The 57,671-nt window shown below is 43.5% G+C and carries 54 protein-coding genes, 1 tRNA gene and 2 pseudogenes (2 of these 57 cut by a window edge); 14 read left to right on the top strand and 43 right to left on the bottom strand.

Features of this window, described 5'->3' with window-relative positions:
• The 4 genes from AC07VD_RS01735 to AC07VD_RS01750 form a co-directional block, all read right to left on the bottom strand.
• Positions 1–762: the 5' portion of a glycosyltransferase family 4 protein gene (locus AC07VD_RS01735; protein ID WP_494721583.1), read on the bottom strand. It extends 384 nt beyond the left edge of the window; only the first 762 of its 1,146 coding nucleotides appear in the window; the start codon lies at positions 760–762; its stop codon lies beyond the left edge, outside the window.
• A gap of 11 nt (positions 763–773) precedes the next feature.
• The gene (locus tag AC07VD_RS01740; protein ID WP_494724391.1) at positions 774–2,594 is read right to left on the bottom strand and encodes a polysaccharide biosynthesis protein; all 1,821 of its coding nucleotides are present in this window, start codon (positions 2,592–2,594) and stop codon (positions 774–776) included.
• A gap of 234 nt (positions 2,595–2,828) precedes the next feature.
• Positions 2,829–3,512, bottom strand: coding sequence for a protein tyrosine kinase EpsB (gene epsB, locus AC07VD_RS01745; protein ID WP_003228249.1), 684 nt, complete (start codon positions 3,510–3,512; stop codon positions 2,829–2,831).
• Between the two features lie 5 nt (positions 3,513–3,517).
• Positions 3,518–4,222 carry a YveK family protein gene (locus AC07VD_RS01750; protein WP_003228247.1) on the bottom strand — a complete coding sequence of 235 codons (705 nt, stop codon included), beginning with the start codon at positions 4,220–4,222 and terminating at the stop codon, positions 3,518–3,520.
• 245 nt (positions 4,223–4,467) lie between these two features.
• On the opposite strand from AC07VD_RS01750, the gene slrR reads away from it, so the two are divergent.
• The 3 genes and pseudogenes from slrR to AC07VD_RS01765 form a co-directional block, all read left to right on the top strand.
• Positions 4,468–4,926 (top strand): HTH-type transcriptional regulator SlrR, encoded by a 459-nt coding sequence (gene slrR / locus AC07VD_RS01755; protein ID WP_003228245.1) that lies wholly within the window; start codon positions 4,468–4,470, stop codon positions 4,924–4,926.
• 74 nt (positions 4,927–5,000) lie between these two features.
• A complete protein-coding gene (gene pnbA, locus AC07VD_RS01760; RefSeq protein WP_494721581.1) occupies positions 5,001–6,470 on the top strand; it encodes a para-nitrobenzyl esterase in 1,470 nt (489 codons plus the stop codon).
• Positions 6,467–6,661 (top strand): annotated as a pseudogene (locus AC07VD_RS01765) (hypothetical protein); the annotation flags it as partial. The gene pnbA and the pseudogene AC07VD_RS01765, both read left to right, overlap by 4 nt.
• A 29-nt stretch (positions 6,662–6,690) precedes the next feature.
• On the opposite strand, the gene padC reads toward AC07VD_RS01765, so the two are convergent.
• The 4 genes and pseudogenes from padC to AC07VD_RS01785 form a co-directional block, all read right to left on the bottom strand.
• Positions 6,691–7,176 carry a phenolic acid decarboxylase gene (padC, locus tag AC07VD_RS01770; protein WP_015384708.1) on the bottom strand — a complete coding sequence of 162 codons (486 nt, stop codon included), beginning with the start codon at positions 7,174–7,176 and terminating at the stop codon, positions 6,691–6,693.
• Positions 7,177–7,198: 22 nt separating this feature from the next.
• Positions 7,199–7,654, bottom strand: a complete 456-nt coding sequence (locus AC07VD_RS01775) for a DUF3237 domain-containing protein (protein ID WP_217002867.1) — start codon at positions 7,652–7,654, stop codon at positions 7,199–7,201.
• 130 nt (positions 7,655–7,784) lie between these two features.
• Positions 7,785–8,469 (bottom strand): annotated as a pseudogene (gene racX, locus AC07VD_RS01780) (broad specificity amino-acid racemase RacX).
• Between the two features lie 15 nt (positions 8,470–8,484).
• Positions 8,485–9,840, bottom strand: a complete 1,356-nt coding sequence (locus AC07VD_RS01785; RefSeq protein ID WP_494721580.1) for a serine hydrolase — start codon at positions 9,838–9,840, stop codon at positions 8,485–8,487.
• A gap of 538 nt (positions 9,841–10,378) precedes the next feature.
• On the opposite strand from AC07VD_RS01785, the gene AC07VD_RS01790 reads away from it, so the two are divergent.
• The 6 genes from AC07VD_RS01790 (at position 10,379) to AC07VD_RS01815 (ending at position 16,510) form a co-directional block, all read left to right on the top strand.
• On the top strand, positions 10,379–11,797 hold the full coding sequence (locus tag AC07VD_RS01790; RefSeq protein WP_124059188.1) for a levansucrase: 1,419 nt from the start codon (positions 10,379–10,381) through the stop codon (positions 11,795–11,797).
• A gap of 76 nt (positions 11,798–11,873) precedes the next feature.
• Positions 11,874–13,424, top strand: coding sequence for a 2,6-beta-fructan 6-levanbiohydrolase (gene levB / locus AC07VD_RS01795; protein WP_033883467.1), 1,551 nt, complete (start codon positions 11,874–11,876; stop codon positions 13,422–13,424).
• 107 nt (positions 13,425–13,531) lie between these two features.
• A complete protein-coding gene (aspP, locus tag AC07VD_RS01800) occupies positions 13,532–15,094 on the top strand; it encodes an aspartate/proton symporter AspP (RefSeq protein WP_015384716.1) in 1,563 nt (520 codons plus the stop codon).
• A 94-nt stretch (positions 15,095–15,188) separates the two neighbouring features.
• Positions 15,189–15,773, top strand: a complete 585-nt coding sequence (locus tag AC07VD_RS01805; RefSeq protein ID WP_202411884.1) for a TetR/AcrR family transcriptional regulator — start codon at positions 15,189–15,191, stop codon at positions 15,771–15,773.
• Between the two features lie 81 nt (positions 15,774–15,854).
• Complete coding sequence (locus AC07VD_RS01810) at positions 15,855–16,190, top strand: SMR family transporter (RefSeq protein ID WP_014480966.1); 336 nt, start codon at positions 15,855–15,857, stop codon at positions 16,188–16,190.
• Positions 16,190–16,510, top strand: coding sequence for a QacE family quaternary ammonium compound efflux SMR transporter (locus AC07VD_RS01815; RefSeq protein WP_021480661.1), 321 nt, complete (start codon positions 16,190–16,192; stop codon positions 16,508–16,510). Before AC07VD_RS01810 ends, AC07VD_RS01815 begins: the two co-directional genes overlap by 1 nt.
• Positions 16,511–16,545: 35 nt before the next feature.
• Here the strand turns inward: AC07VD_RS01815 and AC07VD_RS01820 are convergent, their stop codons facing one another.
• Complete coding sequence (locus AC07VD_RS01820; RefSeq protein ID WP_014478056.1) at positions 16,546–17,058, bottom strand: DUF3231 family protein; 513 nt, start codon at positions 17,056–17,058, stop codon at positions 16,546–16,548.
• Between the two features lie 19 nt (positions 17,059–17,077).
• Complete coding sequence (locus AC07VD_RS01825; RefSeq protein ID WP_137201035.1) at positions 17,078–17,347, bottom strand: poly-gamma-glutamate hydrolase family protein; 270 nt, start codon at positions 17,345–17,347, stop codon at positions 17,078–17,080.
• Between the two features lie 189 nt (positions 17,348–17,536).
• Between AC07VD_RS01825 and cotR the strand changes: the two genes are divergently transcribed.
• On the top strand, positions 17,537–18,499 hold the full coding sequence (gene cotR / locus AC07VD_RS01830; protein WP_024573362.1) for a sporulation hydrolase CotR: 963 nt from the start codon (positions 17,537–17,539) through the stop codon (positions 18,497–18,499).
• 358 nt (positions 18,500–18,857) lie between these two features.
• Here cotR and AC07VD_RS01835 read toward each other — a convergent pair.
• Positions 18,858–18,933 (bottom strand) — tRNA-Arg (locus AC07VD_RS01835).
• 269 nt (positions 18,934–19,202) lie between these two features.
• Here AC07VD_RS01835 and clpP point away from each other — a divergent pair.
• The gene (gene clpP, locus AC07VD_RS01840; RefSeq protein ID WP_003228214.1) at positions 19,203–19,796 is read left to right on the top strand and encodes an ATP-dependent Clp endopeptidase proteolytic subunit ClpP; all 594 of its coding nucleotides are present in this window, start codon (positions 19,203–19,205) and stop codon (positions 19,794–19,796) included.
• A gap of 62 nt (positions 19,797–19,858) precedes the next feature.
• On the opposite strand, the gene pgmB is transcribed toward clpP, so the two are convergent.
• From pgmB to AC07VD_RS01890, 10 genes are all read right to left on the bottom strand, one after another.
• Positions 19,859–20,533 (bottom strand): beta-phosphoglucomutase, encoded by a 675-nt coding sequence (gene pgmB, locus AC07VD_RS01845; RefSeq protein WP_024573363.1) that lies wholly within the window; start codon positions 20,531–20,533, stop codon positions 19,859–19,861.
• A complete protein-coding gene (gene malL / locus AC07VD_RS01850; protein ID WP_494721579.1) occupies positions 20,530–22,215 on the bottom strand; it encodes an oligo-1,6-glucosidase in 1,686 nt (561 codons plus the stop codon). The genes pgmB and malL overlap by 4 nt, the downstream gene beginning before the upstream one ends.
• Positions 22,208–24,481 carry a maltose phosphorylase gene (gene mdxK / locus AC07VD_RS01855; protein WP_494721629.1) on the bottom strand — a complete coding sequence of 758 codons (2,274 nt, stop codon included), beginning with the start codon at positions 24,479–24,481 and terminating at the stop codon, positions 22,208–22,210. Before mdxK ends, malL begins: the two co-directional genes overlap by 8 nt.
• A complete protein-coding gene (locus tag AC07VD_RS01860) occupies positions 24,459–25,343 on the bottom strand; it encodes a DUF1189 domain-containing protein (protein ID WP_494721578.1) in 885 nt (294 codons plus the stop codon). Before AC07VD_RS01860 ends, mdxK begins: the two co-directional genes overlap by 23 nt.
• Positions 25,344–25,347: 4 nt before the next feature.
• Positions 25,348–26,184, bottom strand: a complete 837-nt coding sequence (gene mdxG, locus AC07VD_RS01865) for a maltodextrin ABC transporter permease MdxG (RefSeq protein ID WP_015251161.1) — start codon at positions 26,182–26,184, stop codon at positions 25,348–25,350.
• Positions 26,185–27,492: a carbohydrate ABC transporter permease gene (gene mdxF / locus AC07VD_RS01870; protein WP_212129142.1), complete on the bottom strand. Its 1,308-nt coding sequence runs from the start codon at positions 27,490–27,492 to the stop codon at positions 26,185–26,187.
• 40 nt (positions 27,493–27,532) lie between these two features.
• The gene (mdxE, locus tag AC07VD_RS01875) at positions 27,533–28,786 is read right to left on the bottom strand and encodes a maltodextrin ABC transporter substrate-binding protein MdxE (protein ID WP_494721577.1); all 1,254 of its coding nucleotides are present in this window, start codon (positions 28,784–28,786) and stop codon (positions 27,533–27,535) included.
• Positions 28,787–28,881: 95 nt separating this feature from the next.
• The gene (mdxD, locus tag AC07VD_RS01880; protein WP_494721576.1) at positions 28,882–30,651 is read right to left on the bottom strand and encodes a maltogenic alpha-amylase; all 1,770 of its coding nucleotides are present in this window, start codon (positions 30,649–30,651) and stop codon (positions 28,882–28,884) included.
• 112 nt (positions 30,652–30,763) lie between these two features.
• Positions 30,764–31,714 carry a LacI family DNA-binding transcriptional regulator gene (locus AC07VD_RS01885; RefSeq protein WP_015714765.1) on the bottom strand — a complete coding sequence of 317 codons (951 nt, stop codon included), beginning with the start codon at positions 31,712–31,714 and terminating at the stop codon, positions 30,764–30,766.
• A 204-nt stretch (positions 31,715–31,918) separates the two neighbouring features.
• A complete protein-coding gene (locus AC07VD_RS01890) occupies positions 31,919–32,494 on the bottom strand; it encodes an LOG family protein (RefSeq protein WP_014665480.1) in 576 nt (191 codons plus the stop codon).
• A 116-nt stretch (positions 32,495–32,610) separates the two neighbouring features.
• Here AC07VD_RS01890 and AC07VD_RS01895 point away from each other — a divergent pair, with 116 nt between their 5' ends.
• A complete protein-coding gene (locus tag AC07VD_RS01895) occupies positions 32,611–32,931 on the top strand; it encodes a MazG nucleotide pyrophosphohydrolase domain-containing protein (protein ID WP_003242570.1) in 321 nt (106 codons plus the stop codon).
• Between the two features lie 26 nt (positions 32,932–32,957).
• Here the strand turns inward: AC07VD_RS01895 and AC07VD_RS01900 are convergent, their stop codons facing one another.
• Together AC07VD_RS01900 and AC07VD_RS01905 are read right to left on the bottom strand one after the other, a co-directional pair.
• On the bottom strand, positions 32,958–34,550 hold the full coding sequence (locus AC07VD_RS01900; RefSeq protein WP_017695267.1) for a SulP family inorganic anion transporter: 1,593 nt from the start codon (positions 34,548–34,550) through the stop codon (positions 32,958–32,960).
• Positions 34,551–34,568: 18 nt separating this feature from the next.
• On the bottom strand, positions 34,569–35,162 hold the full coding sequence (locus AC07VD_RS01905) for a beta-class carbonic anhydrase (RefSeq protein WP_010886620.1): 594 nt from the start codon (positions 35,160–35,162) through the stop codon (positions 34,569–34,571).
• A gap of 382 nt (positions 35,163–35,544) precedes the next feature.
• On the opposite strand from AC07VD_RS01905, the gene AC07VD_RS01910 reads away from it, so the two are divergent.
• A complete protein-coding gene (locus tag AC07VD_RS01910; RefSeq protein WP_494721575.1) occupies positions 35,545–36,522 on the top strand; it encodes a 2-hydroxyacid dehydrogenase in 978 nt (325 codons plus the stop codon).
• A 37-nt stretch (positions 36,523–36,559) separates the two neighbouring features.
• Here the strand turns inward: AC07VD_RS01910 and psdB are convergent, their stop codons facing one another.
• From psdB to psdR, 4 genes are all read right to left on the bottom strand, one after another.
• Positions 36,560–38,500, bottom strand: a complete 1,941-nt coding sequence (gene psdB, locus AC07VD_RS01915; RefSeq protein ID WP_024571588.1) for a lantibiotic ABC transporter permease PsdB — start codon at positions 38,498–38,500, stop codon at positions 36,560–36,562.
• Positions 38,475–39,254 (bottom strand): lantibiotic ABC transporter ATP-binding protein PsdA, encoded by a 780-nt coding sequence (psdA, locus tag AC07VD_RS01920; protein ID WP_003228167.1) that lies wholly within the window; start codon positions 39,252–39,254, stop codon positions 38,475–38,477. Before psdA ends, psdB begins: the two co-directional genes overlap by 26 nt.
• An 82-nt stretch (positions 39,255–39,336) precedes the next feature.
• Entirely contained in the window at positions 39,337–40,407 is a 1,071-nt protein-coding gene (gene psdS / locus AC07VD_RS01925) for a two-component sensor histidine kinase PsdS (protein ID WP_003242699.1), read from the bottom strand.
• Positions 40,401–41,114 carry a two-component system response regulator PsdR gene (gene psdR / locus AC07VD_RS01930; RefSeq protein ID WP_015384738.1) on the bottom strand — a complete coding sequence of 238 codons (714 nt, stop codon included), beginning with the start codon at positions 41,112–41,114 and terminating at the stop codon, positions 40,401–40,403. The genes psdS and psdR overlap by 7 nt, the downstream gene beginning before the upstream one ends.
• 146 nt (positions 41,115–41,260) lie before the next feature.
• Here psdR and AC07VD_RS01935 point away from each other — a divergent pair, with 146 nt between their 5' ends.
• Positions 41,261–41,470, top strand: a complete 210-nt coding sequence (locus tag AC07VD_RS01935) for a hypothetical protein (RefSeq protein WP_124059204.1) — start codon at positions 41,261–41,263, stop codon at positions 41,468–41,470.
• A 35-nt stretch (positions 41,471–41,505) separates the two neighbouring features.
• Here the strand turns inward: AC07VD_RS01935 and AC07VD_RS01940 are convergent, their stop codons facing one another.
• The 16 genes from AC07VD_RS01940 to hisA all read right to left on the bottom strand — a co-directional run.
• Entirely contained in the window at positions 41,506–42,270 is a 765-nt protein-coding gene (locus AC07VD_RS01940; RefSeq protein ID WP_124059206.1) for an arylamine N-acetyltransferase family protein, read from the bottom strand.
• On the bottom strand, positions 42,271–42,528 hold the full coding sequence (locus AC07VD_RS01945) for an HPr family phosphocarrier protein (RefSeq protein ID WP_003219835.1): 258 nt from the start codon (positions 42,526–42,528) through the stop codon (positions 42,271–42,273).
• A 23-nt stretch (positions 42,529–42,551) separates the two neighbouring features.
• Positions 42,552–43,502 (bottom strand): DNA-binding protein WhiA, encoded by a 951-nt coding sequence (gene whiA / locus AC07VD_RS01950; RefSeq protein ID WP_003243775.1) that lies wholly within the window; start codon positions 43,500–43,502, stop codon positions 42,552–42,554.
• A 22-nt stretch (positions 43,503–43,524) separates the two neighbouring features.
• A complete protein-coding gene (gene mgfK / locus AC07VD_RS01955) occupies positions 43,525–44,478 on the bottom strand; it encodes a gluconeogenesis morphogenetic factor (RefSeq protein ID WP_003244450.1) in 954 nt (317 codons plus the stop codon).
• A gap of 1 nt (position 44,479) precedes the next feature.
• The gene (gene rapZ, locus AC07VD_RS01960; RefSeq protein WP_003243903.1) at positions 44,480–45,367 is read right to left on the bottom strand and encodes an RNase adapter RapZ; all 888 of its coding nucleotides are present in this window, start codon (positions 45,365–45,367) and stop codon (positions 44,480–44,482) included.
• A 24-nt stretch (positions 45,368–45,391) separates the two neighbouring features.
• Positions 45,392–45,868 carry an 8-oxo-dGTP diphosphatase gene (locus AC07VD_RS01965; protein WP_010886622.1) on the bottom strand — a complete coding sequence of 159 codons (477 nt, stop codon included), beginning with the start codon at positions 45,866–45,868 and terminating at the stop codon, positions 45,392–45,394.
• A 318-nt stretch (positions 45,869–46,186) separates the two neighbouring features.
• Complete coding sequence (gene trxB / locus AC07VD_RS01970) at positions 46,187–47,137, bottom strand: thioredoxin-disulfide reductase (protein ID WP_003228139.1); 951 nt, start codon at positions 47,135–47,137, stop codon at positions 46,187–46,189.
• A gap of 205 nt (positions 47,138–47,342) precedes the next feature.
• The gene (gene cwlO / locus AC07VD_RS01975; RefSeq protein WP_494721574.1) at positions 47,343–48,752 is read right to left on the bottom strand and encodes a peptidoglycan DL-endopeptidase CwlO; all 1,410 of its coding nucleotides are present in this window, start codon (positions 48,750–48,752) and stop codon (positions 47,343–47,345) included.
• Between the two features lie 380 nt (positions 48,753–49,132).
• Complete coding sequence (locus AC07VD_RS01980; RefSeq protein WP_003228135.1) at positions 49,133–50,587, bottom strand: tetratricopeptide repeat protein; 1,455 nt, start codon at positions 50,585–50,587, stop codon at positions 49,133–49,135.
• A gap of 125 nt (positions 50,588–50,712) precedes the next feature.
• The gene (gene bmrA / locus AC07VD_RS01985; RefSeq protein WP_064911625.1) at positions 50,713–52,482 is read right to left on the bottom strand and encodes a multidrug resistance ABC transporter ATP-binding protein/permease BmrA; all 1,770 of its coding nucleotides are present in this window, start codon (positions 52,480–52,482) and stop codon (positions 50,713–50,715) included.
• Between the two features lie 164 nt (positions 52,483–52,646).
• Positions 52,647–53,006: a hypothetical protein gene (locus AC07VD_RS01990; RefSeq protein WP_160831880.1), complete on the bottom strand. Its 360-nt coding sequence runs from the start codon at positions 53,004–53,006 to the stop codon at positions 52,647–52,649.
• Between the two features lie 14 nt (positions 53,007–53,020).
• A complete protein-coding gene (locus AC07VD_RS01995) occupies positions 53,021–54,931 on the bottom strand; it encodes a DUF6792 domain-containing protein (protein ID WP_494721573.1) in 1,911 nt (636 codons plus the stop codon).
• A 1-nt stretch (position 54,932) separates the two neighbouring features.
• On the bottom strand, positions 54,933–55,658 hold the full coding sequence (yvcA, locus tag AC07VD_RS02000; RefSeq protein ID WP_494721572.1) for a lipoprotein YvcA: 726 nt from the start codon (positions 55,656–55,658) through the stop codon (positions 54,933–54,935).
• Positions 55,659–55,902: 244 nt separating this feature from the next.
• Positions 55,903–56,532 (bottom strand): bifunctional phosphoribosyl-AMP cyclohydrolase/phosphoribosyl-ATP diphosphatase HisIE, encoded by a 630-nt coding sequence (gene hisIE, locus AC07VD_RS02005; RefSeq protein ID WP_003228125.1) that lies wholly within the window; start codon positions 56,530–56,532, stop codon positions 55,903–55,905.
• A complete protein-coding gene (gene hisF / locus AC07VD_RS02010; RefSeq protein ID WP_003244585.1) occupies positions 56,529–57,287 on the bottom strand; it encodes an imidazole glycerol phosphate synthase subunit HisF in 759 nt (252 codons plus the stop codon). The genes hisIE and hisF overlap by 4 nt, the downstream gene beginning before the upstream one ends.
• Positions 57,284–57,671: the 3' portion of a 1-(5-phosphoribosyl)-5-[(5-phosphoribosylamino)methylideneamino]imidazole-4-carboxamide isomerase gene (gene hisA / locus AC07VD_RS02015; RefSeq protein WP_024571939.1), read on the bottom strand. It continues 350 nt past the right edge of the window; 388 of the gene's 738 nt are visible here — the last part of the coding sequence; its start codon lies off the right edge, out of view; the stop codon is at positions 57,284–57,286. Before hisA ends, hisF begins: the two co-directional genes overlap by 4 nt.

Below are 57,671 nucleotides of genomic sequence, written 5' to 3' on the forward strand. Positions count from 1 at the left end.
GGCGGAAGCGCCAAGCTTTTCAGCCAACGTTTGATACGTTTGTTCCATTGCCCCTTCCCCGGCAAACACAAGGCGAAGCGAGGGAATGTTTTCTTTTAGCAAGGCTGCGGCTTCAATTAACAGCTTCTGGTTTTTGTTCAGATTGAGCTCAGCCGGATAAACCAATATAAAATCATCTTCACGGAATCCGTGCTTTTCTCTGAGTCTTTGCTGTTCTATCGGACTGACAGGTCGGAAACGCTCGGTATTGACGCCAATGCCGTGAATTTTCTGCGTCCTTCCGCCCGGCCTTTGAAGTCCTTTCGCCCGTTTATAATCCTCTTCATTAATCGTAATCAGGCAGTCCGTATATGCTGAAAGCCATTTCTCGATCGGATAGTAAAGAAACCAATTTTTCATTGGTGCTCCTTTGCAGAAGTGAAATCCGTGCGCTGTGTACAGCACCTTTGTTCCGTGCCGCCGTGCCTGCCTCGCCGCCAGTCTGGCGAGAACACCGCCGACCGGTGTATGGCAATGGACAATGTCGTATTCATAGGTGTCGATCACTTTCTTCAGCTGCCTATAAACGGCCAGGTTCTGAGGATTAAAAGGTGACCTACGAATCGGGATGGAGAATTTCTCATCCACATACGGCAGCTTGGTTTGTCCGTTCGCGGCGACATGAACCTCCCAACCCATTTGCTTGAACCATTTAAAATAAGGGAGGTGAAAGGCCTTAAAATGATAATCAACAGTCGCGCAAAACAATATCTTTTTCGTCATTTTCACTCCCCCTAATGAACGCTGGCAGCCGTCATTTTGTCTGATGTATTGATTGCCGCAAACAGTCTCGCTCTCAGGTCGGCTTCCGGCAGCTCATGAAAATCCTCGATAAAGCGCATCAGCACCGGCCAATCGCCGTCTACCGCTTTACCGATGTGAATTTTTGGAAAGATTTGTTCAGCGTGAACTTCATTTTTGTTCAGTAATTCTTCATACATTTTTTCGCCCGGACGAATGCCTGTGAATTCGATTGGAATCTGCTCTGTCGTGTAGCCGGACAAATGAATGAGGTTTTTGGCAAGATCCACAATCTTTACGGGCTCTCCCATATCGAGAACGAAAATCTGACGCCCTTTCGCCAGTGCCCCAGCCTGAATCACAAGCCTTGATGCCTCGGGAATCGTCATGAAATAGCGGGTCATTGCCGGATGTGTTACTGTCACCGGGCCGCCTTTTTCAATCTGTTTTTTGAAAATCGGAATGACGCTGCCGCGGCTCCCGAGTACATTGCCGAAGCGAACAGCGACAAATTTGGTTCTGCTGACTTTCCCAAGATTCATAATAATCATCTCTGCGAATCGTTTTGTCGCCCCCATTACGTTGGCTGGGTTCACCGCTTTGTCCGATGAAATCAGCACGAATGTCTCTGTTCCCGACATATCGGCTGCTCCCGCGACATTTTTTGTTCCGATAATATTGTTTTTGACCGCCTCTTCAGGATTATGTTCCATTAAAGGCACATGCTTATGGGCAGCTGCATGATAGACAACATGCGGCTCGTATTTTTTCATCAAGGTAAACATTTTATCGCGGTCCTGCACATCAGCGATTTCCGTATGGAACACAATGTGTTTGCCGAATCGTCCGTTCAGCTCTGTATAAATCGAATGAATGCTGTTTTCCCCATGGCCGAGCAGAATGATTTCCTTAGGCTGAAACGCACTGATCTGACGGCAGATTTCCGAGCCGATTGATCCGCCCGCTCCCGTGACGAGAACTGTTTTTCCTTTGATGCGGTTCGAAATTTCGCTAGTGTCGAGGGTTACCGGCTTTCTGCCGAGCAAGTCCTCAGCTTTTACATCTCTGATTTGTCCGGCAGTTCGTGTGCCAAGCAGCATTTCATCAAAATGAGGCATAATTTTAATGCTTACTCCTGTTCGCACACATTCTTTATATAACACCTGAAGCTCATGGGTGCGGAGTGAAGGAATGGCAATAATAATATAATTAATTTTGAGCTTTTGCACCGCAGGCATGATACTTTCTTTTCCGCCGATTACGGGCAGTCCCATAATTTCTAATTTATGCTTCGTTTGGTCGTCATCAATAAAAGCGACAGGTATGATATCAGGTTCATCTTTCGAAAGCAGCTGCCTGACCATCAGAGTCCCACCTGAGCCCGCCCCGATAATCAGCGCGCGGGACGAGGCGCAGCGTTTTTTCCTGATGCTTTCGTTTAATACTCTAGATAAAATACGGGTCCCTCCAATAGACAAAAGCTGAAGCACCCAGCACGCGGTTAACAGACGGAAGAACATCGTATGATACACAGCATACTGAATGATACCGGTCACAGCGGCGGAAAGCGTAATGCCCTTAAGCAGGACAATCAGCTCGCCGAGTCCGGTGTATGTCCACACCTGTTTATACTGATTGAACAGGAAAGCACACACATGATAGCTGAGGAGCAAGCTGACAGCGGTAAGCAGTAATGCTCCGGAGTCATAAAATTGATAGGAATCTTTTAAAAATTGATATCCTGCAATAACTGAATTTAAAACGAGGTAAGTATCCAGCGCAATAATCATTGACAGTCTTCTCCGGTAACTCAACCTTTTCCCCCCTAATTCTTTTATCGGTTTAGCTGCGGCGGTTTTCGTCTCTCAAAAAAATCGGCAGCAGCTAAACCGACAATACGTCCTATGTATATATGAGATAAGTGGGCATTTAACCCATCCTCACGCCCCGCCAGCGACGACCAGCATCTAAGGCAGCAACTTCAGCTGCCCACAGCAGAGCCGAGTGCCTCCATTGATACAGGTCAGGAGACATCACCTTTACAAAAACTAGTAGGAATAGTGTTCCGATTTTTTCATTTTCTTTTTGTTTAAAAGAGCGCCTAACAGCTTCGCATTGGATTGTTCCAGTGCATCTTTTGCTTTCAGAACGGTATCGGTTTTTGTTTTTCCGCTTAAAACGACGAGCACGCTGCCGTCTGTTTGATTTGCTAGAATCTGAGCATCTGCAACAGCCAAAAGCGGAGGGGAATCAAAGATGACGAGGCTGAATTGTTCATAGATCTCAGATATTAAGTCTCCCATTGCTTTTGAAGACAGCAGTTCTGCCGGATTTGGCGGGGTCGGCCCGCTTGTCAGTACATATAAGTTATCGATCGGCGTCTTTTGCACCGTCTCACTGAGTGAAGCATTGCCGACCAGCACATTTGTCAGCCCGGTTACATTATCAACCTGAAACGTCTGATTGATGGTCGGCTTTCTTAAATCGGCATCCACCAGCAGTACTTTCTTTTCCTGCTGCTGCGCAAAGACAGCCGCAAGATTCGCTGCACTGAACGATTTACCTTCACCAGGCACAGAGGAGGTGACGAGGATAGATCGCAAGTTGGTCTGGACAGATGAGAACTCAATGTTTGTCCGAATGGTGCGATATTGTTCCGCAACAACTGATTTATTGTGTAAAACAGATATTTGAGCCAAACCTCGCCTTGCTTTCTTTTTTCTAAAGATCACTCGCTTCACTCCCCGAAATGTTTTATCCCGCGATTCCGCCCTTTGTGGACATCAGGAACGGAGCCTAAGCATGGCAATCCGGTTCTCTCGCTCAGCTGCCGTGCGCTTTTGCATGTATCATCGAGAAAATGCAGAAAAAATGCCAGTGTAATGCCGCCCATGACAGCAGCGCCAAAAGCCATGACCATATTTCGCAGCCTGGCCGGCTTGATCATCGGGCTTTCAGAAGCCTTCGCCTCTGATAATATATGTACGCCTTGTACATTCATTCTTTCATCTACTTCTTTTTCAAACTTGTTCACTAACGTGTTCGCAATCTCAGCTGCTTTCGCCGGATCGTGATCCTGAACGGCAACGTTGATTATTTCTGATTCATTTTCACTGCTGGTAACCACTTTTCCTTTCAGCGAGGAAGCCGATTCAGATAGGTGCAATTCCGCCTTAACTTCTTCCATCAAGGCAGTGCTTTTCATAATCGATTGGAACGTGCTGCTATACTGAAGATTTCGCTGGATGTCACTGAGATTCGAGTTTTCTTCACCGTCTGATTCATGAACCAGCACCTGTGTCGACGCCTGGTAGGTCGGTGAAATGACCTTAAATTGCACAAAACCCATAATAAGGGTGACGCCGATTGTGATGAGCAGAATCAGCACGAATCTGTGTCTGACAATCGCATATAATTCTTTGAAACTCATATTCTCATTCATGTATTCATAGCCTTCAGCCTTCCCGCGGCTGGCTTCCCGCGCCCCTTTCTGTTAATGATTGGATTATAAAAGAAAACGTTATTATTTAAAAATTGCAAAATAAGCCAATAAGTTCTCTTTAGAGAACAAAATCATGATTTTCCTCTAATTTACTGCACTTCCCTTATTATTTTAAATTTTATAAAGAACGAAAAATTCCTTATAATGAACGAAATAACGACAGGAATAGAGGAGAATTTCATATTATGATTGGAAGAATTATCCGTTTGTACCGTAAAAGAAAAGGCTATTCTATTAATCAGCTGGCTGTTGAGTCAGGCGTATCCAAATCCTATTTAAGCAAGATTGAAAGAGGCGTTCACACGAATCCGTCCGTTCAATTTTTAAAAAAAGTTTCTGCCACACTGGAAGTTGAATTAACAGAATTATTTGACGCAGAAACAATGATGTATGAAAAAATCAGCGGCGGTGAAGAAGAATGGCGCGTTCATTTAGTGCAAGCCGTACAAGCCGGAATGGAAAAGGAAGAATTGTTCACTTTTACGAACAGACTGAAGAAAGAACAGCCTGAAACTGCCTCTTACCGCAACCGCAAACTGACAGAATCCAATATAGAAGAATGGAAAGCGCTGATGGCGGAAGCAAGAGAAATCGGCTTGACTGTCCATGAAGTCAAATCCTTTTTAAAAACAATGGGAAGATGATGATCGGTTAAGGGCTAACGTTCGCATCTATAGGGTAAATCTGTTTATAATGGGGGAAAAAGGGAGAGAACACAATGACTCATCAAATAGTAACGACTCAATACGGCAAAGTAAAAGGCACAACGGAAAACAGCGTACATAAGTGGAAAGGCATCCCCTATGCCAAGCCGCCTGTCGGACAATGGCGTTTTAAAGCACCTGAGCCGCCTGAAGTGTGGGAAGATGTCCTTGATGCCACAGCGTACGGCCCTGTTTGCCCGCAGCCGTCTGATTTGCTGTCACTTTCGTATACTGAGCTGCCCCGCCAGTCCGAGGATTGCTTGTTTGTCAATGTATTTGCGCCTGACACTCCAAGTCAAAACCTGCCTGTCATGGTGTGGATTCACGGAGGCGCTTTTTATCTTGGAGCGGGCAGTGAGCCATTGTATGACGGATCAAAACTTGCGGCGCAGGGAGAGGTCATTGTCGTTACACTGAACTATCGGCTGGGGCCGTTTGGCTTTTTGCACTTGTCTTCATTTGATGAGGCGTATTCCGATAACCTTGGGCTTTTAGACCAAGCCGCCGCGCTGAAATGGGTGCGAGAGAATATCTCAGCGTTTGGCGGTGATCCCGATAACGTAACAGTATTTGGAGAATCCGCCGGCGGCATGAGCATTGCCGCGCTGCTCGCTATGCCTGCGGCAAAAGGCCTGTTCCAGAAAGCGATCATGGAAAGCGGCGCTTCCCGAACAATGACAAAAGAACAAGCGGCAAGCACTGCGGCTGCCTTTTTACAGGTCCTTGGGATTAATGAGAGCCAGCTGGACAGATTGCATACTGTAGCAGCGGAAGATTTGCTTAAAGCGGCCGATCAGCTTCGGATCGCAGAAAAAGAAAATATCTTTCAGCTGTTCTTCCAGCCCGCCCTTGATCCAAAAACGCTGCCTGCTGAACCAGAAAAAGCGATCGCAGAAGGGGCCGCTTCCGGCATTCCGCTATTAATCGGAACAACCCGTGATGAAGGATATTTATTTTTCACCCCGGATTCAGACGTTCATTCTCAGGAAACGCTTGATGCAGCGCTCGAGTATTTACTAGGGAAGCCGCTGGCAGAGAAAGCTGCCGATTTGTATCCGCGTTCTCTGGAAAGCCAAATTCATATGATGACTGATTTGTTATTTTGGCGCCCCGCTGTCGCCTATGCATCCGCACAGTCCCATTATGCCCCTGTCTGGATGTACCGGTTCGATTGGCACCCGGAGAAGCCGCCGTACAATAAAGCGTTTCACGCATTAGAGCTTCCTTTTGTCTTTGGAAATCTGGACGGATTAGAACGAATGGCAAAAGCGGAGGTTACGGATGAGGTGAAACAGCTTTCTCACTCGATACAATCAGCATGGATCACATTCGCCAAAACAGGAAACCCAAGCACCGAAGCTGTGAATTGGCCGGCGTATCAGGAAGAAACAAGAGAGACGCTGATTTTAGATTCAGGGATTACGATCGAAAACGATCCCGAATCTGAAAAAAGGCAGAAACTATTCCCTCCAAAAGGAGAATAAACAAGGGGAAAACAGGATACATTGGTGCTGCCATTGTTGTGGCAGCTTGTATCATTATTTTATCGGCCGTGGTATGTTTACGAGAAACAGACTACTACCAGCCTATGCGCTGGACTGGCATCATACTGTTTTTCGCGGGAATTGTGATGGTTCCCGCATACTCAGCAAAAAGAAAACCCGGAAAAGAGAAGGAATTCTCTTTTCCGGGTTTTTATGTTTATTATAATTTTCCCGCGCGAATATCGTCTGTCATTCCCTCATAAGGAGCCTTCGAAATCACTTCTTCGTTGTCGACTCCTTCATTTTTCAGAAATGTAATTTCCGCAAATTCAGGTACAACGTATTTTGGATACGTTTCATATTTTTCGCGGGATTCTTCCATCAAATCAATGTGGTCATTTTGGTAGCAAACCGTAATTTCAGGATGTTCATGCACCCATTTCGGGAAGAAAATAATGCCGTGCATGCGTTTTTCATTTGGCATAAAGTTTAATGAAACATCCGTGCCAGTCGGCTCTGTCCAAGACACTTTATATACGCCTTCTGTCAGTTTGACAATATTCACTTCCTGATCCCGAACCCAGCGTCCGGCAACCATTCCGCTATGAATTCTATAATCAATTGTATGGTCGTTTTTAATATAAATCTCGTATTCCCAGCCGTTTTCATACGTATAAATCATGTGGCTTCCGATAAAGTTTTCCATTTTTCACACTCTCCTTAGTCTTTTACTGCACTTCATAAATGTCTAGTCGAACGTAATCAGGGGTTCTTTCTGCGGAACCGATAAACAAGCGGTCATGGAGCCATTGATAGGCTTCACTGCCTGTTTCAAACGTCGGTACCGTACGGAAATAAACATGCTCCGGATCAATAATTTCCCCGGCTGCCGTTTGTTTTCGAAACGGCTCACTGACTTGCCGTATTCCATTGTTTTCAATGTAAATCAGTTCATGATCTGCTGTTTCAATCACATACCTGGCAGATAAATCGGTTCTGCCGTCAGCGCGAATCATTTGTGAATCGGCACCGCCCGGCAAAATATGTCCCTTTACTTCCCCGGTTATTGTTCCCGAACGAATCGGAATGAATCGTCTCAGTCCCAGGCCTGTCTCACCAATCGTGATAGGCGGATCAACCTTGATTTCTAAAGAGGCGAATGGTTTTAAAACCGGCTTCTTCATGAGCACCACCTCACCTTCAGAAAAAATCATGTAACTATTTACATGTTTACTTTAACACCATTGCAGTTAACTGTCAAACAATAGGAACATAAAAAAACAAGGACTGTTTGAAGACAGTCCTTGTCTGAAGCTAGCTTTGATATGGAAGATATGTGCTGACAGTGCTTTTTGCAAGACAGGCCGAGGAATCTATAATCGGAATCTCACTTTGAATATGATCTAACACCGCATTTAAATCCGTGCAGGCTGAAATGATGATATCTGCATGCTGACTGATTTCTTCATATAGCGTCTGCCACAATGCTTGTGTATGCTGCATATGATTAGGCTGTTTGATTGCGGCGATAAGCTGGTTCACAGCCTGCTGCCAATGGTCCTTGTGAACAACTTCTTGTCCATTTTCCTTCAGAACTTTTTGGTAGATGGCGGATTGGATGGTTGGCTCTGTTCCTAAAACCACCGCTTTTTTTGCAGGATGCGGAATCTCTTTTATCGTTTCCTCAACAATATGGGAACATAGGAACCGACAATGCCTGCCGAATCTCTTCATAGTAGATATGCGCCGTATTACAAGGCAGCGCAATGAAATCAACGCCTGTTTTCTCGAGCTTTACCGCTCCGTCGATAATCGCTTTTTTCATCTTATCATGGTCAATTGGACGATCTGCATAGAAGGGTGTCGGGCATGAATAGATCATCATGTGCGGGTAGTCAATATCGTTTGAAGCCCCGTACAGCTTCTGACAGTAATCAATCACCTTATCAATAAACGGCGAGGTCGATTTCGGGCCCATTCCGGCTAATATTCCGATCATCAAATTCATTCCTTTCTAATTCGTACGGACCGCTTCTTCCTCTGAGCCATCCTCATAGAGAATAAAGCTTTTCGCAGCATCCTCACCTAACATGAATTCAATTTCAACAGACAGTGATCGCAGAAAGAAACGGGTTTCCGAGGAAGGAAATAACTCCAGTCTCAGCTGTCCGGTGATCTCCAAATAAAGCCGTTCATTCTCAGCTGTCACCTGTGCAGCCGTCCCATCCTGCAACAGGTAGCTGCCAACATAGCGGCTGTATATCGCCGTATCAATTGCTTTTTTCTTTTTATCAGCAGGACGTTCCGGGACCTCATATGGCTGGCCAAATAGAATATGTTCCGCCGCCTTCAGAATCGCTTGTTCATATTCAGCATCCTCTTCCTTATTACTCAAATAGATCAGCGTTTTACGATGATCGATATATCGGATCATCATCGTCGAATAGCCGGGCCATCCTCCGCTGTGGCTGACAACCCGCCCTTTTTCAGGACTGTTTTGCAGTACCCAGCCAAAGCCATAATCAATTGTTTCTCCATTGTTGAGGCGCACTGGAGAAAACGCGGATTCCTTAGAAGCCTTGCTGATTAAATCGTCCTGATATAAAGCCTGATCAAATCGAAACAGATCGCTTGTGACAGAGTTCACCGTCCCATCTCCCTGTATGCCATCGAGATACACAACATAGTTCGTTTCCTCCAGCTCATCAGGGAGGACGTATGTTTGGGAATGTACATCATACACATATCCATATGCATACTGATCAATTCGCTCAGGCGAAAGCCTCCTGTTATACACTCTTGTTTCATTCATGCCTGCCGGTAAAAAAATACTTGTTTTCATAAAATCCGCATAGCTCATGCCAGATGCTTTTTCAATGATAACCGCCAGCAGCACATACCCCGTATTGCTGTACATCCAGCCTTCATTCGGCTCAAAATAACCAGATAGCCCCTCATTCATCAGCATATCGACAATATCCTGATTCACCGCAATCTTGTGTGAATCCCAATTGGCAAAAAACCATCCCATATAATCAGGAAGCCCTGACGTATGGTTCAATAAATGCCGAATCGTTACGCCCTGATACGGAAAACCGGGCAGCCAGCGATCCACTTTATCCTCATAGCCAAGAATCCCCTTCTCCTCCAGCAAGATGATTCCCAATGCTGTAAAAGGCTTTGACAAAGACGCTAACTCAAACATAGAGTTGGTTTGCAACGGGCGTTTTTCCGTCATTTCCGCATAACCAAAAGAGTGATGATATAAAATATCGCCACCCTCCGCAGCCAGAACCGTCCCGTTAAACTGATGTTTTTCGCCTAATGTCTCAAATAACGTCTGAAGATGCTTTCTTTTATTCTGCTTCATTCCTCCACCTCCCATATCTCTGTACGTTACTAGGCTACTAACGTTTCAAATCTTTTGAAAAATCCTTCAGTTAGAGATCCTTTTTAACCCATCACATATACCTGCCGTTCACTATTATTTAGTGAAATGAGATATTATGATATTTTCTGAATTGTGATTAAAAAGGCAACTTTATGCCCATGCAACAGAAACTATAAAAAATACAGAGAATGAAAAGAAACAGATAGATTTTTTAGTTCTTTAGGCCCGTAGTCTGCAAATCCTTTTATGATTTTCTATCAAACAAAAGAGGAAAATAGACCAGTTGCAATCCAAACGAGAGTCTAATAGAATGAGGTCGAAAAGTAAATCGAGCGGGTTTGTTACTGATAAAGCAGGCAAGACCTAAAATGTGTAAAGGGCAAAGTGTATACTTTGGCGTCACCCCTTACATATTTTAGGTCTTTTTTTATTGTGCGTAACTAACTTGCCATCTTCAAACAGGAGGGCTGGAAGAAGCAGACCGCTAACACAGTACATAAAAAAGGAGACATGAACGATGAACATCAAAAAGTTTGCAAAACAAGCAACAGTATTAACCTTTACTACCGCACTGCTGGCAGGAGGCGCAACTCAAGCATTTGCGAAAGAAACGAACCAAAAGCCATATAAGGAAACATACGGCATTTCCCATATTACACGCCATGATATGCTGCAAATCCCTGAACAGCAAAAAAATGAAAAATATCAAGTGCCTGAATTCGATTCGTCCACAATTAAAAATATCTCTTCTGCAAAAGGCCTGGACGTTTGGGACAGCTGGCCATTACAAAACGCTGACGGCACTGTCGCAAACTATCACGGCTACCACATCGTCTTTGCATTAGCCGGAGATCCTAAAAACGCGGATGACACATCGATTTACATGTTCTATCAAAAAGTCGGCGAAACTTCTATTGACAGCTGGAAAAACGCTGGCCGCGTCTTTAAAGACAGCGACAAATTCGATGCAAATGATTCTATCCTAAAAGACCAAACGCAAGAATGGTCAGGTTCAGCCACGTTTACATCTGACGGAAAAATCCGTTTATTCTACACTGATTTCTCCGGTAAACATTACGGTAAACAAACACTGACAACTGCACAAGTTAACGTATCAACATCAGACAGCTCTTTGAACATCAACGGTGTAGAGGATCATAAATCAATCTTTGACGGCGACGGCAAAACGTATCAAAATGTACAGCAGTTCATCGATGAAGGCAACTACAGCTCAGGCGATAACCATACGCTGAGAGATCCTCACTACGTAGAAGATAAAGGCCACAAATACTTAGTATTTGAAGCAAACACTGGAACTGAAGATGGCTACCAAGGCGAAGAATCTTTATTTAACAAAGCATACTATGGCAAAAGCACATCATTCTTCCGTCAAGAAAGTCAAAAACTTCTGCAAAGCGATAAAAAACGCACGGCTGAGTTAGCAAACGGCGCTCTCGGTATGATTGAGCTAAACGATGATTACACACTGAAAAAAGTGATGAAACCGCTGATTGCATCTAACACAGTAACAGATGAAATTGAACGTGCGAACGTCTTTAAAATGAACGGCAAATGGTACCTGTTCACTGACTCCCGCGGATCAAAAATGACGATTGACGGTATTACGTCTAACGATATTTACATGCTTGGTTATGTTTCTAATTCTTTAACTGGCCCATACAAGCCGCTGAACAAAACTGGCCTTGTATTAAAAATGGATCTTGATCCTAACGATGTAACCTTTACTTACTCACACTTCGCTGTACCTCAAGCGAAAGGAAACAATGTCGTGATTACAAGCTATATGACAAACAGAGGATTCTACGCAGACAAACAATCAACGTTTGCGCCAAGCTTCCTGCTGAACATCAAAGGCAAGAAAACATCTGTTGTCAAAGACAGCATCCTTGAGCAAGGACAATTAACAGTTAACTAATAAAAACGCAAAAGAAAATGCCGATATCCTATTGGCATTTTCTTTTATTTCTTATCAACATAAAGGTGAATCCCATATGAACTATATAAAAGCAGGCAAATGGCTAACCGTATTCCTAACCTTTTTAGGAATATTGCTGTTTATCGACTTATTTCCAAAAGAAGAGCATGACCAAAAAACAAAATCAAAACAGAAGCCGGACTACCGGGCGGCATATCATTTTACGACGCCGGATAAATGGAAAAATGACCCTCAAAAACCGATCTATTTTGATGGCAAGTATCATTATTTCTATCTATATAACCGGGATTATCCAAAAGGCAACGGCACAGAATGGCGCCATGCCGTCTCAGAGGATTTGGTGCACTGGACCGATGAAGGCGTGGCGATTCCGAAATATACAAACCCGGACGGTGATATTTGGACCGGTTCCGTCGTTGTGGATAAAGAGAACACAGCCGGCTTCGGGAAAAATGCGCTTGTCGCGATTGTGACACAGCCCTCAGCCAAAGACAAAAAACAGGAGCAATATTTGTGGTACAGCACAGACAAAGGAAAATCATTCAAATTCTACAGTGGCAACCCCGTTATGCCTAATCCGGGTACAGACGATTTCAGAGATCCGAAAGTCATATGGGATGACCAAGATAACAAATGGGTCATGGTCATGGCTGAAGGATCAAAAATCGGCTTTTATGAATCCGATAATCTTAAGGACTGGCATTACACAAGCGGATTCTTCCCAGAACAGGCGGGAATGGTGGAATGCCCCGACCTCTACATGATGCGGGCAAGCGACGGAACGAATAAGTGGGTTCTCGGTGCCAGCGCGAATGGCAAACCGTGGGGCAAACCAAATACGTACGCCTACTGGACCGGAAGCTTCGACGGAAAAGAATTCAAAGCGGATCAGACTGAAGCCCAATGGCTTGACTATGGCTTCGACTGGTATGGCGGTGTGACGTTCGAAGACAGCAAAAGCACAGATCCATTAGAAAAGCGGTACGCGCTTGCCTGGATGAACAATTGGGATTATGCCAACAACACCCCGACAATGAAGAACGGCTTTAACGGCACAGATTCTGTCATACGCGAACTCCGGCTGAAGGAGCAGGATGGAACATACAGCCTCGTCTCACAGCCGATTGAAGCTTTGGAGCAGCTGACTGTTTCAACTGACGAAATAGAGGATCAGGATGTGAACGGATCAAAAACATTGTCGATAACAGGTGATACGTACCAGCTTGATACGGATCTTTCTTGGTCAGAGCTAAAGAATGCAGGCGTCAGGCTCAGAGAATCAGAAGACCAAAAACGCCATATTGATGTCGGTATTTTCGCTGAAGGCGGCTATGCTTATGTCAATAGAGCAGCCACAAATCAGCCTGACAAAAGCAATACCTATGTCGAAAGCAAAGCTCCTTATGATGTAAGCAAACGTAAGGTGCATTTGAAAATACTTGTCGATAAAACAACGATAGAAGTATTTGTTGGCGACGGGAAAACCGTTTTTTCAAATGAAGTCTTCCCAAAGCCTGAAGATAAAGGAATTACCCTTTATTCTGACGGCGGCACAGCCTCCTTCAAAAATATAACAGTGAAACACTTTGATTCGATTCATGAATAAAAACAGGGGCGGCGCAGGCTGCCCCTGTTTTTTTATTAGGAGCGGTATTCTCTGTTACATATTGGGCATTGTAAGGAATATAAGGCTGGTTTCAAAGGAGGAAGCGAATGTCTAAACAAGGAAATTTTCAAAAATCAATGTCGCTGTTTGATCTGATTTTGATTGGGATGGGAGCCATCTTTGGATCAGCGTGGCTGTTCGCTGTCAGTAATGTCGCTTCAAAAGCAGGGCCCTCCGGCGCTTTTTCCTGGATCCTCGGAGGAGCCATTATTTTGTTAATCGGGCTTGTATATGCGGAGCTCGGAGCCGCTCTGCCCCGTACCGGAGGCATCATTCGATACCCCGTTTATTCACATGGCCACCTTGTCGGCTACTTAATTTCGTTTGTCACGATTGTCGCTTATACAAGCTTGATTTCAATTGAAGTGACAGCTGTGCGCCAGTATGTGGCCTATTGGTTTCCCGGCCTGACCATTAAAGGGTCTGATTCGCCGACCATTTCCGGCTGGATCTTGCAGTTTGCCCTATTATGCTTGTTTTTCCTGCTGAATTATTGGAGCGTCAAAACCTTCGCTAAGGCGAATTTCATCATATCGATTTTTAAATATATTGTGCCGATTACCATCATTATTGTGCTGATCTTTCATTTTCAGCCGGAGAATTTATCTGTTGAAGGATTTGCACCGTTTGGATTTACAGGTATTCAGGCTGCAATCTCGACAGGCGGCGTCATGTTTGCGTATCTCGGCCTGCACCCGATTGTATCTGTAGCAGGTGAAGTCCAAAATCCAAAACGCAATATCCCGATCGCTTTAATCATTTGCATCATCGTTTCAACCATCATTTATACTGTTTTGCAGGTCACCTTTATTGGTGCAATCCCGACAGAAACACTGAAACATGGCTGGCCCGCAATTGGCCGGGAGTTCTCATTGCCGTTTAAGGATATTGCGGTCATGCTCGGATTAGGCTGGCTTGCAACGCTTGTCATTTTAGACGCCATTCTGTCTCCCGGAGGAAACGGGAATATCTTTATGAATACGACATCCCGCCTTGTTTACGCCTGGGCGCGTAACGGCACATTATTCGGCATATTCTCAAAGGTCAATAAAGATACGGGGACACCCCGCGCTTCGCTTTGGCTTTCGTTTGCCCTGTCCATTTTCTGGACACTTCCCTTTCCTTCGTGGAACGCGCTCGTCAATGTCTGTTCAGTCGCGCTCATTCTTTCATATGCGATTGCACCCATTTCTTCAGCTGCGCTGAGGGTCAACGCGAAGGACTTAAACAGGCCGTTTTATTTAAAGGGAATGAGCATTATCGGGCCGCTTTCCTTTATATTTACAGCGTTTATCGTGTACTGGTCAGGATGGAAAACAGTCTCCTGGCTGCTCGGTTCACAGCTCGTGATGTTTTTGATCTATCTCTGTTTCAGCAAATATACGCCTAAAGAAGATGTCAGCCTTGCTCAGCAGCTGAAATCAGCCTGGTGGCTTATCGGGTTTTATATTATGATGCTGATCTTTTCCTACATCGGTTCTTTCGGACATGGTTTAGGGATTATCAGCAATCCCGTCGACCTCATTTTAGTCGCGATCGGCTCACTTGCGATTTATTACTGGGCAAAGTATACCGGGCTCCCAAAAGCCGCCATTGATTATGATAAATAAAGAAGCAAGAGGTTTTCTTGCTTCTTTATCCTTTACAAACATACATACACGCGATAAAATGAATGAGAGTCAGTCATTATTGGAGGTGTTCCTCATGCCAAAACAAACATCGGGCAAATATGAAAGAATTCTGCAGGCGGCCATAGAAGTCATTTCTGAAAAAGGCCTCGACAAGGCTTCTATTTCTGATATTGTCAAAAAGGCCGGCACTGCCCAAGGAACATTCTATTTGTATTTTTCATCTAAAAATGCCCTCATACCGGCCATTGCAGAAAATCTTCTCACCCATACACTTGATCAAATCAAAGGTAGGCTGCATGGGGACGAGGATTTTTGGACCGTTTTAGATATATTAATTGATGAGACTTTTCTCATTACAGAACGCCATAAGGATATTATTGTCCTCTGTTATTCCGGGCTTGCGATCGACCACTCCATGGAAAAATGGGAGACGATCTATCAGCCTTATTATTCCTGGCTTGAACAAATCATCAACAAGGCCATTGCAAACCATGAGGTAACGGAAGGAATCAATTCAAAATGGACGGCCAGAACGATTATCAACTTGGTCGAGAATACTGCGGAACGATTCTATATCGGATTTGAACAAGATGAAAATGTTGAAGTGTATAAAAAGGAAATTTTCACTTTCTTAAAACGGAGCTTAGGTACTGCTTAAAAAATGACTGGGTAACACCGCTCATTTTTTAATGCCCTAAAAATGACTGACGTTCATTCATAAAATAGAGAGGTGTTTCATTTGAATTGGGTTCTTGTTTTTATTGCAGGGCTTTTAGAGGTTGTTTGGGCCTCTTCCCTCAAACATGCCGATTCGCTTTTGGATTGGATCATCATTTTTATCTTAATCGCGGTCAGCTTTATCCTGTTGATCCGCTCTTATCAAAAAATCCCGATGGCCGCGGCGTACACTGTGTTTGTGGGAATCGGAACCGTCGGAACATATCTGACTGGAATTGTTCTGGGCGAATCCTTCTCAGCAGCCCAAATGTTCTTTTTAGCTTTATTGCTGGCTGGCATTTTAGGAATGAAATTATTTACAAAAGAAAGCAAATCTCAGCCGGGAGGTGAACAATAATGGCATGGTTTTTATTAGTGATTGCCGGCATAGAAGAAATTATAGCTGCCATTGCCATGAAATATATAGACGGAACAAGAAAAAAATGGCCGATCATTGTGATGACTGTTGGATTCGGCTTATCCTTTTACTGTCTTTCCCAAGCGATGATGGTCCTGCCTGCCGGAGTCGCATATGCCGTCTGGACTGGCATTGGAAGCATTGGTGTTTCGGCGGTCGGGCTCATCTGGTTTAAGGAGCGATTTCAGCTTTCACAGGTGATTTCACTTTGCCTTATCCTAGCCGGCGTCATCGGCCTGCGTCTTACGTCATCTTCATAAAATCAAGGCATATACAGCTGTATATGCCTTTGCCATTAAGCTTCGTGATGTTTTTGAAGATGAAGCGGCGGCGGGATGAGCCAGCCTTTGTTTTTTAGCAGCCTTAAGTATTTTGCGCCAGTTGCCGCTTTCGACATATGAAATTGCCCAAACATCATGGCAATATCCTCACGAATCGATTGCCCCATCATTTTGCTGCATGTCACAAGACCTGCAGCATTTTGTGCTGCCGCGGAGGCCGCCACATCCGGATCGAGAAATCGTGCGCCAGGCGGAATATCGTTAAGATCTGCTGTCGGCGGTTCAGGAGAAGCCGGCGGCAGCGCCACCCCGTTTTCTTTCAGGATCGTGCTGACCTGTTTGATTTCATCTTGGCATTTCTCAATAGACTCACGAAGCAGCTTCTTCAGGTCGTCATCACCGACATGATTCAATAACATTTGGTAATTGCCGACCATTTTATTGCCCGCCATCACATAACTCCACAAGCCGAATACCTCACCATAATGCATCGGTTCATCCTGCGGGTTTCCGCTTAAAATACCCATGTTCATCCTCCTCACAAATTCAATATCGCATACATTCCATAACGTGCCCGAGAGAAGGAAAATTTATGTTGCAGCAAGAAAAATTTATGAACCAAAACAAAAAAGACAAGAGTGGTGAAATGCCAAAACTCTTGTCTTTCCTCTTTTTATGTTCGCCTGCTAAACAGCCTTTTTTCTCGGTGAGGCCTGCTGAGAAACCAGTTGATTCTAATTTTTTCATAAGCTTTTGAGCAATCTTCCTGTCAAACCCTCCAACAAGAATCTTTTTTCTTATCGTTTTTAGAGCCATATACAGATTTTTTCCGTGTAAATATTCGATCGTGGTAAAAAGAAAAGTGAGATAAAAATGGGATAACGCATGATGAAGGTTGAAAAATCGAATGATTAGGACAAGAGATGTTCATTCATTCATCCATACAACAGACTCTAGATAAACATATACTGAATGATAGTTTTAATTAGAAAGGAGAAACCAGCTTTGGCAAAATATCGGATCATAACCTTTGATGGGGGAGGTACCTTAGGTGCTTTAAGTTTACAGCTGATGAACAGACTGGCTAAACAAAATCCAACATTAATAAGTCGAACTCATGTATTTTCGGGAAATTCAATCGGTTCATTTACTGCCCTTGCATTAGCAAGCGGAAGATCTCCGAAGGAAACACTTCAGTATTTTGAGGATGAAATCCTGCCCGCATTCAGCATTTCCCGGCCGGGCGGACCTGTTTTCAATCAACAATTACCATACTCCGGTTTTATAAAAGCAGTACGAAATTTTTTCCCAGCAGACCTTCGTCTTAAAGATGTAAGAAAACGAATTGTTGTCCCATCATTCAAATTATATTCTCCAAAACTGGATCGTTGGACTCCTGTATTATTTCACAACTTTCCCGGCTCTCCCTATTTCAATGAGAAAGTAAGTGATGTCATACTGCGGAGCAGCGGTGCTCCCGCGACGCAACGGGCCTATCAAAACTATGTGGACGGATATGTAGTAGCAACGAATCCTAGTACAGCCAGTATCGCGTTTGCAGTTGGTAAAGCCAACGTACCACTGGATCAAATTGCGGCATTATCCATTGGAACAGGTGAAGCCCCGACTCGTTTAAGAAGAGATACGAGGGGGTGGGGAATGGTAAGTGCAGATAACATACGTCCTGAAAATCTGAAGAACCTTCCTCCAAATTGGGGAGTTCTTTTGGACAGATCGCCTAATGAACCTCTACTGCCATTTCTTCAGATGATCTCTGGCGGAAATGGTTACTACGAATCCATGGTCAGCGCGAATCTTCTGGGAGATCGCTTTTTTCGGCTAGATCCACGAATTCCAAACTTCTCCAAAACGGATCCTACCGTGTTTCCCGCTCTCATTGAGATTGCGAACAAAACCAATTTACAACCTGTGATTCAATTTATAGAGAAGAACTGGAGGACCAAATAAATTTTTATTTTAAAACTATTCTCACTTACATTTCTAACTTACCACTTTTCTCTGAGAAAAGTATTCTCGAATAAAAACAGGCAATGGGTAAAAAGAATTTTTTTCTTCTAGTTTTGACAATAAAGTTGTTTACAAGTGTAATGTCTTTTTGGATTCCAACAAGTAAACAACATTTTTGCAAAGTATCAGTAAGAACCGGATTTTTTTTAAGTGTTATTCAAAGCTAATAAGACAATCGCATAATGATTGATTTGAAGTTTATTTCAAAACTCGAAGGTTTACTATGCCTCTTTTTTCACACAAAAAAGACAAGAGCGGCAAATCGCCAAACCCTTGTCTTTCCTGTTGTTCTATTGGACGCGCTCGGAGGGATTCGAACCCCCGACAGACGTGGTACCGGAAACCACCGCTCTATCCAACTGAGCTACGAGCGCAGAATGACTGTGTTATGAGAACGTCAGCACAACTAATTATACGATAATTCCATTCAAATAACAACCCTCTATTTCGAGAGGCCGTTTTTTAAATAGACAAAGCATCTTAATTGGCAATCTGACATACGATGGTTTGAACCCCTGTATTTTTGGGGAAAATGGGAAAAAGAGACGACTTTGCATATCAGGCCAGCTTTTTGTTTGACCTTTATTGACCAAAAATGTATCATGTAACTACATACTTACCTAAAAGGTGAAGGAGGAGCATTATGAATTTAATACCTACAGTCATTGAACAAACGAACCGCGGGGAAAGAGCGTATGACATTTATTCTCGTCTATTAAAGGATCGTATCATCATGCTTGGATCTGCGATTGATGACAACGTTGCGAACTCCATCGTGTCACAGCTTTTATTCTTAGCAGCAGAAGACCCTGAAAAAGAAATTTCTCTTTACATCAACAGCCCGGGCGGCTCTATTACAGCCGGTATGGCGATCTATGATACCATGCAGTTTATTAAGCCGAAGGTATCTACAATTTGTATCGGTATGGCTGCGTCAATGGGCGCGTTCCTGCTTGCAGCCGGCGAAAAAGGCAAACGCTATGCGCTTCCAAACAGTGAAGTCATGATTCACCAGCCTCTTGGCGGTGCGCAAGGTCAGGCGACAGAAATTGAAATTGCCGCGAAACGCATTCTCTTGCTTCGCGACAAATTAAACAAAGTCCTTGCTGAACGTACTGGCCAGCCGCTTGAAGTGATCGAACGCGACACAGACCGTGATAACTTCAAGTCTGCTGAAGAAGCGCTTGAATACGGCCTGATTGACAAAATATTGACTCACACAGAAGACAAAAAATAATCAACACAACCTGCAAGAGCTGCGTCTCTTGCAGGTTTTTTCATTTCAAGGAATTGACTCCCTTAAACACTTTTTATTCTATACTGCTCCCATTCCTCATGTAACAGCTCAAGTGTCAAATCATTCGTCTGCCTCACAACTAGATCAGCACCAAGCATCGGCTGTCCTTGACCGACTCCAACCGCAAACATCCCGGCAGATTTGATTGCAGAAATACCTGCTTCTGCGTCTTCTATTGCCGCGCAATCAGCAGGGGAAACATCGAGCATCGCTGCAGCTGTTAAAAAGATGTCAGGATCAGGCTTCCCCTTCGCAAGAGTCGTCGGATCAACAATGGCATCAAAATCATCGATAATTGCCAAACGTCTTAAAATCTTAGGAGCATTGCGGCTTGAAGATGCTAACCCGATTTTTATATTTTCGTTTTTCAATTGACATAGGAGCCTGCCAATCCCCGGCAAAAGATCTTCCGGCGTCAATTTGCTGATCAGCGTTTGATAATCGTGATTTTTCCGATGCATAAGTTCTTGTTTCTCCGCATTTGTATACCTAGTTTCCGCACCGCCAGAGATCAAGATGCTTTCAAGTGACTCTTCTCTGCTGATCCCTTTTAGCCTTTCATTCATGTCTCTGTCAAAAGGGATATTGATTTGTTCTGCGATGTGCTTCCAAGCGAGAAAATGATATTCAGCCGTATCTGTTATCACTCCGTCTAAATCAAAAATGACCGCTTTCATATACTAATGACCATCACAGCTTCATAAGGTTTGAGGCTAATACTCTTTAAGTCAGCCCGCTCCTGCGGATAGTTTGAAATCAGCACTTTCCAACGCTCATGAATCAGTTCTGGAGGCGCTTCGAACAGAGCCGTTTCTTCCGATAAATTCACAACGACAAGAAGCTTTTCCCCTTGATATTCTCGAAGGTAAGAAAAGACCTGCGGATCATTCTCCTGCAGCAGCTGATAATCGCCATATATCATAATCTTATATTGCTTTCGTAATTGAATGAGCTTCTGATAGTAAAAGAAAATCGAATCTTGATCTTCCAAGGACTCTTTCACATTGATAGCTTGATAGCGGGAATTTACCGGTAGCCACGGGTCTCCGGCTGTGAATCCCGCATGTTTTCCGGCATCCCACTGCATCGGTGTTCTCGCATGATCCCTTCCTTTTATCATCACGGCTTTGACAAACTCTTTTTCTGACATCGTTTTGTTTTCGACGACTAGTTCACGATATGCATTCTTTATTTCAAGATCATCATACATCTCCAGCCGCATATCGCTGTTGACCATGCCGATTTCTTCTCCCTGGTAAATAAACGGCGTTCCTTTCATGCCGTGCAGAACCGTTGCAAATGCCTTCGCACATTCCTTACGCAGCTTCCCATCATTGCCCCAGCGGGAAATAACCCTCGGCTGGTCATGGTTCTCAAAATACAGGGTATTCCAGCCGACATTCATTAACCCGGTCTGCCACCTTGTCATCGTCTTTTTTAAAGCAATCAAATCAAATGGCTTGATCTGCCATTTCCCATTTGGCGAGTTTTGTTCTGTATCAATATCCATATGTTCAAATGTAAAGATCATATTCAGCTCTTGCCTGCTTGCATCTGTGTACTTTTTCGCCTCTTCAATATCAGAGCCGTTTGCCTCTCCGACTGTCATGCAGTCATAATGAGAAAGCACTTCCCTGTTCATCTCTTGAATAAACTCATGAAGACGGGGGCCGTTAGAGTGATAACGGCCGACAATATAGCTGCGGCTGTTATCCGTTTCGTAGTCCGGAAAATCGGTGTATTTAGAAATAGAGCCGATCACATCCATCCGCCAGCCGTCAACGCCTCTATCCATCCAGAATCTCATTACATCATAAACTTCCCGGCGAACGGCTTCGTTTTCCCAATTTAAATCAGGCTGTTTTTTTGAAAAGTAGTGCAAATAATACTGCCCTGTTCCTTCATCGTATGTCCACGCTGAGCCTGAAAAGATCGATCCCCAATTATTCGGCTCTGAGCCGTCCGGTTTAGGATCTTTCCAAAAATAATAATCCCGGTAAGGATTGTCCTTCGACTTGCGGCTTTCAGCAAACCAAGCATGCTCATCTGACGTGTGGTTCACGACCAAATCCATGACGATTTTCATTCCGCGTTTATGGACTTCATCAATCAGCTGAAACATATCTTCATTTGTCCCAAACTTTTCATACATGTTTTTGTAATCGCTGATATCATATCCGTTGTCATCCTGCGGGGAATCAAATACCGGGGAGAGCCAGATGACATCCACCCCGAGATTTTTGATGTAATCCAGCTTTTGAATCACACCTTGCAAATCCCCGAATCCATCTCCATTGGCATCATAAAAACTGCGCGGGTAAATTTGATAAACGACAGCTTCTTTCCACCATTCACTCATTAGGCGTTCTCCTTTCACATCGTCCCTGTAGGACAACCGGTTCCTCATAAACGTTCATGTGCAGCGGCTCGCCTTTTACAAGCTCAAAAATAACGCGCTTTTCGTCAACCGTCACATTGATTAATCGATTTCGATAATTGATGTTGAATGAATATTCGTCCCATTCTTTCGGCAAAAACGGAGCAAATGACAGCGTCTCATTCGCGGTGCGCATGCCTGCAAAGCCATGAACGATTGCCAGCCAGCTCCCCGTCATTGAAGTAATATGCAAGCCTTCTTCCGTATCATGATTGTAATTATCAAGATCAAGCCTTGCTGTGCGCTTATATAATTCGAGCGCTTTCTTTTCCAGCTTGAGTTCGGCTGCGAGAATCGCATGGACAGAGGGCGATAGGCTTGATTCATGAACAGTCATCGGCTCATAAAATTCAAAATTTCGCCGTTTTTCTTCCATTGTAAAACGGTCATTAAAAAGATAAATGCCTTGGAGAACATCTGCCTGCTTAATAAAATTGGAGCGGAGAATCTTGTCCCATGACCAATTCTGATAAAGAGGCCGCTCCGCTGGATCTAATTCATCTACTGCTTGCAGATCTTTGTCCAAGAACGTGTCATGCTGAACGAAAATTTGCAGTTCTTCACTATACGGATAGTACATGTGCTGGATGATTTCTCTCCAGACTTTCAATTCTTCTTCCTGCACATCCAGAAGGCGGCGTTTCTCCGCTGAGATACTTTCGAGATTTTGTAGAGTATACTCCAACGTCCAAGCCGCAATGACATTCGTATACCAATTGTTGTTAACGTTGTTTTCGTATTCATTCGGCCCTGTGACGCCATGGATCATATACTTATTTTTTCGTTTCGAGAAGTGAACACGGTCGGCCCAAAATCTGCTGACTGCCACAAGAACATCTATCCCGTATTCTTCCATATAGTTACAGTCGCCTGTATAATTGATATAATTGTAGATCGCATAACAGATCGCGCCATTGCGGTGAATTTCTTCAAAGGTGATTTCCCATTCGTTGTGGCATTCATCACCGGTGAACGTCACCATCGGATAAAGTGCCCCCTTCACCCCCAATTTTGCCGCGTTTCGTTTGGCAGCCTCCAACTGATGAAAGCGATACAAAAGCAGGTTTTTCGTCACCTCCGGCTCGGCTGTCGCCAAATACATCGGAACGGCGTACGCCTCAGTATCCCAATATGCGGCACCTCCATATTTCTCGCCAGTAAATCCTTTCGGCCCGATATTCAAACGGGCATCGCCCCCGTAATATGTCGAGAATAACTGAAAGATATTGTAGCGGATTCCTTGTTGAAGCTCCTCATCTCCTTTAATCTCAATGTCCGCTTTTGCCCATCTTTCCTTCCATCGATCAGTGTGCCTCCGTTTTGCATCTTCATAGCCGTTCTCTACCACATCCGCCAAAAGCTCCTTGGCTTTTGATAAAAGCTCTTCCTCACGAAAATCACGTGAAGTCGTGACAATCACAAACTTTTTCAAAGATGCCTTCGTTTGGTAGCTGTAGCGATTCTCGACATACATTTCATTCGTTTTAAAGCTTTCATTGACAAAACCCTCCGTCTCGTTTGCCATCGCGGCTAAAACCGTGAAGCGCGGTGTTCCAAATGGGTTTTCGATCGTTTTTGCCGCTAAATGGCCGCTGTGAGAATCAGCACCTTTCGCTTCCTCCTGCCAAAACTGTTCTTGGTAGTTAGAATCTTCATTTGCCACATTTCCATCCAGGTAAGGAACAAGCGTAATGACAGCATGTCCCGTCAGGCACTCCGCTTCATAATGAATCGCACAGAGTTCTTTTACAGCAAGGCTAAGAAACCGCTCTGACCTGATTCTGACGGATTTATCCTGAATGCGGACAACAGCGCTTCGCCGCAGAATCCCCTCTTTCATATTGAGTTCTACCTCAAATGATTCGATTGGGTTTTGATGGAGATCGATTTTTTCACCGTCAACATATAGGCCTATGCCTATAAAGTTCATCGCATTGATCACTTTTCCGAAATATTCTGGATACCCGTTTTTCCACCAGCCTACTCGCGTTTTGTCGGGGAACCACACGCCTGCAATATATGTGCCTTGGTGACTGTCGCCTGAATAGCCTTCTTCAAAATTTCCTCTGACCCCCATATAGCCATTGGCAAGAGACGTCAGGCTTTCCAGCAGCCGTGTATGCTCCTTATTAAATGTATTTGTTTTGATTTTCCATTCATCAATCTCAAATAACCGCTGATTTATCATCATTTCCTCCCGAATGTAAGTTTCCATTATCACGGCGGGTTTTGGTCAAATATCTAAATGCAAAAGAAATCATCAAAGTAACGCCACACGAATGGATCATCAATACAGTAATCAAATCAAAATGAACCATGCCGATAGCAGCTGCCGCAAATGCCGGCAGTGCTGATGCGCAAATCGCTATAGAGGCCGCTTCCTTGAATGATGCAATAGAAACCATGTTTGATATTTTTGTGATCCAGAGGCCACCTGCAAGAACAAACGTTAACAAAAGCTGGATCATAGAAACCACCGTATATGCCAGCATCATGATCATCGGCTTATACTGTGCCACCCACAATGTATCGATCAAAACCTCTACATCATGGACGTTTGGTTTCTCGAGCTTAACGTCCATTTTCGCATAGCCAACAGAAAACCCTGTTTCGTTTTGATCGGTGATCACCAGTTGATCAGGTTGAAATATGACGGCGTTTTCAAATCCAGTTACTTTCAATCGCCCATTTTCACCGCTTGTCTCATATTCATGCTTCATATCGACTGCCATCACATTCTGCCCATCTTCAATCCTCTCAGAGCTCTTCCCGCCTATTAGTTTTCCGTTCCTGATTTGTAAACCCTGTAATTGATCAGCAAATTGATCATTAACCCCTTGAATCGCTGACGGCATGAAAGATGCAACGCTGAAGCGATCCATTTTCACAAACGAAATCGTTAACGGCGCCATTAAGCAGGCCGTTAAAAACATAAAGAGAAAAGAGAGCTGCAGCCAGCTGAAAGTATTCCCATAGCGGCAAACACCTGATGGAGATGCAGCCGCTTTCAGGCAGCGGACGATAAAGCTTTTATTCTCCAGATTCTTCATTGAATTACCCCTTTGTTCCGCCGGCTGTCAAACCGGACACAAAGTTCTTTTGGAGAAAAAAGAATAGAACGCATATCGGCAGTGCAGCTAGAATGGCACCAGCCGCAAATAGAGCTACTTTTTGCTGCTGCGGATTAGAAATAAAGGATTGTAATCCTACAGCGATGGTCAGCCTTTCCGGTGAGCGAAGCAAAAACTTTGCCAGCAAATAATCACCAAACGGTGCCATAAATGCCCAAAGCGCTTGTACCGCGAGCATTGGCTTAACAAGCGGCAGAACAATTGAAGCGAAAATCCTCAGATGTCCCGCTCCGTCAATTCGCGCGGCTTCATCAATTTCTCTCGGCACAGTATCAAAATAACCTTTCATCAGCCACGTGTTCATCGGAATTCCGCCGCCGATATAGATCGCTGTTAAAAACCAGTATTGATCGAGTGCGCCTATCAGCATCGCCAAGACATAAAAAGCAGTCAGCGCCGCCATTGTCGGCACCATTTGAATGATTAAAAAGAATATCAGGCTCTTTTTTCTGCCTGCAAACCGATAGCGGCTGTACGAGTACCCGGCAAGTGTCACGATTGTAACCTGCAAAACCATGACCGATAGCGCGATGACAAGTGTATTGCTGTACCAATTGAGATAAAGCGTTTCGTCAAATAGCCGCTTAAAATGATCCAACGTCCAAGAACCCGAAAAATCGAGCTGAAAAGCCGCCGAATTTCCCACACGGAAGGCTGATGATGCCGTAATCAGCAACGGATATATAATGACGATACTTAAAAGCGTCAAAAATAAATACGTACAGATTTTATTAAGCATTCTGGCAGTGCTCGCGTTCACCTACATAACCTCCTCATTGCCAAAAGCATTCGATTTTTTGAAAGCAATCAGTGAAATTCCAATGACAATGAAAGAAATTAACAGTGTCACAGCCGCCGCAACGGAATATTGGGGTGATGTGCCTGTTGTCAGTTTATAAATCCACGAAATTAAGATATCAGTCGATCCGGCCCCGGCTCCCGCACTGCCTGGCCCTCCCTCATTAAATAAATAGATGATCGAGAAATTATTGAAATTAAACGTATACTGAGTAATCATCACGGGTGCTGTGGCAAATAAAATCATCGGGAATGTAATATGCCGAAAACGCTGAATAAAAGTGGCCCCGTCAATCTTTGCCGCTTCATACAATTCACCTGGAATCGCCTGAAGCACTCCCGTTACCATGACATAAATATATGGAAAGCCGAGCCACGTCTGAATCATAATGAGGGCTGTCTTTGTCCAGAAAGGATCAGTCTTCCACGCGATCGCAGGCAGATCAACAAACGGCAGGTGATTGAATAGTGGAATCACCTGTGCATTCACCGCTCCTATGCTGTCGTTAAACATGTTGGAAAAACTCATGATTGTAATAAACGCCGGAACAGCCCATGGAAATAAGAAAATCATTCGAAATATCCGCTTGCCTTTTATAAAATCCTGATTGACGAAAAGTGCCGTCACAATACCTAAAATGATTTGCAGCGTTGTTGCACAGATTGTCCAGATAACCGTCCAGCCCAGTACATTCACAAATGTTTCACGATAGGAGCCAAGGAAAAAAATATTTAAGAAATTTTTAAACCCGACCCAGTCAATCAGACGATTAGGCGGAATATGATAAAAATCATAGTTTGTTAATGCAACAAACAGAGTCACCAAAACCGGAAAAATAATCACAAACACCATCATGATATATGCCGGAAGTGTAAATAGATATGGGAACCCTTTATCGCCCGCATGACAGATCATATCCTTGGCTGTTGTATTGACTTCCAAACCCGCCGCTTTCATAGCGGCGGTCTTACGCGAATCATGGATATTAAAGATATAGAACATGAGGAAAATCACCGTCACGATCAATTGCAGCGTGCCTTCAATCAGCATAAACAGCGAGTGATCTTCACCGGGAACACTTCCCAATGTCATCAATCCGGTTAGCGCCTGTATACCGAAAACGCATAATTCAAAAGCAAACAAGCCTGTGATGACAAGAAATAAGAGCCCCTTTGACAATTGCTGATTCGCAATCTGCCCAAGTCCTGGAATGATCGATAAAAGCCCTGCCTTTCGTTTTTGCTTTGCAAGTGTGTGATGTTTATTCATTTTTTCCGCCCTCTATTCTTCCGGACGCTATCCCGCCGTTTTATTTCACATACTTTTCTTTAATATTTTCCTTTATGACGTTTACAGCATCATTCGCTGATGTTTGTGTCGATTTTTTTCCTGAAGCTGCATCAAAAATTAAACTTTCCGCTCCTGTCCATACTTCAGCCATTTCCGGAATATTTGGAGTCGGCGTTGCTGTTTCATATTGTTTAATCACAGCTGACGTCAGTTCATTCTTTTGCTCATCGGCTTTCTTCCTTGCAGCCGTGTTGGCCGGAACTTCGTTTGTATCCTCATAAAAAGCGTAAGCATTGGCATCATTTGCAGCATACTCAAGCCATTTTTCAGCCAGCTCGGGCTCTTTTGTATATTTTGAAGCTACCCAGCCCTTCCCACCCGCAAAAGGGGCATATTCTTCTCCATTGGGCAATGTCGGAATGGGAGCCGCTCCGTAGTTCAATTTAGCCTCTTTATAATTGGCAGCTGACCAAGGACCGCCAATGATCGCAGCCGCTTTGCCTTCTAAAAACATCTGCTGAATAAAGTCGTCTGCGCTTGAATTGTCTTGCATTCCTTTCGGCCAATATGTTTCAAACCATTTCTCCGCATATTTCACCGCTTCTACAGCTCCTTTATTGTTCAGGCCGATGTCCCCGGAATCTGTGCCGTTTTTTCCAAACACATATCCGCCGTATCCAGCCAATAAGCCGTACGACATATAAAAGTCAGTCCATTTTGCTAAAAATCCGGTTGATTTTCCTTTTTCCGAAGCAAACGCGAATCGAGGATCTTCCGTTAACTTTTCAAGGTCTTTAAATGTTTTTGGCGCTGTTTTTAAAAGATCTTTGTTGTAATACAAAATAAGTGTCTCAATGACTAGCGGCATTCCGTACACTTTGCCGTCAACTGTCACCTGCTGCATTTCTTTATCACCAAAGCTTTTTGTATGAGATGGCTTAATGTCAAGCAAATGTCCTTGCTGTCCCAAACCGCCGATCCGGTCATATGCAGCAAGCATAACATCAGGCGCATTACCCGCCGGGCCATCAAGAGGAAGCGCTTCTAACTGTTCGAACATTTGCTTTTCAACAATTTTTACTGTGACATCATTCTCTTTTTCGAACTTTGCTTTAATGCTTTCAATGTATTCTTTATACGTTTCTTCGACAGACACAGTCAGCACCTTTTTGCCATCAGCGCTTGCTGGATTTTTTGAACTTGAGCAGGCGGCAAGGCCGATTGCCAGAAATGATGCCGCCAATATGGCGAACCCCTTTTTAAAAAGAACCATCTCTTTTCCCCCTTCTATTTACGAAACTATAACAATTGTATTGTCCTATAGAAAGCGGTTACAACAACTTTCGATTTGTTACCGATAACAGAATGTTATACAGGGGCGGCAACACTCAAAATCAAAAATTCTCCCGGCTGAACGGCAATGACATCGTGATGCTGAAGCGGCTGCTCTGTCCATGCATCACAGATCCTCTTATTCCTTTCAATATTCAAATCCAGTAAACTGACATGTTGAACCGCATTCCCTTGATTAAAGAAATAAATCAGTATTTTTTCATCAAGAGTCCGTGAAAAGCTAATAAAATCGTTTTGGTCATCCAGCAGATTCCACTCAAGATTTCCTTCTGTCAATAAAGTGTTTTCCTGCTTGCGTAAAGCAATTAACCGTTTCATAAATTGCAGCATGTCTTGGTTTTGCTTCTCTTTTTCCCAAACCATACATTTTCGGCATAATGGATCATTTTCGCCGTCCAGCCCGATTTCCGTTCCGTAATAAATGCAGGGAGAACCTGCCTGAGCAAACATAAAGGCCAGCAATGCGCGTGCTTTCTTCTCATCATTGCGGCATCTGGTCAAAAGGCGCTTTGTATCATGGCTATCCAGTAAATTAAACATCACCTCATTGGCCTGCTTCATTCCATTCATCAAATGTGCATTGACACGGTAGGCCATACGTGAGGCTGGGATCGTCCGGTCAGCAAAATATTCAATCATAGGCTCTGTAAAAGGGTAATTCATCGCCGCATGAAATTCATCCCCTCTAAGCCAGGGTTCGGCAGAATGCCAGATCTCACCTAAAATATAAACGTCAGGCTTTTCAGTAGATACAGCCTGCCTAAATGTCTTCCAAAAAACGTGATCCACTTCATTTGCGACATCCAAACGCCAGCCGTCAATGTCAAATTCGCGAATCCAGTACAAAGCAATATCAAGCAAATATTTCTGCACCTCGGGATTAGCCGTGTTTAGCTTCGGCATATCAGCTGTAAAGGCAAATCTGTCATAATTGTCGTCTGTGACGGGAAAAGAGTGAATATGGAACCAGTCCTTATAGCGGGATTGATCTCCATTTTTGACGACATCCTGCCATTGCGGAGACGCGCTTCCTATATGGTTAAAAACCGCATCTAGCATAATTCTCATCCCCCGCTGATGAAGCTGGCTGACCAATGTACGAAAAATCTCTGGATCCCCGAAATGCGGATCAATAGAAAAGTAATCCAGCGTGTCGTATTTATGATTAGAAGGTGCGGAAAAGATCGGCGTCAGATAAATTCCGTTCACCCCTAAATCCTCTAAATAATCAAGCTTGTCAACAATCCCTTGCAAATCTCCTCCAAAAAAATCATTGACGCCCGGGTCCTTGCTCCCCCACGGCAATGCATTCTTCGGTGACAAGTCTTCTCTTCCATTTGCAAAACGCTCCGGAAAAATTTGATACCAAACCGTTGACTTGGCCCATTCAGGCGCTTGAAATGTATCAGCCTCGTGAACAAACGGAAATTTAAAGTAATAATGAATCGTTTCCAGTGTTTTTTCGTTATAAGGGCATACACCCGTACTTCCGAAAAAGATGTCTTCATGATCGTCTGTTACAACAAACGCATATTGTAAACGCCTAAATGGCGGCACCACTTCAGCAAACCAATAGTCATGCATTTCTGTTGCAGCAATTTTTCTCATCGGCTGCTCGTTTGCCGACCATTTGCCGTCATTGTACTCATAGGGATCACCCCAAATGAATCGAATGTGATCTGCATCACCTTTTTTCGTCCGAATCTTGATATGCACAGTCCGCCCATCATAAGAATAAGCATCTGTGCTGAATGGCTGGTGGTGAATCGCTGCATATTCCATCATGTTTCCCCCTTTGATTTCCGTTTTATTGAAGCCGGCTCATAGTTTGAAAGTATCATGATGAAATTGTGGGAACAATCCTTTTCACCCTGTTACCGATAACAGAATAAGGCGCTTACAGCGTTGATTCTCGTACAATTAACTCTGGTTCAAAAAATAGACTTCCTTGTGCAGCACCGTCTTCATTCATTTTTTTCAGCAACATTTTAGCACAGGCTTCCCCCATTTCAACAACAGGCTGTCTGACCGTAGTCAAGCGCGGCGAGGAGATGCGATCAAGAAACACACCGTCATTCCCGGTAACCGCAACGTCTTCTGGAATTCTCTTTCCAAGGGATTGCGCCGCACGAATGACGCCGAGCGCGATTCGATCAGATGCGCAGACAAATGCGGCCTGATTGTCCATGAATTTCAGCAGTTCTCTTGCAAGGCATTCACTTTTCTTAGAACTGTTGTCGATCCGAAACATATTCGATTTTTTAAAGCTTTTATTCATCGCCCGTATATACCCCTGTTCTCTTGCACGTTCGAAAGGCTCATCTAAATCAATGCCAAAAAAGACAACTTCCCGCTCCCCCAGCCCCATAACATGGCGGGTTGCCATAAAAGTGCCTTTCTCGTTATTCACATCGATAAAGTCATAGCCCATTTCATTTTGTCCAAATACGACGAGCGGCTTCTCAAAAGCTTTTATTACACCTTCAAAATCGTTCTTTCTCAAGCCGGTGGCAATAATGCCGTCACATTGGCCAATATTAAGAGAATTTCTTGTCACAAGCTGGAGAGCATAGTGATTGCGATCCAGCTCCCTGCTGATTCCTGTCAGCAGGTTCATGTAATATGGCTCTGTCGTATCCATTTCCTCAAGTATCAATAGTTTCACAACCTGTGTTCTGTTTTGCACGAGCGCTCTCGCCGCATAATTAGGGATGTAATTCAGCTCTTTCATCGCAGAATGAACAAGCTTTTTCAATTCATCCGTCACCGTCTCAGGGTGATTGATCACTCGTGATACCGTCATTTTCGAAACATTTGCTTTTTTCGCCACATCTGACAATGTTGCCATTTTCATCCCCTCCTTATCTGTGCTTATTATCCAAACTAGTGATAAAGTCCTCTATTACTGCTAAATATACGATGCAGGCAAAAAAGAAATAAAAAAGAGATTTCCTTAAGGAAACCTCACTTTGTTAAAAACACTCGATTTTTCATGAATTCATACGCTAGGTTGCTGACTCATTCTCTCCACTTCCATGAGAAAGTCTCTTTTTTAAATTTCTGTCCACTTTTTTTCTAAAATCGGATAAGAATAATTTTGCATTTGCTCAATTAACTCATCCGGCCGTGACGAACTGTGAATCAGTTTTAGGTGTGATTCGTTAGAAAACCCTTCTTGAATGCTGTATTTCACCATTTTCATCATTGGCTCAAAATACCCGTTTACATTATACAGTCCGATTGGCTTTTGGTGGATGCCGATCTGTGCCCAGCACAGCACTTCAAATAATTCTTCATATGTACCGAAGCCGCCCGGCATCGAGATAAAGCCGTCCGCCAGCTCGCTCATTTTAGCCTTTCGTTCATGCATCCCGTTTACTTCAATCAGCTCAGTCAGATTCTGATGGACAACCTCCCCGCTGAACAAACCGCTCGGCATGACCCCGATTGCAGTTCCGCCGTTTTCCATAATCGCGTCAGCAATCGTGCCCATCAAGCCGACGCGGGAGCCTCCATAGACAAGGCCGATTCCCTGCTCAGCCATGTACGTGCCAAGCTCTGCCGCTTTTCTTTTATACGCTTCATTTCCCCCAGGGTTTGATCCCGCAAATACACAAATGGTTTTCATCTTGTCATCTCCGCATCTATATATCGTGTTAAACATTCAAAAACACACTATATATTGTCCCATCTTCATGTGATAATATCAATATGAAATACATAAAGAATGCAGGAGTGATGAGGTTGCAGCTGGCTGATGCAGAAAAATGGATGAAAGAGTTTTACGAAAAAAGAGGCTGGACAGAATACGGACCTTTTATTCGCGTCGGCTTTTTAATGGAGGAAGCCGGAGAACTGGCCCGGGCTGTCAGGGCGTATGAAATCGGCAGAGACCGGCCGGATGAGAAAGAATCGTCACGCGCTGAGCAAAAACAAGAATTGATTGAAGAAATGGGAGATGTCATCGGAAATATCGCCATTCTTGCTGATATGTATGGTGTCTCTTTAGAAGACGTCATGAAGGCCCACCAAGAAAAACTGACAAAACGATTTGAGCATGCATAAAAAAGCGGCCGCGATGGCCGCTTTTTTTAACCTGTGATTTCATCATGGTGATCAAAGAAATGCTGCTTTCCTATTTTGTGAAAAAGGCCTGTTTTATGCAGCAGCTCCTTCGGCTGCGATTGCAATCCTACAATCATCAGCTTTCCATTGTGGCGTTTAATTCGATTCATAATGTTCCCAAGCACCGCTTCAGCTGACGTATCCATATAGTGCACCTTATTCATGAGCAGAATGAGGGTTTTCGGTTTTTTCTGTACATGCTCCAGCAATGACGATTCAAGGGAATCAATTGATCCGAAAAACAGCGGCCCTTCTATGGCATACATGCTGACAGATGGATCTTCTCTCTTCGCCAGAACAGGATGCGATTCCTGATTGTGGATGCGGGTCGCTTCGCTCATTCTTCTGATAAAGAACACGAATGCAAGCAGCAATCCGGTTGCCACACCGATGATTAAGTCAAACAGAACCGTAAGGGCGAAGGTCGCCGCCAAAATAAAGGAATCAGCATTTTTCAGTCTCAGCATGTTTGCGACTTCCTTGCGCTCACTCATATTCCATGCGACCACCATGAGAATCGGTGCCATACTGGCGAGCGGCACATGGGACGCATAAGGCGCAAATACAAGCAGGACAAGGAGAACGACTACGCCGTGAACGACGCCGGAAACTGGGGAAACCGCTCCGTTTTTTATATTGGTCGCCGTTCTCGCAATCGCTCCTGTAGCCGGGATTCCGCCAAACAGGGGCGCTGCCATATTCGCAATCCCCTGGCCGACAAGCTCCTTGTTGCTGTCATGCTTTGAGCCCTTCATGTTATCAGCGACCATTGCGGACAAAATCGACTCAAGTCCTCCAAGAAGCGCGATGACAAGCGCAGCTGGAAACAGCATAACCATTTTATCCAAAGTAAGCTCAGGAAACTGAAATTCCGGCAAATGGCGGGGGATTTCTCCATAAGTTGACCCGATCGTTGCCATGCGGTCAGGGAAAAAGACAACCGCGACCACTGTGGAAATAAGAAGCGCCAACAAAGCGCCCGGCACTTTAGGCATCACCTTGGCGGATACAAGCAAAATGACGAGCCCGATCACAGCTGTCAAAATGGCATACACGTTAAAGGTGCCGAGCTGCTGCACAATTTCAAACATGTTGTGATGAAAGTTCTCATGTTTTTCAACATTTCTCAATCCGAGAAAATTAGCGATTTGTTCCGTAAAGATCAGCACGGCAATTCCGGCTGTAAAACCGACGATAACGGGTTTGGGCACGAATTTCATTATTTTTCCGAGCTTAAACAGCCCAAACAGTACCAGCATCACTCCTGCCATAAACCCCGCAATCAGCAGATTTTCCAAGCCGTACTGCATGACAATGCCGAATAAAATCGGGACAAAGGCGCCCGTCGGACCGCCAATCTGATATTTTGATCCTCCAAACAAAGAAATACAAATCCCTGCTATAACAACAGTGTATAGCCCATATTCAGGCTCGACTCCCGAGGCAATGGCAAACGCCATTCCTAAAGGAATTGCCACGACACCTACTACGATACCTGCAATCAAGTCTTTCTGAAATTTCTGCAAATTGTATCCCTTGAATCTCCCTGAGAATCGCATATTTTATTATAACCTCCCTTATGAGTGATTGTTTATAAGCTCAGTTTCATAACCGTTAATGACCACATCAAGTTTTCCTGTTTCAGGATGAATGACAAGTCCGTGAACCGGCACTTTTTTCGGAAGCAGCGGATGATTCTTAATCATGTTCACACTGTGGGAAACGCTTTCTTCCACGCTGTGAAAACCAGTCAGCCACGTTTTCAAATCGAGTCCGGCACTCGTCAGCAAATTCAGGCAGCTATCCTCCACCCCGCGTTCCTTTGCTTTCTCAAGAATCGAGGACGCATTCAGCCCAGACATTCCGCATTCATGATGGCCGACAATGCATACCTCTTCAGCCTGCAATTCATAAATCGCGACCAGTATGCTTCGCATCACGCTTCCAAATGGGTGAGAAACGATGGCTCCCGCGTTTTTTACAATTTTAGCATCACCGTTTTTAAGCCCCATTGCTTGCGGAAGAAGTTCTGTAAGCCTTGTATCCATACAGGTGACAATGACGAGCTTTTTCGAAGGAAACTTTGTCGTTTTGTACGGTTCATACTTCTTCTCACTGACAAACCGCTGATTGTGTTCCAAAATTGATGTTAAAGAAACCATTTGATTCATCTCCCATCCATATGATTTTGCAAGCCTTCTTACCCAGCTTACAGTAAGGAATTATAGCATAGGAATAAGCCAAGAAAAGGTTTTCAAAAAAAGACACTATAATTGGACTGTAGAATCAAAACATAAACATTTATATCTTTCAAAGATAATAAAATTTATATTTAATGCATCCTATAATCCGGCTGCAGTTCGTATATCGATGATTTGTCTGACAAAAAATATGGGTGAATTCTGATAATTAAAAAACTTTTTTAAGCAGATTTAGCTGTTCGATCTTCATTTTAAGTTCAAAAGAACCAGAAATTAAAAAAACGCAGCTATATTTTTAACATCTATTTATTTCCGATATAATGAATTAGACAACAGCCATAAAGGGGGAGCCTTGTTGAAACCATTTGTATTTATCACAAAACCGATTCCTGAAGAGATTGAAGCATTCATCGGTGAACATTGCCGTTATGAAGTATGGCAGGAGGATACGCTTCCGAGTGACGTGCTATTTGAAAAATTAAAAGAAGCGGAGGGGCTTTTAACATCAGGGACGTCCGGACCGTCAATCAATCGTGAGTTGCTGGAACACGCGCCTAAGCTCAAAGTGGTCAGCAACCAATCAGTAGGCTACGATAACTTCGATATAGAAGCAATGAAAGAAAGAGGAGTCGTCGGGACTCATACACCTTATACACTGGATGACACAGTTGCAGATCTGGCTTTTTCACTGATTCTGTCTTCCGCCAGACGTGTTGCCGAACTGGACCGTTTTGTCAGAGCAGGAAAATGGGGAACCGTGGAAGAGGAAGCGCTTTTCGGAATTGATGTTCATCATCAAACGTTAGGCATTATCGGCATGGGCAGAATTGGAGAACAAGCAGCGAGACGCGCCAAATTTGGTTTTGATATGGAAGTGCTTTATCATAACCGACATCGCAAACAAGAAACAGAAGACAGCATCGGCGTTAAGTATGCAGAGCTTGATACATTGCTGGAGCAATCTGATTTTATTCTTCTCATTACGCCGCTGACTGATGAAACCTATCACATGATAGGAGAACGCGAATTTAAGTTGATGAAGGATTCAGCAATTTTCGTCAATATTTCCCGGGGAAAGACAGTTGATGAGAAAGCACTGATTCGCGCTCTTCAGGAAGGCTGGATCAGGGGAGCCGGCTTAGATGTATACGAAAAAGAGCCTGTCACCCAAGATAATCCGATCCTGCAGCTGGATAATGTCACGCTGCTTCCTCATATCGGTTCAGCAACAGCTAAAGTGCGCTTCAACATGTGCAAACAGGCTGCCGAAAATATGCTCGCAGCGATCCAAGGGCAAACACCGAAAAATCTCACAAGAGAATTTCAATAAATCAAAAATCCGGTCTGATAACAGACCGGATTTCATATTACATACGCTGAAGAACAGCACGCTTATAAATATGACGGGTAACGATATAATAAAGAGCCTGGAATACAAAATAAATGAAGATGACAATTACGGCCTCAAGAAATAAATTGGAATTCAGCATATTACTTAACGCTGCATACGCAAAGCCCGCGTGAATCGTACCTGCGATAAATGGGATGAAGAATAAAAATCCTATTTGCTTTCCAAGGATCGAGTGAATCTCTTTGTCCGTAACCCCTATCCTCTTTAACGCTAACACCTGCACTCTCGTATCTTCTATTTCCGTAAACATCCGCAAATACAGCATGCTTCCTTGCACGATAAAAAACAGCACGCTGACAAACAGACCAATAAACAGCATTAATGCAACTCCCTGCTTGACAATTTGATAACTGGGAGCACGTGTTTGAAAATCAGATGTATGTTCTTTCGGCACCATGTTTTCAAGCTTTTCAGAGACATCCACCGTCTCCTGCCAATGCTCAAGCTCATAACCTACCATTCTCATCTGTTCCTTCAGCGGCACATCCTGTGACAGACTGTCAAAGCTCTTTTCGCTGACAACCAATAAACGGCTGACTCCATCGACAGACATCAATATCCCTTTGTTTTGCTGCTTTTTCATGACGTAGGAAAGGGTTTTTCCTGACTTCATATGAAATGCTGCTGTTTCCCCTTCTCCAAATGTGTCTTTCACCATCATTTGAAAAGAAACATTAATAAATGCTTCATTTTCTTGTAAATGAATAACTGGGAACCCTTTTTCCTTTGCGACTTGATTATAGACTTTTTCTGAAATCAGCAGAGCTTCCGCTTCCATCTTCTTATTTCCATACGGCAAGTCTGACTGAAAAGTGACAGGAATCCCTGTGGCATCCACCTTATACTTGATAACAGCATGAGCTTTTTTCAATGTATTCTCAGCTGTCTCAGGCTTCATGACCTGAAAGCGGGAAGCATCCTTTTCCACCCAGGAAACAGACTGAGGAATGCTTTGCTCCTCCTGCCTTTGTAAATCGGAATAAAACATATAGATGACACCTGTAGCTGTTAATATGACCGCTGTAATGACAGAGGTTAAAAACAGCATGCGTGCATGATCCTTCAGCCTGAATATCATGTTGGAACGCACAATGATATTCGTGCCTTTGTAGAAGCTGTGTTTCTTTCGGTACAGCATGCGGAAAAACGCCACACTGCTTTGGGTAAAAAAGAAATACGTGCCAATTAACACTAAAATCAAAATTGGAAATACCCGAAACATCATGTCAATTGCATTGGCTGTTGCAGATAGATAATAACCGCTGCCAAGACATAGCAAAGACAATACAGTGAGCCATTTCGAATAAACTGGCAAACTTTTCGGCTTTTTGGCCGATTTAATCAGTTCAATGATTTCCAGCTTCCGAATCCGTCCCAGTGATAAAATGAGCAGCGTCTGAAACAGGATGAGAAAGCCGGCAATTGTCATCACAAACGCTTTCGGCACAATGGCAAACGAAATCGGCACCTTCACGCTGAGCATCCATGTCATGATCATAAAAAACAGTTTTGAAAATAACAGGCCTGCTCCAATGCCGGCCGCAATCGCCGCAAGAGAAATAAGTGACTGCTCATAATAAATCATCTTGCGAAGCTGCTGCTTTGATGTGCCAAACAGTGTCAGCAGCCCAAACTCTTTCTTTCTTGCCTGCAAAAACGCTGAATTGGAATATGTGATGAAAAATATACAAAACACAATGATGACGACAAGAGCTGCGCTCAAGCATGTTTTGACAAGGCTTCCGCCATATATATTGTCTTCATTGACATCAGGATGAAAAATAAATGATGTGAAGACAAAAAACACCGAAACGGCAAACACACAGCTTAAAAAGTAGGCCACATACCGTTGCAGATTCCCAAGAATGTTTTTACGGGCGATAGTTCTCAAATTCATGAAAATCGCCTCCCAACACACTCAAGGTATCCAATATACTTTGATAAAACACCTGCCTGTTTGTTCCTCTGTGAATCTCTGAAAAGAAACGTCCGTCTTTAATAAAAACAATCCGTTTACAGAAACTTGCCGCTGTGGCATCATGCGTAACCAACAAAATCGTCGCTTCCTTTTCCTCATTCAACTGAGCCAGTGTGTTCATCACTTGCTTTGCCGATTTTGAGTCGAGGTTTCCTGTCGGTTCATCGGCAAGAATGAGCGCCGGATTGTGAATAATCGCTCTGGCACAGGCTGCCCGCTGCTGCTGTCCGCCCGACACCTCATATGTGCGGTGATCGAGAATATGCTTGATTTGCAGCGTATCCGCCAGTTCATCCAATCGGGCTTCCATTTCTCTCAGCTTTACCTTATCCAATGCGAGCGGCAAGAGAATATTTTCACGAATCGTCAGCGTATCAAGCAGATTAAAATCCTGAAAGACGAAGCCGAGTTCTCTTCTGCGAAACAAAGCCAGCTCTTGGTCCTTTAATGTTTTCGGCTGAATGCCGTTGATCATCATCTCGCCCTGGGTCGGCTTATCAATGGTAGCCAGCAAATTCAGGAGCGTGGTTTTTCCGCTTCCCGACGGCCCCATAATCCCGACAAATTCTCCTTTTGACACACTGAGATCAAAGGCGCTGAGCGCTTGGTATGATATTGTTCCTTTATTTGAATAGTACGTTTTCGATAGGTTCGTTGTTTGCAACACGTTCATGTTCTGCTCCTCCTTTTTCTTTATTATAAAAAGGAAGTCAGCATCCTCCCATCGAACTTTCTTGCAATTCCGCTCCCCAACCTTACAATGCTGTCACATTCACGAGGGTGTCACTTGAAAACACGATGGTCATCACAGTGCCAGCCCCTTCTTTTGATTCCGCATACAGCTTATGGCCGAGACGGCTGCACACCTGTTTTGCTAAATAAAGGCCCATTCCAGTTGCCTCTTTCATGGTTCGTCCGTTTTCTCCGGTAAAAAACGCGTCAAAAATCCGCGGCAGATCCTGCGGCGGTATGCCGATTCCTTCGTCGGCAACCGACAAGCGCGTCTCATGTCCCTGTGTTTCAATCCGGATTGTAATAGGGTCTCCCACACCTTGCTTTGAATATTTTAAGGCGTTGAAAAGGATTTGCTCAACAACAAAGGAAAGCCACTTTTGATCACTGGAAATCTGAACGGCATTTGGCGGCACATGTAATGTTGGAAAAAGGCGCCGTTTAATAAACTGACGTTTTTCCTGATTGATCAGTGAACGAACCATTTCTGCCAAATCAAAGGTTTGCGGCTTTACATCAAATGCAAATTCCTCCAGCCGGGCCGTTTGCAGCATCATATCAAGACCGTGGCGAAATCTCTCATTCTCATCCTCCAACTCCTCTAAAAACGTCGGAAAAGAGGATGAGGTTCCGTTTTTTCCTTCCTGAATCATTAAGGATATGACGGATACCGGTGTTTTCATATGGTGGACCCATTGATTGGTGAAGGTATAATGCTGTTTTTGCTGATTGATATATTGTGAGAGCCTGCTTTCGTATTGCTGCCCGAGTGCGTTGATCATTTTCGTCCAAAGCGCTTGCTCTCCTGTTCTTGGCTTTCGGGCTTTCAAAGACTGTCCGATGTCATTCGAAGAAGAGGCTTGTTCTGCAAGCTTTTTAACATATGTGAGAAAGGAAAATTGCCGAACATAATCAGCAGCAAAACCTGCGGCTAAAAGAGTACCGGGCAAAATCCATATGTACATCATATTTTCTTTGGAAGGTTCTGCGCCGCTCTCTACAATGCTTAAATACGCAATCAGCATGGCGGACCCTATCCCTAATAATGAAAATAGAATAATGGCTAAGCGGTCGATGAGATAAGTCTTTAACACTCCGCTTCATCCTTCCGATTGACTTGAAATTGATAGCCTTGTCCTCTGATTGTGGAAATGCAATCTTTCAGTCCGGCATTCTCCAGTTTTCTCCGCAGCCGGTTGACATTGACCGTTAACGTATTGTCATCGACAAAATCAACGTCATCCCATAACGCCTCCAATAGTTCATCACGAGAGACAATTTTTTTATGCTCCCTCACAAAAATAGAGAGAAGCTGAAATTCTTTTTGGGAAAACAGAATACGGGAGCTGTTCCATTCGGCCTCATTTTGATCAGGATAAATCGTCAGCCCGCCAAGCTCCACTATTCTAGATTCCTGCGGCAAAGAGGGCGAATATTCACCATATGTGCGGCGCAGGACGCTTTTGATTTTGGCCATCACTACCTCTAGATGAAACGGCTTTGTGATATAATCATCGCCGCCATTTTCAATCGCCATTACCTGATTCAGCTCATCGGTCCGTGCCGATATAAAGATAATCGGCGCATTGGAAATGGTACGGATTTGCCTGCACCAATAAAACCCGTCAAAAAAAGGCAGGTTGATATCAAGCAGCACAAGATCAGGCTTCATTTCTGCAAATTCCAATTTTATATCATTCAGCTGTTCAGCAATTTTCACTTCATATCCGTATTTTTGAAGATGACCGCCCAGCAAAGAAGCAATCCGCTCATCATCTTCCACAAGCAAAATCCGATACACGTTGATCCCCCTTATATGTACATCACGATGATTTTTCTAGAAGATTCCAAAATTATTATAGCATGTGCGGAATAGTAAATCGGTCTTTTTCTTTTCGTTGTGATAGAATAATAAAGGTAAAATTTTCATAATAGGCAGGTGTCGTGATGAAGAAAATCATGCTGTTTCTGGCAATGACGTCAATTCTTTCAGCATGTCAGCCCAACTATACCGGGAAATACATAGAAATTGGGGATACACTAACTGACTATGGCAAAGAGTGCTTTAAAGAGAATGAAATTCCTTATAAATACGAAAAGGGAAAACTGTATATCCCAGAAGATGCATTTGATACAGCAATCTACACTTGTTCATAAGAAAAAGCTTGCAGATAACCTGCAAGCTTTTCACGTTACAAAAAATGAGTATTTAATTTCTCTTCAAATCCTGAAGGGCCGATGTCGCTTTTTTGAATGTTACCGCCGTTTTCATAAATCGTAAAATGGCGCTCTGACATGACCATCCTTCCGCTCGGCGTCAGCTTTGAGGCAAGCAGGGATTTGTTAAAAGGAGATTTTTCATGAGAGTGAATGATGTCCTTCATGTTATCTAAATCACCGAGATCACTCTCTTCAAGGGTAAAGGCGTACCCAATTTGCCAGCCTTCTCCTTTGTCCATCAGCAGAACATAGCTGCCCTTTTCTGTCTCTTCCTTTTTGATTCGGAATGACCCGACTGGTGACTGTACCGTTTCTCCGGAAAGCGGTATCGGCTGGAGCGCCAGGTTGATGCCGAAGCCGATATCAACGAGGTAATCGCCGTTTTCCGCAGACAGCCATACAGCAGCATGCGTCCCTTCTAGTGCCCATCCCTCTTGATCGCCTGCATAAACCGTTCCTCGAATAAGCTTCACATGAAACCCGGCCTCACGCAAAACAAAATAAAGGAAACCATTTAGATCGTAGCATAGGCCACCGTGCTGATCTTTGAGCAGACGGCGCCATAGATCTTCTTTTGTTACCCTATAATTCTCTTTTGCAAGTACGGCACGGTTTTCGAATGGAAAACGGTATGCCATTGCTTTGAGAAAAAGGGGAAGATCGCCGAAGCTGACATGGTCTTTCTCCCAGCCGATTTTCTGAAAGCAGTCTTTTAGAAAGTCACTCATTTTTATCACCTAAACTTCTTCTTGAACGTAAGCAGCCAGCTTCTCCAGCGCCTCTTGTTCATCTTCTCCCTGGGCAATCAAGGTAACCTCAGTGCCTGTGCTTACCGCGAGGCTCATCAGCCCCATGATGCTTTTGGCGTTTACTTTTTTCCCATCCTTCTCAAGAAACACATCTGACGTAAACCGGTTTGCTTCTTGTACAAACAAAGCAGCAGGACGTGCTTGCAGTCCTGTCTTTAATCGAACTTCCACTTTCTGTTGAACCATAAGATCTCCCCTTTTCTTTACGGTTATTTTAAAGTGACGGTTTGCCCTGTCCGCAGCTGTTCTGCGATTTCGTCAAGTTTTCTCAGCCTGTGATTGATCCCTGATTTGCTGATTTTCCCGCTTGCTACCATTTCCCCCAGCTCTTTCAGCGTCACTTCCTGATAATCAATCCGAAGCTGCGCAATTTCCCGAAGTTTTTCAGGCAGCGCCTCCAGGCCGATTCTTTCATCGATGTATTTAATATTTTCCACCTGTCTCAGCGATGCGCCGATCGTTTTGTTTAAGTTGGCTGTTTCACAATTGACGAGGCGGTTGACCGAATTTCTCATGTCCCGAACGATTCTGACATCCTCAAATCGCAGAAGCGAATTGTGAGCGCCGATTACGTTCAGAAACTCTGTAATCTTTTCAGCCTCTTTTAAATAGGTAATGTAGCCTTTTTTCCGTTCAAGCGTTTTGCTGTTTAACTGAAACTCATTTAACAGGTCACATAATGAATCGTTATGCTCCTTATAAAGAGAGAAGATTTCTAAATGATACGAGGAGGTTTCCGGGTTATTGACCGAACCTCCTGCCAAAAATGCTCCTCTCATATAAGAACGCTTGCAGCATCTCTTTTTGACCAGCTCTTTCGAAATACTTCGTTCAAACACAAAATTCTCCCCGAGTATTTTTAAATCCTCTAAGATCGCTTTTGCATTTTCTGAAAAACGCACAATATAGACGTTATTCTTTTTCAGCCGCATTTTCTTTCTGACCAGCAGCTCGACCGACACATCATATTGTTTTTTCAGCAATGTATAGATGCGGCGGGCAATCGCCGCATTTTCGGTTTGAACATCGAGTACGAGATGGCGGTTTGTAAATGATAAAGCTCCATTCATCCGAATGAGTGCAGACAGCTCGGCATTAATGCAGCAGTCCTTCACTTCCAGATTCGTTAATTCTTTTTTTGTTTCTGATGCAAATGACATATAGCCACCTCATTTCAAGGCTTCATTCTTTCAGTAAATCAACAAGAAGAGAGGCCACTTTATGTGTATCGTGACGTATTACGTCATTTTTATACGTTACAATTTGATCTCTGATAACTTCAAGCCCCATCGCTTTCAGCTCTTCGATATCAAAATCAACAGGACGCGCAGATTCCATTTCGTACTTACGTTTTATTTCGTCGGGAATGTCTTCACTGTTCACTAATATCGTATCAATAAAACCACAGCCCATATGCTGATTGAGCGCTTTCACATGATCAGCAGCGGTGTAATGGAGCGTTTCGCCGGGCTGAGTCATCACGTTACAAATGTATACTTTTTTCGCCGGCGCCTTTATCACTTCTTCCCCGATTTTTGGGACGAGTAAATTGGGAAGAATGCTTGTATAGAGGCTTCCCGGGCCGATAATAATCAAATCCGCTTCCCTGATCACGTCTATTGTTTCCGGCAGCGGATCAATCTGTTCAGGCGTGAGAAATACACGCTTAATACGCTGTCCGTATTCCGGGATCGTTGACTCGCCTGAGACCACGCGGCCGTCTTCCATCTCAGCATGCAAAACGACACTGGCATTGGCAGCCGGCAAAACCTTTCCTCTTACATTCAGCACCTTGCTCATTTCAGTGACAGCGTGAAAAAAATCACCGGTTATATTTGTCATCGCTGCCAAAATCAAATTCCCGAGAGAATGGCCTGTTAAGTCATTCCCTTTATTGAAGCGGTGCTGAAAAAGATCTTCAACAAGCGGCTCCACATCGGATAAAGCGGCAAGCACATTTCTGATGTCTCCGGGAGGCGGAATTTTCAGTTCATTCCGCAGACGGCCAGAGCTTCCCCCATCATCGGCAACTGTTACAATGGCCGTGATGTCAACAGGTTTATGCTTTAGGCCCCGTAGCAATACAGAAAGACCTGTACCGCCGCCAAAGATTGCGATTTTCGGCTTTTGTCCCATCTTATTTCCGGCTTCTCTTTTCAATGTCCCGGTGAGTAACATGAGTATAGTAATCCTTTTTGAAATAATCAGCTAAATTCTCGGCTAATGTCACAGAGCGGTGCTGGCCCCCTGTGCAGCCGATCGCAATGACAACCTGGCTTTTTCCTTCTCTTTTGTAAGATGGAAGCATAAAGCTCAGCAGATCAATTAATTTCTCATTGAACTTTTGTGTTTCATTCCACTTCATGACGTAAGAGGAAACCTCTTTATCCTTGCCAGTCAGCGGCCGCATGCTTTCGATATAGTACGGATTCGGCAAAAATCTGACATCAAAGACGAGATCTGCATCAATTGGAATACCGTATTTAAAACCAAATGACATGACATTCACGGTAAATGTCTCTCCTTGGTTTGTCGCAAAGTGCTTCACGATTTTTTCACGCAAATCACGCGGCTTCATGTCAGACGTATCGTAAATGATTTGAGAGCGGCCTTTTAATTCCTCAAGCAGCTCTCGTTCCAGCGCGATGCCTTCAAGCGGCAGGCCAGTCGCTGCCAAAGGATGCGAGCGTCTCGTTTCTTTATATCTTGTGACGAGAATGGAATCCTTCGCGTCCAGGAATAAAATTCGCGGTGTGATCCACGGATTTTCGGCCATTTCATCCAGCGCTTCAATCAGCCGGTCAAAAAATTCGCGGCCGCGCAAATCCATCACGAGCGCAACTTTGCTCATTTTCGAATTTGATTCCTTCATCAGCTCTAAAAACTTCGGAAGCAATGAAGGCGGAAGATTATCGACGCAGAAATAGCCGAGATCTTCAAAGCTTTGGATCGCGACAGTTTTCCCCGCTCCCGACATTCCGGTTATAATGACAAGCTGAATATCATGTGATTCACTAACACTCATCTTTCTCCCCCCTGACTTGTCTTTCTATTTGATGTGCTGCGGGTCTAAACGATAACTGAGCAGCTCAAATTCCGGTGTATACGTAAATGTGCCGTGCAGCAGCCCTTGTCCCTTCATCATAAAATCAAGGATATGGCCGTCTCCAGGGGCCATAGGCAGGTTCTGAATGTCATTGACATCGTGCCACTGCAGTTTGCCTTCCTCTGATTCTGATACATTTTGTCCTGTATAAGAATCCGCGACAAACGTAAACATCATCCACTCGGAGACAATGTGGTCACCGTCTTTAATAATAAAGGTAAAAACGCCTTTTAATTGAGGATTTATGATATAGATACCAGTCTCTTCTCTGTACTCTCTGATGACGGAGTCTCTGACTGATTCTCCGCTCTCCATCTTGCCTCCCGGCGCGACCCACCATCCGCGTCTCGGCTTTTGAAGCAGAAGAACTTTGTCATCCGTCTGAAGCACACAATTTGTCACTCTTTGCAAGTACGTCACCTAACCTTCGTCCTGTCATCGTCTCTTTATTATACCGCTTCAAGATGCCTCCCACAATGAAGAGACATTGACAATCTTTTCTTCTATTTTACAGCATATTCATTCCTTAATTCAGATGATTTTGCTGTAACTGGCATTCATCTTTTATTTATGGACAAAAAAAGGACACGGATAACTGGAGAATCCGTGCCAAAAAAGTGTATTCATTATAAAAAGGGGGTCAATTACTTTATTAATCATAACCGAAAAGCATTACACATGTGTTACAGCGGAATTAAAACCCAGTAACGTAATGTGAAACTCGTATGACAGCCCTTTTTATTTTAAGGTTTTCAGCGTTTCTTGAAGCTCTTCAACATAATGCTGTACGCTTTGCGCCGCAATACTTCCGTCTCCTGTAGCCGTTACGATTTGGCGCAGTGATTTTTCGCGAATGTCTCCGGCAGCGAAAATTCCTTCAACCTTTGTCTCCATGCGGTCATTTGTTTCGATGTAGCCTTCTTCATTCGTAATGCCCAGATTCTCAAACGGTTTAGACAGAGGAAGCATGCCGATGTAAATGAATACGCCGTCTGTTTTGAATTCACTTTCTTCACCGGTTACCGTATCGACAAGCGTTACGTTACCGACTTTGCCGTTTTCCTCATGAATTTCCTTCACGGTTTTGTTCCATAGGAAGTCAACTTTTTCATTATCAAATGCTCTCGCTTGAAGAATACTTTGAGCACGGAGTTTATCACGTCTGTGAACAATCGTTACTTTTGAAGCGAAACGAGTCAGATATACGCCTTCTTCAACCGCGGAATCTCCGCCGCCAACAACGACTAGTTCTTTGCCTTTAAAGAAAGCGCCGTCACATACTGCACAATAAGATACACCGCGGCCGCCCAATTCTTTTTCGCCAGGCACGCCGATTTTTTTATATTCCGCACCAGCAGCAATGATGACAGCACGTGCTTTATATTCCTTTGAACCAGCTTTGACTACTTTGTACTCTTTGCCGTCAACGACTTCTTTAATATCGCCATAAGCGTATTCAGCGCCGAATTTTTTCGCGTGTTCAAACATTTTGTTAGAAAGCTCAGGCCCAAGGATACTTTCGAATCCAGGATAGTTTTCTACATCTTCCGTATTGGCCATTTGTCCGCCAGGAATTCCTCTTTCAATCATTAATGTCGATAAATTCGCTCTTGATGTGTATACAGCGGCCGTCATCCCAGCAGGGCCCGCGCCGATTATAATCACGTCATAAATTTTTTCTTCTGACACACTATTCACTCCTTAAACCATCTTTTCAAGTTTGGGCTCTTTCTTATAAGATAAGAATCCCCATCAAACGTATTCCTTACCCATATCCTATAAAATCTCATGGTGATACGCTATTTTTTTGCTCAACACGATTAAATGTATTCGAAAAGGGTATATGTTAATAAAGAAAGAGCCTTCTGTTTATAGAAGGCCCTTGTCATATTTATTATTGAACAACACGTCTTACAACGCCTTTAAATGCTGCTTTCCAGTAAGGATTGCTCATAGAGTCAACAGATACGCCATGAGATGTATTGTCGTTTAGGAAAGTACCATTTCCTAAGTAGATTCCTACGTGTCCATTTGTTTTGTAAGTGTCAAAGAACACAAGGTCTCCGCGTTTCATTTCAGACGCGCTGACAGCTTGTCCTCTGCCAACTAACGTATCAGTTGTTGTTCCGCCTACAGGTCCAAGGTTAACACCTGCAGAAGCGTATGCCCAGCGTACGAATGATGAGCAGTCAAAAATACGGTTGTTGATATCAGACTGACTGCGTCCGCCGCCAAACTTGTACGGAGATTGTCCTACAATGCTTGAACCAACGCTGATCGCGCCTTCAATTCCGCCGGAGTTGCTGATAACAGTGCCGCCTGAATTGCTGTTTGAGCCGCTGCTCTTCTTAGAAGATGAGCCGTTAGACGAACTGTTTGATGAACCGTTAGAAGAATTGTCTGAAGAATCATCAGATGAGCTTGCTTTTGCTGATTCAGTTGTAGCCGTTTGGCTGTCATTTGTTTGTGTTTCATCAGATGCTTTTTGTGCTTCTTCCTGCTTTTTGATCAAAGCAGCCGCTGCTTCTTGTTCTTTTTTGATGCGTGCTTGTTCAGCTTCAGTATTTGCTTTTTGATTTGCAAGTTCAGACGCCTCTGATTTTAATTCAGAAATCGCTTTAGCCGTTTTCTTCTGGCTTGCTTTTGCTTCGTCGAAAAGCTTGTCTTTTTCATTAAGCTGTTTATCAAGGTCTTTTTGCATTGTTTCTAATTTAGCCAATGCAGCTTGAACTTCTTTCAGCTTGTCATTCAAATCCGCTTCAGAATCCTCGAGCTTCGCTTTATCCTGCTCTTGCTGTTTGATTAAATCTTTGTCTGCGTCCACAATAGATGAAACCGCAGTCGCACGAGAGATAAAGTCACCAAAGCTTGTTGATCCTAGAAGAACATCTATGTATCCTTGAGATCCGCCGCTTTCCTGTAAAGAACGAACGCGTTTTTTCAGGATTTCATTGCGTTTTTCGATACGTGCTTCTGTTTCTTTAATCTCTTTTTTCAGTTTTTTGATTTCTTCTTTTGTTTTATCGTTTTCTTCTTTTTTATCTTCGATCTTGTTACTTGTATCAAGCGCCTTAGCGTTAATGTCTTTCAGTTCTTTTTCAATCTTTGATTGATTTTCCTGAAGCTCACTTAATTCTTTTTCCTTCGCTTCAATGCTGGAAGCAACCTCAGATTGCTTGCTTTCGATTTTTTGTTTCTTTTCATCTAATGTTTCCGCCGATGCAGTTTTACTTGTAAATGGGATCAAAAAACTGCTTGTCCCGATGACGGAAGCCAAACCAAGTGTAATTAAACTCTTTCTCACTTTTTATATCCTCCCTTTTACTGTGAACCTGTCCTCATTTGGAATCGTATTTTGAACATCAAGTTTCGTTCCTCATACTCTACGAGGAATGATGGTTGTTTATGGTTAATTATTCTGTGCATCTCTTATTCTGGTTGTATAGCGTTTATTTCACATCATATGTAAAAAACACTAATTCCTTATGTACGAGAATCATTATACCATCAAGTTTCGACAAATTAGCGATAAATTTTATTACATTTATGTTTCAAACAGATGTCAAGTCACACATCATTTGTCATTTTTCTTAAGCGTGTAAAAAAACTGTCGATATTATTTTCTTAATATAATCTATCAAACAAAAAAAGAGTCGATTAAATAAATCGACTCTTTAAAATTTACTATTCTAGAATATCATCAATATATTTCATATATTTCGTCAACGTTGCCGGAGAGATGCCGAATCGGGCCGCTGTGTCTTTTTTCGTGTCTTGCTTGCCATGGGCTTCTTTCCAAATATAACAGATGGCTGCTGCCCAGCCTTTCTCATTCTTCAACGGAGCAGCTGCACGAATTTGCTGGATGACATGGAAAACCCAGCAGCTCATGACTTCTGTTTTCATCTCTTCTTTTTCAGCTTGCTCTAATAATTTGACCGTTTGATAGGCGAAAAGTGCATCCTCTGAAACGTCAGCAGCCGCAGAATCCCCATTTAGAAGCAGCTTTACAAAATGATTTTCAAAAGGAGCGGTAATTCTCTTTGAGCGTATCACCGCTTCAAGATGCTCTGTTTCTCCCTTTGTGCTGCTGATATAATAGGCTGCGAGACGCTGTTCCACAGATGAAGGAAGAGCTTCCCTCCGCTCAATCCAAGGCGCCGGGCGGTCTTCGCCGGGATATTGCGACTCGACTTTTCTCCAGATCGTCTCGGCAAAGTCGGTATGTCCCGTAAAATAAGCAGAGCAGGAAAGCCAGTAAAAGAAGGTGTCGTCACCTTCAAAGCCGGTTTTATATAATGATTTGAGCCATTTATATCCGATCTCGTAGCGGCCGACAAGCGCCAAAGTAGCACCCAATTTATAACGCTGCTCCATTAGCATCGGATAGACATTCGAGAGCTGATCACTCAATTCCACCACTTTTTCGTCTTCTCTTTCATAATAGTAGAAAACGAGAAGATTGCATAAGGCGTGAAGATTTCCTTCATTATGAGAAAGCACTTCATAAGCGGTTTGCTTCGCTTTTACAACGTTTCCTGAATAGAAATAGGCAAGCGCGAGATTGTTGTATGCTGACCAAAGCTCCGGATATTCAGCTGTGATTTCCTCAAGCGCCGCAACCGCTTCAGCAAGCTGGCCGCTTTCCAGCAATGACTTTGCCCGATCCTGTTTCACCAGCAGTTCATCCTGATCATACAACGAATCTTCAATGCCGTCGTCTCCTAAATCGAGCAAATCAAGCAGACTATCGTTTTCTTCGGCGAATTCACCATCCGGGTCCGCATCAGAATAAGCGGCCGCTTCTTTATAAGCTTCCTGGAAGAGCCCCAGATGGGCAAAGTTATTCGCTTTAAAGTAATGGCACTCCGGCATTTCGGCCTCCAGATTTGCCATGATATAGTCAAGAAGATCGTTCGACTCTTGATACTGGCCCATTTCCGAATAAATGACCGCAAGCTGTGAAAGCATCTCTGAATCCTCCGGCTCCAAATGAACCGCGCGCTGAATCAGTTTGCTTGCTCGTTTTAGATTGCGCTCTTTATACGCTTTCAAGCCTTTATGAAAAAAATATTGTCCATCTTGAAGCAGCTGGACAATTTGTGCGTGATTTTTATGTTCAGAAGTGTGTTTTCCCACAACTACCCTCCGTTTTATACAATATTACCGTCAGTAGTATACCATAAATCGTAAGCCCCTCAATAGTTCAAAAGGAAGGATTGGGAAAATCCCTCCTCTTTTTTATTGGCTGATTCGACCAAAATTTACCCGGCTTTGTTTTCTAAGTCCGCATTCATTTTCAGCTGCTGTTCAGCAAAATCCCTATAAAGACCATGGGAAGCCATTAACTCATGGTGTGTTCCACGACCGGTAATTTCCCCTTTTTCAACAAACAAAAGCTGGTCCGCATCTACAACGGTAGATAGGCGGTGAGCGATCACAATCGTTGTGCGGCCCTCCATCAGCACCTCAAGCGCCTGCTGAACTGATTTTTCAGATTGGCTGTCGAGACTTGAGGTCGCTTCATCGAGCATAAGAATGCTTGGGTTACGGAGAAGCGCTCTCGCAATTGCGATTCTCTGCCTTTGTCCGCCTGACAGCATAATGCCGCGTTCGCCTACTTCTGTATCAAACTGATTCGGCAGCTCCTTTATAAAATTGAGCGCATATGCCATCTCCGCGGCTTTTTCGATCTCAGCATCCGTCACATCTCGTTCTAACCCGTAGCAAATATTTTCTCTGATTGTCCCGGACATTAACGGGCTTTCCTGTGATACATACCCGATATGCTCCCTCCACGATTCAAGCGAGTAAGTATCGACCGGCTCGTCCCCCAGTCGAATGGTCCCTGCAGTCGGAGTATAAAAACGTTCAAGCAGCTTAAACAGCGTCGTTTTCCCCCCGCCGCTCGGACCGACAATCGCTGTGACTTTACCTGCTTCAATGACGGCGCTGATTTCTTTTAAAATCAGCTGATCAGGCTTGTATCCAAAAGACACGCGATCAAGCTGAATAGGGAGATGCGCATTTTCAATTTGTTTTCCTGTCACTGTATCTTCTTCTTCCTCTGCTAAAATCTCAATCATTCGTTCTGTTGCACCGATTGATTTTTGCAGCTGTGTGAAAAACGTTGTAATCTGGCCCATCGGCATTATAATTTGAAACAAATATAAAATAAAAGCCACGAGCGCTCCCGCCGTGAGTTCGCCTGAAGATACCTGCATGCCGCCATATCCGATCACTGCGACAAGCGCTGCCATTAGCACGAGTGAGATAAGCGGGCCGACAAGTGATTGAACCTTAGCTTCACGAACGCCAAGCTTAAATAATGAGGAAATCCCCATCTTCCCGCGCCCATATTCGACATCCTCCGCATTTGAAGCCTTGACGAGTCTAATTTCTGGGAGAATTTGATTCAGCAGGCCTGTAAAACGGGCTGTTTCATCTTGCGTTTCTCGTGAAATGGAGAACATTTTCCGTCCAATCGGCACCAAGATAAGAGCGGCCAGCGGAACGACCACTAACACAAGCAGTGTCAGCTTCCAGTTCATAATAAACAAGATTGTCAATGATCCAATGACAGAAATGATGCCTGTAATAAATCCGCTGATATGGGTTGTAATCAATTCTTTGACCACCATCGTATCGTTCGTTACACGGCTGACTGTTTCTCCGGAAGCATTTGTATCGAAATAAGAGACAGGAAGCTTAATTAATTTCTTCCATAGTAACTCCCGCAGCCCGGAAATGATTTTTTGTCCATTATAGTTAAGCGCATAGGTGGCATAAGCGCTTAAACCCGCCTGAACGAAAAACACCAGCGCGATCAAACCGATTTGCGTGCCTGACAGATTTGACATAGAAAAACCATCGACAAGCTGCTTCGTTAATAATGGAATGAGCAGGCTGACCAGCGTGGTTACAACACTGAGGGCAAGCGCAAAGGCAAGCTTTCCATAAGAAGGATTGGTCCGTCTTACTAAGGCAAAAAAGGGTTTCAATTTACTTTTAGATTTTTGTTTCTTGGTTGGCATATATTTTCCTCCTGTTTCAGCGTTCAGAAAGGTGAAAAGTCATAGCAAAAGGATGATTTTTACTCTTTCTCAATCATATCAATGGAGAAAGACTTTTTCAGTATATTTTTACCGTGATCAAAATAAAAATCTCCCACTCATTGTTTGAATAGGAGATTTTTATGTTAGACATCTTTCACAGGCTTCTTTTTTCTATAAGTCAATGTTACATCCTGCTGTCGCAGGTCTTCAATTATCATTTTGTATCGATCAACTTTTGCGGTATGTTCTTCTTTTATCATCTCAAGGGCAGCTTCTCGTTTTTCGCTTTTAGACTCAAGCTCTTTTTTTATTTTTTTTACAATCAACCCTTTTTGCCCTTTGATTTCCTCTTTTAATGAAGACTCAAATTTCTTTGTCAGGCTGAGAAAGTCGTTGATCGGTTGATTGAGGGTGCCCGCTTTCCCCTTCATTTCATCTTGGGTAAGAAACATATAGGTCGTTGATACAATTTCTGTTTCACTTTCTGAAAATAAGGAAGTCACTCTTCATATTCCTCCTAAGGCTGAAAATCAAATAACTGAGAAACCATTTCTTCTTTTTCAAACAGCTTTTCAATACTCTCGCGGATATTTTTGATAAAATCTCTTTTTTCTGTTGTCTGTTTTTTTAATTCAGCAACAATTCCATCATTAGCAGGAAGCGCACCTGTGTGGAATGATTCATGAACTGAGATTTTCTCCAATTTATCGAATGTGTGGCTGAAACCAGCTGCAAGCCGGAATTGAAGATCGAAGGCATAATGCGAAGGGTTTTCTTCCATATGATGAATAGCCGTGATGATCGCCTGCTTTTTGTCTATGAAGTCTTCATCGATTTCCTGACTGTAAACCTTCTGGTACTTAGAAATCGCATCTTCCATATCTTCAACGATTTTCATACCGTTTTGATAGATTCTGACAGCGGATGAGAGATTGACTTGAATCGTTTCTCCCGAGCCGCTCTTCCCTGTAAAATAAATATCGGAGCCTTTATAGCTGAAGCCTTTTTCCTTTGACAAGGCGTTGAGCATTTGAACGATGCTGTGGCCGTCGACGATAAGTTTTAGTGCGTCTTTTGTTTCTGTGTCGAGTGTTTTCAATGAGGACAGAATTGATTTTACGTAGTCCACTATTTCACCAACGTCTTTTAAAGCTTGCATAAATTGGCCATGCTTTAGATGGTCTATGAAATGTTCGTACCGTAATTCTATGCCTCGCATACTCGCATTAATATTCGTTAATTCTTTTTTGATCACTTTCTTTTGCGTTTCATCAATATAACCATTTTCAGCTAACTGATCTACGACCGGTCCGCTGTTTCTCAACAAGGTATGAAGAAAACCTAAAAACGACGGCAGTTCCTCTTTTATTCGGCCATACATTTGCTTAACATCATCAAAATGCTCATATAGGACACTTACTTTCTTTAAAGCGCCGTCTGTGTTTTTCACTCTTTCAATCAGGTCTATGTCTATCCCGCTGGCTGCCTTTATAAAACCGTTCAAGCCGTCTTTTTCATAGTCATCCTTATATTTTTGAAGGAATTTTTGAATTGACCTCACATCTTCGTCAGGAACCCCATCCATAATGTTTCGGATGCCTTTTACACTTGTATTTGTATCTGCCATCTTCACATCACCGAATGTAATGAAATCGGCCTTGCCGCTGACTCCATACAGCGGGTCATCTTTTGAGATGCGTTGGGTGATGTTTGCTGTTACGCCTTTGTCTTCATAATATTTTTGGATTTCTTTTTTTAACTTTTCTGGCGGGATGGAATCTATATCTTCATATTTATAACTAAATTTCCTAATAACATATCTATATAAACTTTCATCAGTTTCAAGTAATTGATCAATATTGACTTGAGCTCCATTTACCCCATAAACTTCATCATATTCTCCATCAATCAATTGCACCATAACTTGGTTATTATTTGCAAGTGAATGTCCTAAGGCGAATGTTTTTAAATCCTCAGAGTTACCTGCTGCTTTCTTTGCTTTGTTAGTAAACTCCTTTGTAGCCTCATACTGACTATGATCAATTCCTAAAAAAAGACCAAAAAAGTTATATGACCAATCCTTATTATCGGCACTACCTTCTGAAATAATCTGAAGCTGATCAATATGTTTTTTCTCATCTATTATATGGATTGCCGTTCCATCGTAACCTGATTCTCTGGTCGAACTTTGTATACTTGTATTCTGATTTACAAGTTCATTGGAGGTGTAAATTTCAATTTTCATATTCTCAGGAAGATCGTGGTGGGTTTCCTCTTTATAAATTCTGCGTATATCTGCTTCGAAATCCTTCTTAGCTTTCTTAACTTCACTCGCAATAGTTGAGGCAAACTTTTGTTTATAGTCATATTCTAAATCAATTAGCCTTAACTTTACGTTCTCATTCTCAAATACATTTTTATTTCCCATCTTATTTCTCCTTTTTATCTATTAAAAAGGTGATAGAATTAATTAATTTCTCAACTTTATTTTTAGCCTTTTGTTCATCTAAGGAGCATGGTTGATTTTCATTTTTGCATCCAAGGGTAAAGGCGTATTCTACTCCTAGGTTATCTTCCTCTGTAGACTTAACATATCCAAAATAACTGTATGAATAATTATATTTTCTATCAATATCGTCAAAGATGTCTTTTTTCTTGGCAGTGTAAATATCCGTTTTCTTTTTGCTGCTTTTTTTGTATTCGCCTTTATAATCATTTTTTCCACTAACAATATCTAGCATTGTCTTAGGTTCATTCGCAAAACTTTCTTCTTTGTAATATGTTACATGGCCATCAAACATTACATTGGTGTCTTTATCATAACTATTAAATCCAATACTTTCTTTGTTTTTCCCGGTTAACGATGATCTTCTTGATAGATACTTCCCATCCTCCGGAAACAACATCCTAAACCCTTTCAGCTTAGATTCCAGCAAATAATATCCTGGTTCCTCTTCTTTTGTTGACACCATGTACTCTCTCGTTTTCTCGTCCTGAAACGCAGGTACTTGAGGCAGATCCTTGGGATCCATGTCTTTTGGTTTTACCGCTTCTGTTTTATTGTCATTTGTGGTGTTTTTATCATTGTCATTCATACTGCATCCTCCTGTCAGGGCAAGTAATAAGCTGAAGCAAATAAAGATGATCTTTTTCATTACGAACCTCCACGGGTTTTGTGAGAATAGTATTCTATTTTCATACTAAAATAATTCTATTGACCTGCTTAAGAAATGATTATTTTATCCTTTTTCATGTTACATCATGGCTGGATTTGGATAAATAGGAAATCGGACTCGGTTTTGATCTCCTTTTATTAACTAATCATATATAACACCTCATATAAATCTAAATACCTATTACTTTTTTCACAAAACAAAAAGAGCCGTATCATACGGCTCTTTACTCTTCTTTCTCAGAATGGCGTTTTTTCAATACGTCAAGCACATCATCCAGCGGCAAGGCTTGCTCTCTGAGCAGGACAAGCAGGTGATACAGCAGGTCTGCCGCTTCCCATTTGAGTTCCTCATGATCCCGGTTTTTCGCGGCGATGATGACTTCGGATGCTTCTTCTCCGACTTTTTTCAAAATCTTATCGACGCCTTCACGGAAGAGGTACGTGGTGTAAGCTCCTTCAGGCATTTCCGCTTGGCGTTCCGCGATCACCCGCTCCAGTTCGTTCATGATGCCGAATCGGCCCGCGGCCTGTTCTTCTGTTTGTTCCTTCATAAAACAGCTGTAGCTGCCAGTGTGGCATGCCGGGCCGGACGGCTCTACAAGTACGATCAATGCGTCCTGGTCGCAGTCATACCGGATACCTTTGACGGCTTGCGTGTTCCCTGAGGTTTCTCCTTTATGCCATAACGCTTGGCGTGAGCGGCTGTAAAACCATGTTTCCTTCGTTTCCAGCGTTTTCTCGTACGATTCCTTGTTCATATACGCAAGTGTCAGCACTTCTTTGCTTGCCGCATCCTGCACGATGGCAGGAATTAATCCGTCCTCGTTAAAACGCAGTTCATCTGCCTGTTTCATCTCACATTCACCCCGTACTCTTTCAAGTATGATTTCACTTCTTTAATCGATGTTTCTTTATAATGAAAAATTGAGGCGGCCAGCGCGGCGTCGGCTTCTCCTTTTGTAAAAGCCTCAAGCATATGCTGTGCGTTTCCCGCGCCTCCCGAGGCGATAACAGGGACGGGGACAGCTTCGGAAACAAGCTTTGTCAGCGTGTGGTCGAAGCCTTTTTTCTCACCGTCAGAGTCCATGCTTGTCAGCAATATTTCTCCTGCCCCGCGTTTGACGCCTTCTTTTGCCCACGCGGTGACCTCCCAATCTGTTTTCTTTCTGCCGCCGTGCGTGTAGACCTTATATGTGTCAGATTCTTTGTCGTACTTGGCATCAATGGCAAGTACGATGCATTGAGAACCGAAAAACTCGGCTCCTTCTGTAATCAGCTCAGGGCGGAGAACAGCTGCCGTGTTCACCGACACTTTGTCCGCTCCGGCACGCAGTATCGTTTTCATATCGCTGAGCTGATTGATGCCGCCGCCGACTGTAAACGGAATGGCAAGCTTCGCGGCAACCTGCTCCACAACGTCAACCATCGTCTTTCGTCCTTCGTGCGAGGCGGAGATATCAAGAAAAACAAGTTCATCCGCACCTTCCCGGTCGTACACTTCAGCGAGTTCAACTGGGTCACCTGCATCCTTCAATTCGAGAAATTGAATTCCTTTGACAACGCGTCCTTCTTTGACATCAAGGCATGGAATAATCCGTTTTGTGATCATTTGCGCTTCACCCTTTCAAGCGCCTCACTCAGCGTAAACTGATTGGTATACAGCGCTTTTCCGATGATCGCTCCAGAGACGCCGTCCGCCTCATAGCGGGCGAGAGCTTCGAGATCCGCGACGGAGCTGACTCCGCCGGAAGCGATCACCGATTTCCCCGTTTCCTTAGCAAGCTCGACCGTGCTTTTAACATTGGGGCCTGACAGCATTCCGTCTGTCGCGATGTCAGTAAAAATAAAGACTTCCGCACCTTCATTGGCTAGCTCTTTGCCCAGTTCAGTTGCCTTAAGGGTTGATGTTTCAAGCCATCCCTCTGTTGAAACAAAACCGTTTCTCGCATCCAGTCCGATTGCAATTTTCTCGCCATATTGTTTCAGCATTTTT

The organism is Bacillus sp. GW821-FHT01G09 (genome assembly GCF_059422205.1).

What these genes read in the sequence shown, in the direction of transcription:
- AC07VD_RS01750 (WP_003228247.1), bottom strand. Translation starts at nt 4,222, where the DNA reads ATGAATGAGAATATGAGTTTCAAAGAATTATATGCGATTGTCAGACAC.
- slrR (WP_003228245.1), top strand. Translation starts at nt 4,468, where the DNA reads ATGATTGGAAGAATTATCCGTTTGTACCGTAAAAGAAAAGGCTATTCT.
- pnbA (WP_494721581.1), top strand. Translation starts at nt 5,001, where the DNA reads ATGACTCATCAAATAGTAACGACTCAATACGGCAAAGTAAAAGGCACA.
- padC (WP_015384708.1), bottom strand. Translation starts at nt 7,176, where the DNA reads ATGGAAAACTTTATCGGAAGCCACATGATTTATACGTATGAAAACGGC.
- AC07VD_RS01775 (WP_217002867.1), bottom strand. Translation starts at nt 7,654, where the DNA reads ATGAAGAAGCCGGTTTTAAAACCATTCGCCTCTTTAGAAATCAAGGTT.
- AC07VD_RS01785 (WP_494721580.1), bottom strand. Translation starts at nt 9,840, where the DNA reads ATGAAGCAGAATAAAAGAAAGCATCTTCAGACGTTATTTGAGACATTA.
- AC07VD_RS01790 (WP_124059188.1), top strand. Translation starts at nt 10,379, where the DNA reads ATGAACATCAAAAAGTTTGCAAAACAAGCAACAGTATTAACCTTTACT.
- levB (WP_033883467.1), top strand. Translation starts at nt 11,874, where the DNA reads ATGAACTATATAAAAGCAGGCAAATGGCTAACCGTATTCCTAACCTTT.
- aspP (WP_015384716.1), top strand. Translation starts at nt 13,532, where the DNA reads ATGTCTAAACAAGGAAATTTTCAAAAATCAATGTCGCTGTTTGATCTG.
- AC07VD_RS01805 (WP_202411884.1), top strand. Translation starts at nt 15,189, where the DNA reads ATGCCAAAACAAACATCGGGCAAATATGAAAGAATTCTGCAGGCGGCC.
- AC07VD_RS01815 (WP_021480661.1), top strand. Translation starts at nt 16,190, where the DNA reads ATGGCATGGTTTTTATTAGTGATTGCCGGCATAGAAGAAATTATAGCT.
- AC07VD_RS01820 (WP_014478056.1), bottom strand. Translation starts at nt 17,058, where the DNA reads ATGGGTATTTTAAGCGGAAACCCGCAGGATGAACCGATGCATTATGGT.
- AC07VD_RS01825 (WP_137201035.1), bottom strand. Translation starts at nt 17,347, where the DNA reads ATGGCTCTAAAAACGATAAGAAAAAAGATTCTTGTTGGAGGGTTTGAC.
- clpP (WP_003228214.1), top strand. Translation starts at nt 19,203, where the DNA reads ATGAATTTAATACCTACAGTCATTGAACAAACGAACCGCGGGGAAAGA.
- pgmB (WP_024573363.1), bottom strand. Translation starts at nt 20,533, where the DNA reads ATGAAAGCGGTCATTTTTGATTTAGACGGAGTGATAACAGATACGGCT.
- malL (WP_494721579.1), bottom strand. Translation starts at nt 22,215, where the DNA reads ATGAGTGAATGGTGGAAAGAAGCTGTCGTTTATCAAATTTACCCGCGC.
- mdxK (WP_494721629.1), bottom strand. Translation starts at nt 24,481, where the DNA reads ATGATAAATCAGCGGTTATTTGAGATTGATGAATGGAAAATCAAAACA.
- AC07VD_RS01860 (WP_494721578.1), bottom strand. Translation starts at nt 25,343, where the DNA reads ATGAAGAATCTGGAGAATAAAAGCTTTATCGTCCGCTGCCTGAAAGCG.
- mdxF (WP_212129142.1), bottom strand. Translation starts at nt 27,492, where the DNA reads ATGAATAAACATCACACACTTGCAAAGCAAAAACGAAAGGCAGGGCTT.
- mdxE (WP_494721577.1), bottom strand. Translation starts at nt 28,786, where the DNA reads ATGGTTCTTTTTAAAAAGGGGTTCGCCATATTGGCGGCATCATTTCTG.
- mdxD (WP_494721576.1), bottom strand. Translation starts at nt 30,651, where the DNA reads ATGATGGAATATGCAGCGATTCACCACCAGCCATTCAGCACAGATGCT.
- AC07VD_RS01885 (WP_015714765.1), bottom strand. Translation starts at nt 31,714, where the DNA reads ATGGCAACATTGTCAGATGTGGCGAAAAAAGCAAATGTTTCGAAAATG.
- AC07VD_RS01890 (WP_014665480.1), bottom strand. Translation starts at nt 32,494, where the DNA reads ATGAAAACCATTTGTGTATTTGCGGGATCAAACCCTGGGGGAAATGAA.
- AC07VD_RS01900 (WP_017695267.1), bottom strand. Translation starts at nt 34,550, where the DNA reads ATGCGATTCTCAGGGAGATTCAAGGGATACAATTTGCAGAAATTTCAG.
- AC07VD_RS01905 (WP_010886620.1), bottom strand. Translation starts at nt 35,162, where the DNA reads ATGAATCAAATGGTTTCTTTAACATCAATTTTGGAACACAATCAGCGG.
- psdB (WP_024571588.1), bottom strand. Translation starts at nt 38,500, where the DNA reads ATGAATTTGAGAACTATCGCCCGTAAAAACATTCTTGGGAATCTGCAA.
- psdA (WP_003228167.1), bottom strand. Translation starts at nt 39,254, where the DNA reads ATGAACGTGTTGCAAACAACGAACCTATCGAAAACGTACTATTCAAAT.
- AC07VD_RS01935 (WP_124059204.1), top strand. Translation starts at nt 41,261, where the DNA reads ATGAAGAAAATCATGCTGTTTCTGGCAATGACGTCAATTCTTTCAGCA.
- AC07VD_RS01945 (WP_003219835.1), bottom strand. Translation starts at nt 42,528, where the DNA reads ATGGTTCAACAGAAAGTGGAAGTTCGATTAAAGACAGGACTGCAAGCA.
- whiA (WP_003243775.1), bottom strand. Translation starts at nt 43,502, where the DNA reads ATGTCATTTGCATCAGAAACAAAAAAAGAATTAACGAATCTGGAAGTG.
- mgfK (WP_003244450.1), bottom strand. Translation starts at nt 44,478, where the DNA reads ATGGGACAAAAGCCGAAAATCGCAATCTTTGGCGGCGGTACAGGTCTT.
- rapZ (WP_003243903.1), bottom strand. Translation starts at nt 45,367, where the DNA reads ATGAGTGTTAGTGAATCACATGATATTCAGCTTGTCATTATAACCGGA.
- bmrA (WP_064911625.1), bottom strand. Translation starts at nt 52,482, where the DNA reads ATGCCAACCAAGAAACAAAAATCTAAAAGTAAATTGAAACCCTTTTTT.
- AC07VD_RS01995 (WP_494721573.1), bottom strand. Translation starts at nt 54,931, where the DNA reads ATGGGAAATAAAAATGTATTTGAGAATGAGAACGTAAAGTTAAGGCTA.
- yvcA (WP_494721572.1), bottom strand. Translation starts at nt 55,658, where the DNA reads ATGAAAAAGATCATCTTTATTTGCTTCAGCTTATTACTTGCCCTGACA.
- hisIE (WP_003228125.1), bottom strand. Translation starts at nt 56,532, where the DNA reads ATGAAACAGGCAGATGAACTGCGTTTTAACGAGGACGGATTAATTCCT.
- hisF (WP_003244585.1), bottom strand. Translation starts at nt 57,287, where the DNA reads ATGATCACAAAACGGATTATTCCATGCCTTGATGTCAAAGAAGGACGC.